The 46,459-nt window shown below is 57.1% G+C and carries 42 protein-coding genes and 1 other annotated feature; of the genes, 35 read left to right on the top strand and 7 right to left on the bottom strand.

What is annotated here, in order from left to right:
- The 8 genes from ACO4XG_RS08125 to pheT form a co-directional block, all read left to right on the top strand.
- A partial coding sequence (locus tag ACO4XG_RS08125) for a BaiN/RdsA family NAD(P)/FAD-dependent oxidoreductase (RefSeq protein ID WP_308507881.1) occupies nucleotides 1-1,233 on the top strand: 1,233 nt, incomplete at its 5' end.
- 13 nt (nucleotides 1,234-1,246) lie between these two features.
- Entirely contained in the window at nucleotides 1,247-1,924 is a 678-nt protein-coding gene (gene cmk / locus ACO4XG_RS08130; RefSeq protein ID WP_308507882.1) for a (d)CMP kinase, read from the top strand.
- A complete protein-coding gene (ispH, locus tag ACO4XG_RS08135) occupies nucleotides 1,921-2,805 on the top strand; it encodes a 4-hydroxy-3-methylbut-2-enyl diphosphate reductase (protein WP_308507883.1) in 885 nt (294 codons plus the stop codon). Before cmk ends, ispH begins: the two co-directional genes overlap by 4 nt.
- Nucleotides 2,786-3,889 (top strand): 30S ribosomal protein S1, encoded by a 1,104-nt coding sequence (gene rpsA, locus ACO4XG_RS08140; protein ID WP_308507884.1) that lies wholly within the window; start codon nucleotides 2,786-2,788, stop codon nucleotides 3,887-3,889. The genes ispH and rpsA overlap by 20 nt, the downstream gene beginning before the upstream one ends.
- Before the next feature lie 77 nt (nucleotides 3,890-3,966).
- Nucleotides 3,967-5,391, top strand: a complete 1,425-nt coding sequence (locus ACO4XG_RS08145) for a cobalamin biosynthesis protein (RefSeq protein WP_308507885.1) — start codon at nucleotides 3,967-3,969, stop codon at nucleotides 5,389-5,391.
- Nucleotides 5,392-5,460: 69 nt separating this feature from the next.
- Nucleotides 5,461-7,116: a DUF5722 domain-containing protein gene (locus tag ACO4XG_RS08150; RefSeq protein WP_308507886.1), complete on the top strand. Its 1,656-nt coding sequence runs from the start codon at nucleotides 5,461-5,463 to the stop codon at nucleotides 7,114-7,116.
- 56 nt (nucleotides 7,117-7,172) lie between these two features.
- Nucleotides 7,173-7,402: a binding site (T-box leader), on the top strand.
- Between the two features lie 64 nt (nucleotides 7,403-7,466).
- Nucleotides 7,467-8,501, top strand: a complete 1,035-nt coding sequence (gene pheS / locus ACO4XG_RS08155) for a phenylalanine--tRNA ligase subunit alpha (RefSeq protein ID WP_330670073.1) — start codon at nucleotides 7,467-7,469, stop codon at nucleotides 8,499-8,501.
- Nucleotides 8,502-8,513: 12 nt separating this feature from the next.
- The gene (pheT, locus tag ACO4XG_RS08160) at nucleotides 8,514-10,934 is read left to right on the top strand and encodes a phenylalanine--tRNA ligase subunit beta (protein ID WP_308507887.1); all 2,421 of its coding nucleotides are present in this window, start codon (nucleotides 8,514-8,516) and stop codon (nucleotides 10,932-10,934) included.
- Nucleotides 10,935-11,503: 569 nt separating this feature from the next.
- On the opposite strand, the gene ACO4XG_RS08165 is transcribed toward pheT, so the two are convergent.
- Together ACO4XG_RS08165 and ACO4XG_RS08170 are read right to left on the bottom strand one after the other, a co-directional pair.
- Complete coding sequence (locus ACO4XG_RS08165) at nucleotides 11,504-11,791, bottom strand: DUF4491 family protein (RefSeq protein WP_308507888.1); 288 nt, start codon at nucleotides 11,789-11,791, stop codon at nucleotides 11,504-11,506.
- Between the two features lie 242 nt (nucleotides 11,792-12,033).
- Nucleotides 12,034-12,813 carry a GNAT family N-acetyltransferase gene (locus ACO4XG_RS08170; protein WP_308507889.1) on the bottom strand — a complete coding sequence of 260 codons (780 nt, stop codon included), beginning with the start codon at nucleotides 12,811-12,813 and terminating at the stop codon, nucleotides 12,034-12,036.
- A 191-nt stretch (nucleotides 12,814-13,004) separates the two neighbouring features.
- Here ACO4XG_RS08170 and pyrF point away from each other — a divergent pair, with 191 nt between their 5' ends.
- From pyrF to ACO4XG_RS08230, 12 genes are all read left to right on the top strand, one after another.
- Nucleotides 13,005-13,928, top strand: coding sequence for an orotidine-5'-phosphate decarboxylase (gene pyrF / locus ACO4XG_RS08175; protein ID WP_308507890.1), 924 nt, complete (start codon nucleotides 13,005-13,007; stop codon nucleotides 13,926-13,928).
- Nucleotides 13,929-13,952: 24 nt separating this feature from the next.
- On the top strand, nucleotides 13,953-14,732 hold the full coding sequence (locus tag ACO4XG_RS08180; RefSeq protein WP_308507891.1) for a dihydroorotate dehydrogenase electron transfer subunit: 780 nt from the start codon (nucleotides 13,953-13,955) through the stop codon (nucleotides 14,730-14,732).
- A gap of 2 nt (nucleotides 14,733-14,734) precedes the next feature.
- Nucleotides 14,735-15,637 (top strand): dihydroorotate dehydrogenase, encoded by a 903-nt coding sequence (locus ACO4XG_RS08185; RefSeq protein ID WP_308507920.1) that lies wholly within the window; start codon nucleotides 14,735-14,737, stop codon nucleotides 15,635-15,637.
- Between the two features lie 14 nt (nucleotides 15,638-15,651).
- Nucleotides 15,652-16,332 (top strand): orotate phosphoribosyltransferase, encoded by a 681-nt coding sequence (gene pyrE, locus ACO4XG_RS08190; protein WP_308507892.1) that lies wholly within the window; start codon nucleotides 15,652-15,654, stop codon nucleotides 16,330-16,332.
- An 8-nt stretch (nucleotides 16,333-16,340) separates the two neighbouring features.
- A complete protein-coding gene (locus ACO4XG_RS08195) occupies nucleotides 16,341-16,802 on the top strand; it encodes a VanZ family protein (protein WP_308507893.1) in 462 nt (153 codons plus the stop codon).
- Nucleotides 16,789-17,268 carry a DUF6142 family protein gene (locus ACO4XG_RS08200; RefSeq protein WP_308507894.1) on the top strand — a complete coding sequence of 160 codons (480 nt, stop codon included), beginning with the start codon at nucleotides 16,789-16,791 and terminating at the stop codon, nucleotides 17,266-17,268. Before ACO4XG_RS08195 ends, ACO4XG_RS08200 begins: the two co-directional genes overlap by 14 nt.
- Nucleotides 17,268-17,966, top strand: coding sequence for a hypothetical protein (locus tag ACO4XG_RS08205; protein WP_308507895.1), 699 nt, complete (start codon nucleotides 17,268-17,270; stop codon nucleotides 17,964-17,966). Before ACO4XG_RS08200 ends, ACO4XG_RS08205 begins: the two co-directional genes overlap by 1 nt.
- Before the next feature lie 69 nt (nucleotides 17,967-18,035).
- Entirely contained in the window at nucleotides 18,036-18,542 is a 507-nt protein-coding gene (gene purE / locus ACO4XG_RS08210; protein WP_009532363.1) for a 5-(carboxyamino)imidazole ribonucleotide mutase, read from the top strand.
- Between the two features lie 11 nt (nucleotides 18,543-18,553).
- Nucleotides 18,554-19,579: a phosphoribosylformylglycinamidine cyclo-ligase gene (purM, locus tag ACO4XG_RS08215; RefSeq protein WP_308507896.1), complete on the top strand. Its 1,026-nt coding sequence runs from the start codon at nucleotides 18,554-18,556 to the stop codon at nucleotides 19,577-19,579.
- A complete protein-coding gene (gene purN, locus ACO4XG_RS08220; protein WP_308507897.1) occupies nucleotides 19,573-20,184 on the top strand; it encodes a phosphoribosylglycinamide formyltransferase in 612 nt (203 codons plus the stop codon). The genes purM and purN overlap by 7 nt, the downstream gene beginning before the upstream one ends.
- Nucleotides 20,181-21,473, top strand: a complete 1,293-nt coding sequence (gene purD, locus ACO4XG_RS08225; protein WP_308507898.1) for a phosphoribosylamine--glycine ligase — start codon at nucleotides 20,181-20,183, stop codon at nucleotides 21,471-21,473. The genes purN and purD overlap by 4 nt, the downstream gene beginning before the upstream one ends.
- A 74-nt stretch (nucleotides 21,474-21,547) precedes the next feature.
- Nucleotides 21,548-23,434, top strand: coding sequence for a fructose-1,6-bisphosphatase (locus ACO4XG_RS08230; protein ID WP_308507899.1), 1,887 nt, complete (start codon nucleotides 21,548-21,550; stop codon nucleotides 23,432-23,434).
- Between the two features lie 4 nt (nucleotides 23,435-23,438).
- On the opposite strand, the gene nudC is transcribed toward ACO4XG_RS08230, so the two are convergent.
- The 3 genes from nudC to gpmA are packed head-to-tail and all read right to left on the bottom strand — an operon-like array spanning nucleotide 23,439 to nucleotide 26,528.
- Entirely contained in the window at nucleotides 23,439-24,302 is an 864-nt protein-coding gene (gene nudC, locus ACO4XG_RS08235) for an NAD(+) diphosphatase (RefSeq protein ID WP_308507900.1), read from the bottom strand.
- Between the two features lie 2 nt (nucleotides 24,303-24,304).
- On the bottom strand, nucleotides 24,305-25,762 hold the full coding sequence (locus tag ACO4XG_RS08240) for a nicotinate phosphoribosyltransferase (protein WP_308507901.1): 1,458 nt from the start codon (nucleotides 25,760-25,762) through the stop codon (nucleotides 24,305-24,307).
- A gap of 16 nt (nucleotides 25,763-25,778) precedes the next feature.
- Nucleotides 25,779-26,528, bottom strand: a complete 750-nt coding sequence (gene gpmA, locus ACO4XG_RS08245; protein ID WP_308507902.1) for a 2,3-diphosphoglycerate-dependent phosphoglycerate mutase — start codon at nucleotides 26,526-26,528, stop codon at nucleotides 25,779-25,781.
- A 181-nt stretch (nucleotides 26,529-26,709) separates the two neighbouring features.
- Here gpmA and ACO4XG_RS08250 point away from each other — a divergent pair, with 181 nt between their 5' ends.
- From ACO4XG_RS08250 to ACO4XG_RS08260, 3 genes are all read left to right on the top strand, one after another.
- Nucleotides 26,710-27,714, top strand: a complete 1,005-nt coding sequence (locus ACO4XG_RS08250) for an asparaginase (RefSeq protein WP_308507903.1) — start codon at nucleotides 26,710-26,712, stop codon at nucleotides 27,712-27,714.
- A gap of 321 nt (nucleotides 27,715-28,035) precedes the next feature.
- Nucleotides 28,036-31,227, top strand: a complete 3,192-nt coding sequence (ileS, locus tag ACO4XG_RS08255; protein WP_308507904.1) for an isoleucine--tRNA ligase — start codon at nucleotides 28,036-28,038, stop codon at nucleotides 31,225-31,227.
- 3 nt (nucleotides 31,228-31,230) lie between these two features.
- A complete protein-coding gene (locus ACO4XG_RS08260; RefSeq protein ID WP_308507905.1) occupies nucleotides 31,231-33,708 on the top strand; it encodes a glycogen/starch/alpha-glucan phosphorylase in 2,478 nt (825 codons plus the stop codon).
- 72 nt (nucleotides 33,709-33,780) lie between these two features.
- On the opposite strand, the gene ACO4XG_RS08265 is transcribed toward ACO4XG_RS08260, so the two are convergent.
- Both ACO4XG_RS08265 and ahpC read right to left on the bottom strand, forming a co-directional pair.
- Nucleotides 33,781-35,451: an FAD-dependent oxidoreductase gene (locus tag ACO4XG_RS08265; RefSeq protein WP_308507906.1), complete on the bottom strand. Its 1,671-nt coding sequence runs from the start codon at nucleotides 35,449-35,451 to the stop codon at nucleotides 33,781-33,783.
- Nucleotides 35,452-35,467: 16 nt separating this feature from the next.
- Nucleotides 35,468-36,031 (bottom strand): alkyl hydroperoxide reductase subunit C, encoded by a 564-nt coding sequence (gene ahpC / locus ACO4XG_RS08270; RefSeq protein WP_308507907.1) that lies wholly within the window; start codon nucleotides 36,029-36,031, stop codon nucleotides 35,468-35,470.
- A gap of 240 nt (nucleotides 36,032-36,271) precedes the next feature.
- Here ahpC and secG point away from each other — a divergent pair, with 240 nt between their 5' ends.
- From secG to ACO4XG_RS08330, 12 genes are all read left to right on the top strand, one after another.
- A complete protein-coding gene (gene secG / locus ACO4XG_RS08275; RefSeq protein ID WP_308507908.1) occupies nucleotides 36,272-36,508 on the top strand; it encodes a preprotein translocase subunit SecG in 237 nt (78 codons plus the stop codon).
- Nucleotides 36,509-36,598: 90 nt separating this feature from the next.
- Entirely contained in the window at nucleotides 36,599-38,761 is a 2,163-nt protein-coding gene (gene rnr, locus ACO4XG_RS08280) for a ribonuclease R (protein WP_308507909.1), read from the top strand.
- Nucleotides 38,762-38,781: 20 nt separating this feature from the next.
- Entirely contained in the window at nucleotides 38,782-39,249 is a 468-nt protein-coding gene (smpB, locus tag ACO4XG_RS08285; protein WP_009532348.1) for an SsrA-binding protein SmpB, read from the top strand.
- A 183-nt stretch (nucleotides 39,250-39,432) separates the two neighbouring features.
- On the top strand, nucleotides 39,433-39,906 hold the full coding sequence (locus ACO4XG_RS08290) for a hypothetical protein (protein ID WP_308507910.1): 474 nt from the start codon (nucleotides 39,433-39,435) through the stop codon (nucleotides 39,904-39,906).
- A gap of 147 nt (nucleotides 39,907-40,053) precedes the next feature.
- Nucleotides 40,054-40,725 (top strand): L-serine ammonia-lyase, iron-sulfur-dependent subunit beta, encoded by a 672-nt coding sequence (gene sdaAB, locus ACO4XG_RS08295; RefSeq protein ID WP_308507911.1) that lies wholly within the window; start codon nucleotides 40,054-40,056, stop codon nucleotides 40,723-40,725.
- A gap of 11 nt (nucleotides 40,726-40,736) precedes the next feature.
- Nucleotides 40,737-41,618, top strand: a complete 882-nt coding sequence (gene sdaAA / locus ACO4XG_RS08300) for an L-serine ammonia-lyase, iron-sulfur-dependent, subunit alpha (protein ID WP_308507912.1) — start codon at nucleotides 40,737-40,739, stop codon at nucleotides 41,616-41,618.
- Nucleotides 41,619-41,663: 45 nt separating this feature from the next.
- Nucleotides 41,664-42,554, top strand: a complete 891-nt coding sequence (locus ACO4XG_RS08305; RefSeq protein WP_308507913.1) for a hypothetical protein — start codon at nucleotides 41,664-41,666, stop codon at nucleotides 42,552-42,554.
- Nucleotides 42,555-42,723: 169 nt separating this feature from the next.
- Entirely contained in the window at nucleotides 42,724-43,620 is an 897-nt protein-coding gene (locus ACO4XG_RS08310) for a hypothetical protein (protein ID WP_308507914.1), read from the top strand.
- Between the two features lie 197 nt (nucleotides 43,621-43,817).
- Nucleotides 43,818-44,666 carry a hypothetical protein gene (locus ACO4XG_RS08315; protein WP_308507915.1) on the top strand — a complete coding sequence of 283 codons (849 nt, stop codon included), beginning with the start codon at nucleotides 43,818-43,820 and terminating at the stop codon, nucleotides 44,664-44,666.
- 31 nt (nucleotides 44,667-44,697) lie between these two features.
- A complete protein-coding gene (locus ACO4XG_RS08320) occupies nucleotides 44,698-45,579 on the top strand; it encodes a hypothetical protein (protein ID WP_308507916.1) in 882 nt (293 codons plus the stop codon).
- Nucleotides 45,576-46,061: a class I SAM-dependent methyltransferase gene (locus ACO4XG_RS08325; protein WP_308507917.1), complete on the top strand. Its 486-nt coding sequence runs from the start codon at nucleotides 45,576-45,578 to the stop codon at nucleotides 46,059-46,061. The genes ACO4XG_RS08320 and ACO4XG_RS08325 overlap by 4 nt, the downstream gene beginning before the upstream one ends.
- A 38-nt stretch (nucleotides 46,062-46,099) precedes the next feature.
- Complete coding sequence (locus tag ACO4XG_RS08330) at nucleotides 46,100-46,258, top strand: hypothetical protein (RefSeq protein WP_308507918.1); 159 nt, start codon at nucleotides 46,100-46,102, stop codon at nucleotides 46,256-46,258.
- The last annotated feature ends 201 nt before the right edge of the window (nucleotides 46,259-46,459 follow it).

The raw sequence follows: 46,459 nt of genomic DNA on the forward strand, positions 1-46,459 counted from the left end.
GGCGGCGCAGCGGGCATGATGGCCGCTGCGGCCGCCGGAGCTGCGGGCGCGCGCGTCACGCTGCTCGAAAAGAATGAAAAGTTAGGAAAAAAAATCTATATCACCGGCAAGGGGCGCTGCAATCTGACAAATGCGGCGCCGATGCGGGAAGTGCAGGCGCAGGTTGTAAGCAACCCGCGCTTTCTCTACAGTGCGTTTCAGGCGTTCACCAACGAGGACACGATGCGCTTCTTTGAGGCGGCGGGCTGCCCGCTCAAGGTGGAGCGCGGCGACCGTGTATTTCCGGTCAGCGATCACGCCTCGGATGTGATTCGCGCGCTCGAGCGGGAGATGCAGGCGGCGGGTGTGCATGTGCGCCTGCACGCGGAAGTGCGCGAACTCCTCTTCGCGGGGGAGGGCGAGACGCGCGCGGTCGCGGGCGTCGTGCTGACAAGCGGCGAAGAACTTTCGGCGGACGCCGTGATACTCGCGACCGGCGGTATTTCCTATCCGGCGACCGGTTCGACCGGCGACGGCTACCGCTTTGCGGAGGCGGCGGGCATGGCGGTCACGGAGCGCTACCCCTCTCTCGTGCCCTTGATTTTAAAAGAGCAGGAGAGCTGCGCTGCGTTGCGGGGACTCTCGCTAAAGAATGTCACGATTACACTGAGGGACGGAAAGAAGAAAGTTTATGAGGGCTTCGGCGAGGCGCTCTTTACCCACTTTGGGATGAGCGGTCCCCTCTTGCTCTCGGCGAGTGCGCTGGTCGGGCCGCTGCTCCGAACCAAAAAGGAACTGGAACTTCGCATTGATTTGAAACCGGCTCTTACGGAAGAACAGCTGGAGCAGAGACTGCTGCGCGAGTTCGATGCAAACAAAAATAAGAGCCTAAAAAACATATTGCCGTCGCTCTTTCCGCAGAGCCTCATTCCGGAAGTGCTGCGGCAGAGCGGCATCTCCGGGGAGAAGAAGGCGCGGGACATCACAAAGGCAGAGCGCGCCGCGCTTCGCCAAGCGACCAAGGGACTCTGCTTTACGGCGACCGGTCTCCGCGGGTATAACGAAGCGGTGGTGACGAAGGGCGGTGTCTCGGTGCGTTCTCTCTCCCCGACAACGCTGGAGAGTAAGACGGTAAAGGGACTGTACCTTGCGGGCGAGCTTCTGGATCTCGATGCGATGACCGGCGGCTTTAATTTACAGATTGCCTGGTCGACCGGCATGCTCGCGGGACAAAGCGCGGCAGAGCCGAAATGAGCGGGAGGAAAAGATGGATAAAATAAAAGCACTCGCAATCGACGGACCGGCCGGCGCCGGCAAATCCACGATTGCGCGGGCGGTAAGCCATAAACTCGGCTGGATTTATGTGGACACCGGGGCGCTGTTCCGGGCGGCGGCACTTTCGCTGCTCGAACAGGGAATCTCCCCCGAGGACAGCGCTGCGATAACGGCGGCTGCACCGGCGCTTAGGCTTGACCTGAGCATTGCGGACGGCGTGCAGCATGTGTTTGTCGACGGGCGCGATGTGAGCGCTGAGATACGCCGCGAGGAAATCGGCAAGGCGGCGAGCGCGTTTGCGCGCCACGATGCGGTCCGGGCGCGTGTTCTCGTGATCGAGCGGGAAATTGCCGCGCGGGAGCCTGTCGTCATGGACGGCAGGGACATAGGTACGGTGGTCTTGCCGAATGCGCTTGCCAAGGTCTTTTTGACCGCGAGCGTCGAAGTGCGTGCCAAGCGCCGCACGGTGGAACTCAGGGAGAAGGGAACAGAGGCGGATTTCGAGGAAGTGAAGCGGGACATTGTAGCGCGGGACGAGCAGGATAAGAACCGGGCGGTCGCACCGCTTCGGCAGGCAGAGGATGCCCTCCTTCTCGACAGCTCGGCGCTCACAATCGCGGAAGTCGAAGAACAAATCCTTGCCCTAGTCAGAGAGAAGGAAGCAGAGTGACAGAGCGAAGAAAGAGAGAAGTGATACTCGCCGAGAGCGCGGGCTTTTGTTTCGGCGTCCAAAAGGCGGTCGAGACCGTGTACCGAGAGGCTGAGGAGAGCAAAGATACGGTATACAGCTACGGCGCCATCATCCACAACGAGGAAGTGGTGCGGGATCTGACCGAAAAGGGCGTGGTCGTCTTTGAGGACGAGGATGCCGCGGCGAAGGTGGGCGCGCTGACAGAGCATGCGGGCACGATTATCCTCCGCTCGCACGGCGTGGGGCCGGAGGTCTACCGCCTCTGCGAGGAGAAGAAGCTTCGCATTGTCGACACAGCCTGTCCGTTCGTGAACAAAATTCACCGAATCGTGCAGACGGAGAACCAGAAAGGGCGCCGCGTCCTGATTGTCGGAGATCCGAAGCACCCGGAGGTGGAGGGAATTCGCGCCTGGGGCCGGGCGGATACGGCGGTGATTCGGGATGAGGAAGAGTTCCTCGCTCTGCAAATTCAAAAGGATGTGCCGCTCTCCGTGGTCGCGCAGACTACGTTCCGATTGCCAAAGTTTAAAATGCTGGTTGATAAAATCAGAGAGTTAGGTTATGATATAGCTTGTTTTAATACGATTTGCAATGCGACGCAGGAAAGACAGGCGGAGGCGAAGAAAATTGCTTCCGAGGTCGATGCTATGATCGTGATCGGAGGGAAAAACAGTTCCAATACGAGAAAACTTGTGGAAATCTGTTCTGCAGTTTGTCCGCATACGTTTTACGTCCGGACCGCGAGCGAATTAGATCCTGAGCTTTTGGCGCCCTTTCAGCGAATTGGTATTACAGCGGGGGCATCTACCCCCAAACATATCATTGAGGAGGTTCAAGCCATTGTCAGAGCAGAGTTTTGAACAGATGTTGAATGAGTCTTTTAAGACGATTCACACGGGAGAAGTTGTATCGGGAACAGTACTGGATGTGAAGGAGGATCAGATCATCCTGAACATCGGCTATAAGTCGGACGGCGTCATCACCAGAAACGAGTACACGAACAACAACAGCCTCGACCTCCGGACTGTCGTACATGTTGGTGACGAATTGGAAGCCAAAGTCATGAAGGTAAATGACGGCGACGGACAGGTTTCCCTCTCGTATCGCAGACTCGCGGCGGACAGAGGCAACAAGCGCCTGGAAGAGGCGTTCAACAACCACGAGGTTCTGAAGGCGAAGGTAGTCCAGGTGCTGAACGGCGGACTGAGCGTGCTGGTCGACGAGGCGCGCGTGTTCATTCCGGCAAGTCTGGTATCGGATTCCTACGAGAGAGATTTAAATAAGTATGCGGATCAGGAGATTGAGTTCGTGATTACCGAGTTCAATCCGCGCAGAAGAAGAATCATCGGCGACCGCAAGCAGCTCATGCAGGCTGCAAAGGCGGAGCTGCAGAAAGAGCTCTTTGCGCGCATCAAGGTCGGCGATGTGGTCGAGGGCACGGTCAAGAATGTGACGAACTTCGGCGCATTCGTGGATCTCGGCGGCGCAGACGGTCTCCTGCACATCTCCGAGATGAGCTGGGGCAGAATCGAGAACCCGAAGAAGGTTCTGAAGTCCGGCGATCGCGTCAGAGTCTTCATCAAGGAGATTTCCGGCACGAAGATTGCGCTCAGCTTAAAGTTCCCGGATCAGAATCCGTGGATCGATGCGGCTGAGAAGTACGCACAGGGCAAGATTGTCAGAGGCCGTGTGGCACGCATGACCGATTTCGGCGCTTTCATCGAGCTCGAGCCGGGAGTGGACGCACTGCTTCACGTCTCCCAGATCGCAAGAAAGCACATCGACAAGCCGTCGGATGTCCTTGAGATCGGCGATGAGATCGAGGCAGAGATTGTCGAGTTCAATGCGGAGGACAGAAAGATTTCCCTCAGCATGAAGGCACTCGAGAACATGCAGGGCGATGAGGTTGTCTACGAGGACACTGCGCCGCAGGATGAGCAGTAAGACAGAGAATTGAGAGAGGCAGGGGGCTGTCCCCCTGCCTCTCTTGTTATATATAAAGATAGAAAAAGGGATACAAAATGGAAGGCTTACAGAGAAAAAAGACAGGGGAATTTGCAAGCTTTTCGTACACGGAGCGTGGCAGAGAGCTCGCGGAGCGCGTCTCGGCGCTGCTCACGGAAGCCGGTTATCGCTGTGTCGGCGCGGAGGTCGACGAGGCGTTTCGTCGCTGCGATTTACTGGTTTTTGTCGGGGCGAGCGGCATTGCAGTCCGAAAAATCGCCCCCTATGTGCGGGATAAATTTCAGGATCCCGCGGTGCTCTGTCTCGATGAGTACGGCCGCTTTGTGATTCCGCTGCTCTCGGGCCATGTGGGCGGCGCCAATGCGTTTGCGCGCTTTTTGGGGCGGAAACTCGGCGCGGCGGTCGCCGTCAGCACGGCAACGGACCTGAACCGGCGCTTTGCGGTGGATGTTTTCGCCGTACAAAACGGGCTCCGGATCGGAAGTCGCGAGAAGGCGAAGCGCGTGAGCGCGGCGCTGCTCCGCGGGGAGGAAGTCGTATTTTCGACCGACTTTCCGCTGCGGGACGCGGAAAAACTGCCCGCCGGGCTGGTCGCGAAACCGATGTCGGAGGGGCAGCTCTGCATACGGATCAGCGCGGCACCGCACCCGGAGGCGGAAAACTGTCTCGTGCTGACGCCCCCGATTTATTGCCTTGGCGTGGGTTGCCGGAAGGGGATGCCGGTCGAAGCGTTTCGCAGCGCGGCAGAGTTGTTTCTAAAGGAACAAAACATTACAAAAGAGGCTCTCTTTTCGCTTGCGAGCATTGATTTAAAGCGGGAAGAGACAGCGGTTCTCGCGCTCGCAGAGGCCTTTGCCGTGCCCGCTGTATTTTTTACGGCAGAAGAACTCCGCGCAGTCTCAGGAAGTTTTGAGAGCTCAGCCTTTGTCGAAAAGACCACCGGTGTCGGCGCGGTTGCCGCGCGCGCGGCCGCAAGCTGTGCGCCGATTCGGGTTGCGGGGAAGACAGTGGTAGGCGGTGCGACCTTTGCGCTCTACCGGCGCGACTTTACCCCTGTCTTTGCGGAGAGCGAAGATACGGCAGGATTTCTCTTTCTCGCCGGTGCGCGCTATCAGGGCAAGCACGCCTTTGCCGCTTCACTGCAACGGGAGGGGCGCATTGCGGCGTATCGCGAGGTCCCGAAGCAGTGGATCGACTGCCTCACGGCGGCGGCGCTCCGGGAGGACAACGCGTTTTTTACGGCAGAACTGGAGCGCGCTGTGACTGCGCTCGCAGCGGAGGCGAGAAGTCGCCGGGAGGCACTGCTTCTCGATAGCATCGGCGGAGGTCTGGTGCCGACAGACCGTGGGGAGAGAGCCCTGCGCGACGCGGTGGGCCGCCTCCAGTGTGCGCTCGCGGCAGCGGCGGACGAAGTGTATCTCCTTGAACTCGGCCTTGCGAGACCGCTTAAGAAGTTCGGGGAAAGCGTAGAGAAATTGTAAGAAGTTTGCAAATCATTTGCATAGCGTCTCCGCTATAATAGCAGGAGGCAAAGGAGGTAATACAGCAAGATGAGAAACGAACAGAAATGGACGCGGCGTCTCAAGGCGCTCGCGCTTACGCTCGGCTTCAGCGCGCTCTTTGCGCTGCCGGCATTTGCGGAAACCGCAGAGATTCATGCGAATGCGACCAAGGATCAGGTGACCGTGAGCGGCACCGTGAGCGGAGACAGCACCTCCGAGGACGGCAAACTCTATTTTTTTGCGCTGGATCCTTATAACGACAGCATCAAGGAGGCAAAGCCCGTTGCAAGTGCGCCGTACGGGGCGAACTTCTCGTTCACGGCGCCGCTTCAGGACGGCACGCCGGACACCAGACTCTACGATCAGTTTGCGATTGCGGTCTGGAAGAACGGCCGCTATTACGACATCGGCCGCCGCGCCTATATCACGAACCCGGAGGTAGTCGCAAAGAGCGATAAGCCCTATGAGCAGCCGCTCACCAAGAAGGGCCTTCTGGTACAGCTTGACATGTTGAGCGATGCGTTCGAGCTCGGCGTGAAGCACGTGAACGTGAACTTTAACTTTGCGCAGATTACTGCGGGTACGGGCATTGACTACACCTACGAGGGCAAGACCTACCACTTTGACAAGAATCAGATTGCCGAGTACGACAAGAATATCAGCGCTTTTTCAGGCAAGAGCATGATGGTCACGGCGATTGTCTTAAACGGCTGGAACGACAAGATGCCGGAACTCATCTACCCCGGTGTCAAGAAGACGGACGGCGCCCTCTATTACGGCTTCAACACGGCGACCAAGGAGGGCTATGAGACGACCCGCGCGCTGATGAGCTTCCTCGCACAGCGCTACAACGGCGAGAACCCGGCTTACGGTCGCGTCTCGAACTGGATCATCGGCAACGAGATCAACAACGGCAGAAACTGGAACTACATGGGCAAGATGGACATCGACAAGTATGTGACCGAATATGTCCGTGCCTTCCGTGTTGCCTACACGGCCATCAAGGCCCAGCAGGCCAATGCCCATGTCTTTTTCTCGGTTGACATGAACTGGAACGACCCGAATGCGGACCAGAAGACAAAGTATTCCGCAAAGCATATCATTGATAAGATCAACGCCGAGATCAACCGGAACGGCAATATCGACTGGCAGCTCGCCTACCATCCGTACCCGTATCCGCTGACAGAGCCGGAGTTCTGGGACGACCACACGACCGGTCTCATCACACAGGATGAGAGCTCGAAGATTATCAATTTTGAGAACCTGCATGTCCTCACGGATTATCTGAAAGCGTCGAATTTCCGGAACCGTGCGGGCGAGGTGCGCCACATCATCCTCTCGGAGCAGGGCTTCAGCGCGAAGAGCGCCGCGCGCGGCGATGTCGAGACGCAGCAGGCAGCGGCCTTTGCCTATGCCTACTACATTGCGGACTCGAACCCCTATGTCGACGCGCTGATTCTGAGCCGTCAGGTGGATGCGCCGGTTGAAGTGCGAAGCGGCGCAGCCTTCGGTCTCTGGGCTTGCCGCATGGACGCGGGTGATGCGATTATCGCGACCAGAAGAAGAAAAATTTGGGCGGTCTTCAGAGACATTGACAAGAAGGCAAAGACCCTGGAGGCCTCCGAGTTTGCGAAGCCGGTGATCGGCATCCAGAAATGGTCGGATGTGGTTCCGGACTTCCGCTGGAGAAGCCTTGAGAAGTAAGGAAGAGAACTTGACTTTTTGCGGCCCTGCGCTTATGCTGGTTCGGAATTGAATCATCAAATGCAGTGAAGACGCACAGTAGCACCGGCAGAGCGCACAGAGAGCGGAAGAGAGCTGAGATTTCCGCCGTGACACCGGAGAGCGAACCTTCGCGTCGGAGCAGCGGAGCTGAACGGGCTTGCCTCAGTAGGTTTCGACGTCTTTCCGCGTCAAGGAAACAATGAGCGGTCCGCAGGATAAGCGGATAATGCGGGTGGTACCGCGGGTGAAAGAACTCGTCCCGGATACAGAGAGCTTACTCTCTGTATCCTTTTTTATTTCCCCGCGCAGTCAAAGAAAAGGAGAGAGGCATGGACAAGAAGCAATTTGAGGATTTAAAGCAGCGCTTCGCCGAGAGAGCCGAACAAATGCAGGAAAAGAATTCCGAGACCCTGTATGCGCTCCGGAAGGAATTCCTGGACCGGAAGGACGGCCTGGTCAGCGGACTCATGAAGCAGATGAAGAGCGTACCGTCGGCAGAAAAGGCGGACTTTGGCAAGGAAGTGAATGCGCTGAAGGACTGGGTGCTCGAAAAGCTGACCGCACTCGAAAAGCAGGCGAGAGAGGCAGAGTTAAATCACCGCTACGAGACGGAGAAGATTGATGTCACTCTGCCGGGCACGGAAATTCCGCGCGGCAACCTCCACCCGGACACGCTGGTCCGAAATCAGATGATCGAGGCATTTGCGGGCATGGGCTTTGAGGTCTATGAGGGCGCGGAGATTGAAACCGACTACTACAACTTCACCGCACTCAATACCCCGCAGGATCATCCGGCGCGTGACATGCAGGATACCTTTTACTTGAGCGACAAGTTCCTGCTTCGCACCCAGACCTCGGCGGGTCAGATTCATGTGATGGAGCGGCAGAAGCCGCCGATTAAGATTCTCTCTCCGGGCAAGGTGTTCCGCTCGGACGACGACGCGACGCACTCCCCGATGTTCACCCAGATGGAAGGCCTTGTGGTCGACAAGGGCATCACGCTCTGCGATCTCCAGGGTATGCTCGACAAGTTCGTTGAGAAGTTCTTCGGCGCGGGTGTGAAGACCCGCCTCCGTCCCTCCTACTTCCCGTTCACGGAGCCCTCGGTCGAGGTCGATGTGAGCTGCTTCTCCTGCGGCGGCAAGGGCTGCCGTCTCTGCAAGGGAACGGGCTGGATCGAGATTCTCGGCGCGGGCGTGGTGAACAAGAAGGTGCTCGAGAACTGCGGCATCGACTCGGATGTATACTCCGGTTTTGCTTTCGGAATCGGCATCGAGCGCGTCGCAATGCTGAAGTACGGCATCGGTAACATTAAGTATCTGTTCGAGTCGGATCTCCGTGTGCTCCGGCAGATCAATGAGTAAGGAGGCAGAGAGATGATAGCGCCGCTCAGTTGGCTGAAAGAATATGTAGACATTGATTGCACCCCGCAGGAACTCGAGGAGAAGCTCTTCTCCTGCGGCTTTGAAGTGGAGAGTTTGGAGGAAGTCGGCGCGCGGATTTCACGCGTGGTCGTGGGTCTCGTGACAAGCTGTGAGCCCATCGAGGGCACGCATTTGCACCTCTGTGAGGTGGACTGTGGCAGTGAGGGAAAGTTCCAAATTTGCTGCGGCGCGGACAATGTGGAGACAGGAAAGAAGTTTCCGATCGCTCTTATCGGCGCGACGGTCTGTGAGACCAACAAAGAGAGAACGGAGATTGTCGGCACCGCGACCATTCAGGCGGGCAAGCTCCGCGGTTACGACTCCTTCGGCATGCTCTGCTCCGGCATGGAGCTCGGACTGAACGAAGACTTGTACCCGGGCGCAGGCTATAACGGGCTCCTTGTGTTGCCGGAGGATGCGGTTCCGGGCGCGGATGTGAAGCCCATCGTGGGTCTCGACGACTGGCTCTTTGACATCGCAATCACGGCAAACCGCCCGGATTGTCAGGGCATCTACGGCATTGCGCGAGAAGTGGCGGCCGTCCTCGGCAAAGAGATAAAGCCCCTGCCGCTTAGCTACCGTGAGGAGAAGACCGAGCCGCATACGCTTCAAGTTGAAGTGGAAGCGCCGCAGTACTGCCCGCGCTATGAGGCGCACGCGGTGAAGGATGTGAAAATTGCACCCTCGCCCGCGTGGATGCGCCGTCGTTTAAGCTTGGTCGGCGTGAGCGCAATTTCCAACATGGTGGACATCACGAACTATGTGATGCTGGAGCTCGGACAGCCGATGCACGCGTTTGACCGCCGCGATCTTGCGGGCAACCGCATTGTGGTGCGCACGGCAAAGGCAGGCGAAAAGCTTGTGACTCTCGATGAGCAGGAGCTGACGCTTACCGAGAGCAACCTCCTGATTTGCGACGGTGAGAAGCCGGTCGGCCTCGCTGGCATCATGGGCGGTCTCAACTCGGAGATTAAGGATACGACGACCGCGGTTGTCTTTGAGGCGGCAAAGTTTGCACGCGACAACATCCGCCGCAGCGCCCGTGCGCTCGGAAAACGCACCGATGCGAGCGCGCACTTTGAGAAGGGAACGGACGAGTACACGGTGGAACTCGCGATGCAGCGCGCCCTGCATTTGACCGAAGAACTCGGCGCCGGCACAGTTACGGATGAGTGCGCAGGCAAGAATACGGGCAACAGCATTGAGAAGCGCCCGCTCACGGTGAGCCTGGCCCGCGTAAACGGCGTGCTCGGTATCGAAGTGCCGGGGGAGGCGGTTTGCCGCATTCTCGCAAACCTCGATATGGAGCCGGAGCTCGAGGGCGATGCACTGCGCCTCAAGATTCCCGCTTACCGCGAGGACATGGAGAGCTATCAGGATGTCGCCGAAGAGGTGATTCGCTTCTACGGCTACGAGCACATCGTGCCGAGCTTCTTAAAGAGCGCGGAGGTCACGAGCGGCGGTTTGAACGAGAGACAGCGCCGTGAGCTCAAGTTAAAGGAGACCCTCGCAGGCGGCGGCATGTACGAGGCAATTCACTATTCCTTCTTCTCCCCGGCGGACTTAAAGCTGTTCCGCTATCCGGCGGACAGCGAGGCACTCCGCGCGATTCGCATTCTAAACCCGATCAGCGAGGAGCTCTCGCTCATGCGCACCGTGCTCTCGCCCTCCATGGCGAATGCCGTCATGCGGAACCAGAAGGCCGGCAATCTGTCCGGACGCCTCTTTGAGCTCGCAAAGGTATTTATTCCGAAGTCCCTGCCGCTCACGGAGTACCCGGAGGAGAGAACCCATCTGGCGCTTGCCTTCTTCGGCAAGGAGGAGAGCTTCTTCACCCTGAAGGGTGCTTTGGATCTCGCGGCCGAGAGCCTGCATGTCAAGTTCCGCTATGAGGCTTCGACCGAGCCGTTCACGCACCCCTACCAGACCGCGGCGGTTTATGTGGGCGAGGTGAAGGTAGGGTATCTCGGCAAGCTGGCTTACGACATTGCCGGGGAACTGAATCTCCGCACGGATGCCTATCTCGCGGAATTGGACCTCGATACCATTGAGAGCCTGCCGCACGAGCCGGTCTACTTCACGCCGCTCCCGAAGTTCCCGGAGGTACAGCGTGACCTGGCACTCGTCATGGACAAGGCAATCAGCTGTGAGCAGGTCGTGAATCTGATTCAGAGCTGCAGCCCGCTGATTCGCGAGGTGAAGCTCTTCGATGTCTACGAGGGCGCACCGATCCCGCCGACGAAGAAGAGCCTTGCGTTCACCCTGACCTTCCGCCCGGAGGAAAAGGCGTTTACGCCGGAAGCGCTTGACAAGCTGACACAGGAGATTCTGGAGAAATTAAAGACAAGCTGCGACATTACGCTCCGCGTCTGAGTGAAAAGCGTTTAATAAGAAGAACAGTTATCGCCCGATGCGGAACAATAAGAACCTGTCCGGCCGCGGGCGAAGAAAAAAGCTGCGTGCATCTGCACGCAGCTTTTTTCATAAGCTTTCTTATTCTGCCCGTATTTTATACAAAGCCCACTACAAGAAGGTCAGATCGCATGCTTTCTTACCACTTCCTTCAACCATACTGTTTCAAGGAAGCGGTAAGCAGGGAAAAGCCTTGTACCGCAAGGGCTTGAATTATCAACTCTTTTTGTCCGCTTAGCCCCAAAATCTGTCATTATGAGGTGTATCATCTTATCCGAATGGGGATATAACAAAGCATTTTAGCTTAGATTACAAGAGTCAACTGAATTCGGATAAAAAACTGCGTAACCATCCGCATCACAGGGGTCAGGACATGCGCCCGTACGGAGAGAGCGAAAATATATGAATGCCGCCACAGGAGGCGCATCACCCAGTCTGAAAGGCGATCGAGCGAAGCGTTTCGGTTCAGGCTACGGAAGAAAGGTGCGGGAAACAGTATGTTTGCGGGAAGGCGCAAGAAGCAAACGGTTTCAGTCCTTCTTCTTCGGATTTTTCGGGAACCAGCCCTTCTTAACGCGCACCTCCTGCTCAAAGAGTTCGAGAATGCTCCAGAGGCAACTCACGCCGAATACGGCGGTGAGGGCGCTCGGAACCGTGCCGCGGAGAAAGAGGGAGATTGCGAGAGCTGCGATGCCGAGCAGGGCAAAGAGCGGCCAGATTTGTTTGCCAAAGTAGTACTCGCCCTTCACGACAAGGGGGTGAAAAGCGCCTATCATCAAAAAGGCACCGCAGCCGATCAAGAGACCGTTATAATTCATGGGATATCCTTTCTCTTCGCAAAAAGCGAGGCAATGAAAGTGATTTCATGTGTCTAATCCGGTTTGACAGAAAGAGAATAGCAGAGCACGGAGAGAAAAGACAGTGCTGTGGCAACAAAAAGAAAAAATACGAAAAGCAAGGGATAAGAAATTCAAGTGGCAAGAAAACAAAAAACTCCTCGTCTCCGAGTCGCTGTGATGCGGACTTTATGAGACGGGGAGTTCGGGAAATTGCATCAGGCTCAGAGCATCAGCTCATAGTAGCGGAGCGAGGTGGTCTCCCGGAAGCCGTTTGCCTTATAGAGGCGGACTGCCGGCGTATTGGAAGCCGTGACCTGCATGGTCGCCTTTGTGTAGCCGAGCTTCTTTAAGAGTCCCAAGAACTGCGGGAAGAGCTCACTGCCGACACCCTGTCCCACCAAATCCTTGCGCACAGATACGCGGTGCAGATACGCGTTGTGATCCTTCATCGGCGTCACAAAGCAGCGGAAAGCCGGGCGCTTCTCATTCGGACGGAAAATCTCGTAGGCGCGGAAGCCTTCCGCCGAGGGCTTGGACTCGCGGAAGCGGTAGCGCGGATCCGGGGTCTCTTTGTCCTCGAGGCTGCAGGCCATCTCGGTCTCCTCCTCGGCGAGGTGAGCACCGATCGAGAGCAGAACCGGCAGGGCGTCCTTGCAGGCGCTGTCCACGGCAAAGCGGACAATCGGCGCCGAGCCCTTTAAGCTCTTGCCCGGGAACGTAATCTTTGCCTTTTCCCAGAGGCGGTGGAAATAGCCCTGTCTGCGGTGGTCCGGGTCCGTAAAGGCATAGACCTCAAAAATCTGGTCGCCGAGGCCGCAGAGCGCCATTGCGGCGCAGAGCTCCTTGGAGTCCTCGTCCGCATAGGCGAGAAGATACTTGGTACCCGGCTCGCGGAGCGGGAAAGACATCGAAAAGGCTTCCTTTTCATGGCAACGCTTCAGGAGAGCCAGGATTCGATCCTGCTCCCCGTGGTTGAATCGATCTTGTTCTGTTAATTTCATAGAGCTCCCATCTGCATCTTCTGCATGACATATCAGGTCATAAATTTTTTCCATTATAGCATAGATTTGCGCCCTGTGCGACGCGGAGAAAAGCTGTAAGAAAACCGTAAAGAGGCATCCCGCATTGCACGGCGGGGCAAAAAAACATATAATGGGAAAAATATGTTTGTTGCCGCCGACAGGAGGAAGCGATGATTACAACTTTGCTGAATAAAATCAAAGAGACCAAGGCACCGGTTTGCGTGGGGCTGGACCCTATGCTAGCATATATTCCGGATGAGGTAAAGAAAGCTGCGTTTGCCGAGAAGGGCGAAAATCTGGAGGGCGCTGCCGAGGCCTGCTGGCGCTTTAACGAGGCCATCCTCAAGGCAACGGCGGATCTGATTCCGGCCGTGAAGCCGCAAATTGCGATGTACGAGCAGTTCGGTGTTCCCGGCCTCATCGCCTATGAAAAGACCGTCCGCTTTGCGAAGAAACTCGGGCTCATCGTGATTGCCGATGTGAAGCGCGGCGACATCGGTTCGACCTCGGCGGCGTATGCGGAGGGACACCTCGGCTGCATTACAATCGGCAATCAGCAGTTTTTCCCCTTTGACGCGGATATGGCGACTGTGAACCCCTACCTCGGAAGCGACGGCGTGAAGCCTTTCCTTGAGGTCTGCGGGCGCTGTGACAAGGGTATTTTTGTGCTTGTTAAGACCTCAAATCCCTCGAGCGGCGAGCTGCAGGATCAGCTGATTGACGGCGAGCCGCTCTATGCGCGGGTTGCGGATCTCACCTCCGCCTGGGGCGAGTCCCTCATGGAGGGCGCGTGGTCCAATGTCGGCGCGGTGGTCGGCGCAACCTACCCGAAGATGCTTGCGGAACTCAGAGCGCGCATGCCGCACACCTTCTTCCTGATTCCCGGCTACGGCGCCCAGGGCGGCAAGGCGGAGGACCTCGCGGTTGCCTTTAATGAACGGGGCGAGGGCGGCATTGTGAACTCTTCGCGCGGCATCATTGCGGCGTGGAAGCAGGAGAAATATCAGAACTTCGGCGCGGAAGCCTTCGCCGACGCAGCGCGTCAGGCGACGGTCGACATGATTCTGGATCTGCAGCGCTGCATCCGCTTCTGAGACAGAGAATGGGAGAAGCACAACATGACGAAAGTGAGAGAGCGCGCGTCCGTACTGGGACAGCGCGCGTTATGTCCGAACGTCTATGACCTTCGGCTCCTGGCGCCGCAGATTGCGGCCGCGGCACACCCGGGACAGTTTGTAAATGTATTTCTGAATAACGGTGCGCACATCCTGCCGCGCCCCATCAGTCTCTGCGGCATCGACAGCGAGAACGGCATTTTGCGCCTCGTGTACCGCGTGACGCGGGAGGGAAGCGGCACCGAAGAGCTCTCGCGCTATACCGCGGGCACCGAACTTTTGCTCCTCGGCCCGCTCGGGAACGGATTTCCGACGGAGCTCGACAACGTCGCCGTGGTCGGCGGCGGCATCGGGATACCGCCGCTCCTTGAGCTCCTCTGGGCGCTCCCGGGGAAAAAGACCGCCCTTCTCGGCTATCGCAGTAAGTCCCAGCTCTTCTTACTCGAGGACTTTGCGGTCGCGGCGGATGAGGTGAAGATTGCGACCGAGGACGGCAGTCTCGGCATCCGGGGCAATGTCGTTGATTTGCTCCGCGCGCTGCCGGAAAAGCCGAAGGCAATTTTAAGCTGCGGTCCGCTGCCCATGCTCCGCGCGCTGAAGGCCTACGCGGCGGAGGAAGGCATTCCGCTCTGGGTCTCCATGGAAGAGCGCATGGCCTGCGGCATCGGCGCCTGCCTCGGCTGTATCACGGAGAGCGCGGAGGTCGATCCGCACTCGAATGTCAAAAACAAGCGCGTCTGTGCCGACGGACCGGTGTTTCGCGCAGAGGAGGTGGCGCTTTGAACATCTCGACGGAAGTGAGCCTCGCGGGAATCACGCTCAAAAATCCCGTGATGACAGCGAGCGGTACCTTCGGCGCCGGCGAAGAGTACAGCGAATTTTTGGATTTAAATAAGCTCGGTGCGGTCGTGACCAAGGGGGTCGCGGCCGTTCCGTGGGCGGGAAACCCGACGCCTCGCATCGCGGAGACGCCGGGCGGTATGCTGAATGCGATCGGCCTGCAGAATCCCGGTGTGGATGTCTTCCTCAAGCGGGATTTGCCCTTCTTAAAGCGGTTTGACACCCGTATCGTGGTCAATGTCTGCGGTCACAGTGAGGAGGAGTATGTCGAGGTCGTGGAACGGCTCCGCGAGGCGCCGGTTGATTTTCTTGAGCTCAACATCTCCTGTCCGAACGTCAAAGAGGGCGGTATTGCCTTCGGCACGCAGGCAAAGGCGGTCGAACACATCACCCGCCGCGTGAAGGAGAGGGCGGCGCAACCGTTAATCGTCAAACTCTCGCCGAATGTCACGGATATCACCGAGACCGCGCGGGCGGCAGAGGCAGGCGGTGCGGATGTGCTCTCGCTGATCAACACGCTGACCGGCATGAAAATTGACATTATGCGGCGCAGCTTTGTGCTCGCAAATCGCACCGGCGGTCTCTCGGGACCTGCGGTGCACCCGATTGCGGTGCGCATGGTCTACGACTGCGCGCGCGCGGTCAAGCTGCCGTTAATCGGCATGGGCGGCATTTCGACCGCCGCCGATGCAATCGAGATGATACTCGCCGGCGCGACGGCGGTTTCGGTCGGCACCGCAAACTTTTATAATCCTTGCGCTTCGGAGGAAGTTGCGGCGGGGATTGCCGCCTACCTCGAGCAGACAGGAACCGAGGATATCAGAGAACTGATCGGCGCAGTGCGCTGAACAAGGGGGAGACGATGGAACAGTACAAGCAGGAATTTATTGAGTTTATGATTTCGTGCGAGGTCTTAAAGTTCGGAGACTTCGTGACCAAGAGCGGAAGAAAGACCCCGTTTTTCGTGAACACCGGCTTTTACCGCACCGGAACCCAGTTAAAGCAGCTCGGTGCCTACTATGCGCGCGCCATCCATGCGGCGTTCGGCGAGGAGGCGACCTTGCTTTTCGGACCGGCATACAAAGGCATTCCGCTCTGCGTCGCAGCGTCCATCGGCATGAGCGAGCTCTATGAGAAGGAAGTGGGCTATGTCGCAAACCGCAAGGAAGTGAAGGATCACGGCGACAAGGGGATTCTCCTCGGCGCGCCGATTCAGGATACGGATAAGATTGTGATTGTCGAGGACGTGACCACGGCAGGCACCTCGATTGAAGAAACCATGCCAATCATCAAGGCGCAGGGTGCCGCAGAAGTGCTGGGACTTGTGGTCAGCGTGGATCGCTGCGAGAGAGGCAAGGGCAAAAAGAGCGCACTCTCCGAGATCTCGGAGCGCTACGGCATCAAGACGACGGCGATTGTCACGATGAAGGAGGTCATTGAACACCTCTACCGGCGTGAAGTGAACGGCAAGGTGATGATCGACGATGCGCTGATGGAGAGAATCGATGCCTACTACCGTGAATACGGTGCGGAGGAGGACTGAGCCTGTCCATGGATAAAATCCGATGGAAACATCGCCTGCTCGGAACCCTGCTTTTTGTCATTTATCTCGCAGGGCTCAGTTATTTTCTCTTTTTTGCCGAAGCACTCGGCAGGCAGGGGAGGAGCAGTGCGAATCTGCGCTACAACATTGTGCTGTTCCGGGAAATCTGGCGCTTCTGGCATTACCGCCACATACTCGGCTACCGCGCTTTTATCCTGAATACCTTCGGCAATGTCTTTGCCTTTGTGCCCTTCGGCTTTTTTTTGCCGATTGTGAGCGGAAAGCGCCACAGCTTTTTCCGCAGCCTGATTGCCGGGGTGTTGTTTTCGGGGCTCATTGAGACAGTGCAGCTTCTGACCCGGCTCGGCAGTTTTGATGTCGACGATATTTTTTTGAATACGATCGGCGTTGTCGCGGGCTATTTTATTTTCCGGCTGTTTCTGAGGAGGTTAAATCGTGCGTCTGCCTAATCCCTTTCGAAAAAAAGAATATAAATTTCTGACGCCGGTTGCAAAGAGTGACGACTCGATTCTGGAGCGCCCGGAATTTTTGCCGAAAGAAGAGCAGGTGCGCCGCAGCAAGCAGCGGCGCCCGAAGAAGAAGGGCAAACAGAATCAGCAGCTCTCTTCGCTGATCAACTACCTGAAGAAGCCGCACTCCGAGACCGGGCTCACGGCACTTTGCGGCGGCGTTGTCGCCGTGCTCTTTACGGTGCTTGCCTTTTTCAGCATGCTACAGGCAGCGGGACAGCCCTCGCTCACGGTTGCGGCGGCGGTCATGAGTGCCATGCTGGTCTCGCTCTACGGTATTTACCTCGCAGTGACCGCACTCCGCGAGAAAGAAAAAAATCAGCTCTATACTTGGATCGGGCTCTCGCTCTGCGGCCTGGTGCTGGTGACTTGGTTAATCGCCCAGTTCCTCGGGCTCAGCAGCTGATGGAGCGGGAAACGCTGCTCGGGGAGCGGCTTCGGCTCGCAAGAGAGCGCCTTCTGGAGATACCAGCGGAGCGCTTTGCGACCGAACGCTTTCGGGGCTTTTTCGGTCGGGAGGCGCTTGCTCTTCTGGCGGTCGCAGAGGAGAGCAAAGAAGCGCATTGCGGGGCACTTTGCCTCGCATTACCCGGCAATACGGAAGAGGAGGCCCTGCTCTCGGTGCTGTCGTCCGTCTGTAGCCGCGCGTTTTCGCCGCAGTGCGACACGGCGCTCAGGGTGCGCTGCCTCGAATTGTTTCTGCAGTGCTACGGGCTGCTTGCCCGGGGCAGTGCGCCGGATGAGGTACGGACAGCGATCTATTACGATGCATTCGATTACGCGGAAGAAGATGTGCGGCAGCGCTTTTCGGGGCGGGCAGAGGGACCCTTCGGTCTGACAGTCACCTTACCCGGGGAGTTGCCCTGGTATGCGGACCGGTATCCGGAGATTGCCGCAGCGCACGCCGAAGATTTATCGCTTTTTCTCGACAAGGCGCTCCGGGACAGACTGCGCCCGCTCATCCGTGAAACAGCGGACGAAACGATGCGCGAAAAATGCCTTGCGGCAATTTTGCGGTATCAAAGCGAGCGCGGAAACAACACGCGATATTCCGCGCGGCAGCAGCGCTGGCTTATCGAGCTCTATGCGCCGGACAGCAAATAAAAATTGGGATTGAGCTCAAAGAAGAGCGCCGATATAATACAAGTGAAACGAATCAATAAGGAGGGTGCAATGGCAAAAGTCGGAATTGTAATGGGCAGTGATTCGGATATGCCCGTGATGGCACAGGCGGCGGCATTTTTGGAGAAAATGGGGATTGAATACGAGATGCGCATCATCTCGGCGCACCGCGAGCCGGATGTCTTTTTTGAGTGGGCAAACGGTGCCAGAGAGCGCGGTCTCTCGGTCATCATCGCGGGAGCGGGCAAGGCAGCGCATCTGCCGGGCATGTGCGCGGCGCTCTTTTCGCTGCCGGTCATCGGCATCCCGATGAAGACCTCGGATCTCGGCGGTGTAGATTCGCTCTACTCGATTGTGCAGATGCCGAGCGGCATTCCCTGCGCGACGGTCGCAATCAACGGCGGCAAGAACGCGGGCATTCTCGCGGCAAAGATTCTCGCGGTCGGCGACAAGGCGCTCGAGGAGAAGCTGCAGGCATTTCAGAAGGAAATGCGCGATGAGGTTGTCGGTAAGGACGAGAAACTGCAGCGCGAGGGTTACCAGAGTTTTCTCAAGTGAGAGGAGCCGCAATGGATTACAGAAATTCCGGAGTTGACATTGAGGCGGGTTATGAGTCCGTCGAACTGATGAAACAGTATGTAAAGCGCACGCTGCGCCCCGAGGTGCTGGGGGGCATCGGCGGCTTTTCGGGTGCCTTCTCCCTTGCGGGCATCAAGAACATGGAGGATCCGGTGCTTCTGTCCGGAACCGACGGCGTCGGCACCAAATTAAAAATTGCGTTTTTGCTGGATCGCCACGATACAATCGGCATTGACTGTGTCGCGATGTGCGTGAACGATGTCGCCTGCGCGGGCGGTGAGCCGCTCTTTTTCCTCGACTACATTGCCTGCGGCAAGAATGTCCCGGAGAAGATTGCGACGATTGTCTCCGGTGTCGCGGAGGGCTGTGTGCAGGCGGGTTGCGCGTTGGTCGGCGGCGAGACCGCAGAGCACCCCGGACTCATGCCGGAAGACGAGTACGACCTCGCGGGCTTCTCGGTCGGCGCCTGCGACAGAAAGGATCTCATCACGGGCGAGGATCTGAAGCCGGGCGATGTCCTGATCGGCATTGCGTCGAGCGGTGTCCACTCGAACGGCTTCTCTCTGGTCCGCAACATTTTTGAGATGAGCAAGGAGAATTTGACGCGCTTCTATCCGGAACTCGGTGCGACGCTCGGCGAAGTGCTGCTTGCGCCGACCCGCATTTATGTGAAGGCGTTAAAGAGCGCGAAGGAGGCGGGCATCCGCATTCACGCCTGCAGCCACATCACGGGCGGCGGTTTCTACGAGAACGTGCCGCGCATGCTGAAAGACGGCATTCGCGCGGAAATCCGGAAGGACGCCTATCAGGTTCCGGCTATTTTCCGCCTGATGGCAGAGAAGGGCGAAGTCAGCGAACACGTCATGTACAACACCTTCAACATGGGTGTCGGCATGGTGGTCGCGGTCGATCCGGCCGATGCCCTGAAGACCCTCGAAGCCTTCCGGGCAGCAGGCGAAAAGAGCTTTGTGATCGGCGAATGCAAGGCAGGCGAAAAGGGCGTCGACTTATGCTGAGAGTCGGCGTGCTGGTGAGCGGCGGCGGGACCAATCTGCAGGCGATTCTCGATGCCGAGAAGAGCGGTGTGATTCGCCATGCGAAGGTGGTCTATGTGCTCTCGAACAATGCCTCCGCTTACGCACTGCAGCGCGCAGCGGCAGCGGGGATTGCGAACGAGTGCATTTCCCCGGCGGATTTTCCGGACCGGGAGGCCTTTCACCGCGCCCTGCTTGCGGCGGTGGAGCGCGAAAAGCTGGATCTCATTGTGCTCGCGGGCTATCTCGTGAAGATTCCGGATGAGATGATACGCCGCTACCGCGGCAGAATTTTAAACATTCACCCCTCGCTGATTCCGAGTTTTTGCGGCAAGGGCGCCTACGGTTTAAAGGTGCACGAACAAGCGCTGCAGCGCGGCGTCAAGGTGACAGGCGCGACCGTGCACCTTGTGGACGAGGGACTCGATGAGGGGCCGATACTTCTTCAGAAAGCCGTCGAGGTGAAGCCGGGCGACACGCCGGAGACTTTACAGCGGCGCGTTATGGAAGAAGCAGAGTGGATTTTATTGCCGCGTGCCATTGAAGAGACGGCGCGCGAGGCAAGCGAGAGAGAGGACAGGGCATGAGAGTACTGGTAGTCGGCGGCGGCGGCAGAGAACATGCGATTTGCCGGAAACTGCGGGAGAGCGGACGGCTCTCAAAACTCTACTGCGCGCCGGGCAATGCCGGCATCGCGGAAGTTGCGGAACCGGTGCCGATCGGCGCGATGGAATTCGAAAAAATCCGGGACTTTGCCCTGCGAGAGAAGATCGATCTTGTTGTAATCGGCATGGACGATCCGCTGATCGGCGGACTCGCAGATTTTCTGGAAGAAGCGGGACTCAAGGTCTTCGGCCCAAAGAAAAACGCGGCTGTGCTCGAGGGCTCCAAGGCCTTCGCCAAGGAACTCATGAAAAAGTATGAGATTCCGACGGCTGCTTACGAGAGCTTCACGGACTACGAGGCGGCAAAGCGTTATCTCGAGACCTGCAAGATTCCGGTTGTCCTGAAGGCGGACGGACCGGCGCTCGGGAAGGGCGTTCTGATCTGTGAGACCCGCGAGGCAGCCGAAGAGGGACTTCGGGAAATGATGCTTGAGCGGAAGTTCGGTGCCTCCGGCGACAAGGTGGTCATTGAGGAGTTCATGACGGGCAGAGAAGTCTCCGTGCTCTCCTTTGTGGACGGCAAGACCATACGCATTATGGCGAGCGCCCAGGACCATAAGAGAGCCAAGGACGGCGATCAGGGTCTCAATACGGGCGGCATGGGAAATTATTCGCCGAGCCCCTATTATACGGATGAGATCGCGCGGTTTTGCGAAGAAAAGATTTATCAGCGCACGGTCGATGCGATGGCGGCGGAGGGGAGACCTTTCCAAGGCGTTATCTTCTTCGGACTCATGCTGACGCCGGACGGCCCCCGCGTGCTCGAGTACAATGTGCGCTTCGGCGATCCGGAGGCACAGGTCGTGCTCCCGCGCATGGAGAACGATCTCCTCGAAGTCATGCTCGCCTGCGTCGAGGGAAAACTCGATGCGGTACAGCTCAAGTTCTGTGACAGGGCTTGCGTCACAGTCGTGCTTGCGAGCGAGGGCTATCCGGTAAAGTACGAGAAGGGGCTGCCGATTTCGGGACTTGAGAGCCTGAAGAGCGAGCCGGATGTCTATTGCTATCACGCGGGCACGCGCTTTGACGACGAAGGGCGCGTTGTCACGAACGGCGGCCGGGTGCTCGATGTCACGGCGCTCGGCAAGACGATACGCGAGGCGCGCGAGAGAGCCTATGCGGCTGCGGAGAAAATTTCGTTTGCCAACAAGTACATGCGGACGGACATTGCCCTTGCGGGTGTCGCGGCCGAAGAAGCGCAGCAGACGTGAATGACTGATAAGAAAAAGCCAAATCGCAACAAAACTGCGGTTTGGCTTTTCTGCTTTTCAAAAAAGGAGGCGGCATGAATCAGGAACAGCGGAAATATTTGAGTTTGCTGGCAGAGAAATTCCCGACACGCCAGGCCGTATGCACGGAGATTATCAACCTCGCGGCGATTATGAATCTCCCGAAGGGCACCGAGCACTTCATGAGCGACATTCACGGTGAGTACGAGGCCTTTTTGCATATCATGAACAACTGCTCGGGTGTGATTCGCGAAAAAATCGAGATGATTTTTGCGGATGTGCTGAACGACACCGAGAAGCGGGCACTCCGCACGTTGATTTACTATCCGAAGGAGGCGCTGCAGCGTCTGCACAGCGAGGGCAGAATTTCGCCGAAGTGGTACCGCGAGACGCTCCGGCACATGATCGAAATTGCGCGCGTGCTCTCCTCAAAGTATACGCGCTCCAAGGTCAGAAAGGCGATGCCGAAGGAATTCGGCTATATCATCGACGAGCTTCTGCACGCTCTGCCGGATGAGGACGGCAATCAGCTTGCCTACCACGAGCGCATCCTGGATACAATTGTCGGCATTCAGAACGGCGACGAGTTCATCATTGCACTCGCCGCATTGATTAAGCGCCTCGCGGTAGACCACCTGCACATTGTCGGCGACCTCTTTGACCGCGGCGCCGACGCCGATAAAATCATTGAGTTGTTGCTCGACTACCCCTCGCTCGACATCCAGTGGGGCAATCACGATGTGCTCTGGATGGGCGCTGCCGCGGGCAATGAAGCCTGCATCGCGAATGTCGTCCGGAACAATGTGCGCTACAACAATATCCGCATTTTGGAGAGCGGCTACGGCATTTCTCTTCGCCGCCTGCAACTCTTTGCCGAAAAGACCTATGAGGGCACGCCGGCAAAAGCCATGGTCAAAGCCATCAATGTGATTATGTTCAAGGCCGAGGGCGAGCTGATTCTTCGCCACCCCGAGTTTGAGATGCAGGACAGACTCCTGCTCGACAAGGTGGACGCGGAGAAGGGAACCGTCACGATTGACGGCGTTGAATACGCGATGAACACGATGGAGTTTCCGACCGTCGACTGGAGCGATCCCTACCGGATGACGCCCGAAGAGCGTGAAGTGATGGACGACTTAAAGCGCTCGTTCTGCCAGAGCCCGCAGCTTAGGCGCCACATCGAATTCCTCTATGCGGTCGGCAGCGTCTACCTCAAAATGAACGATAACCTCCTGTTCCACGGCTGCGTGCCGCTGACCGAGGACGGGCAGATGGAGGAGGTCAATTTCTTCGGGCAGTTCCTGCGAGGCAAGAGTTATTTCGAATTCTGCGAAAAAGCGGCGCGCCTCGCCTATAATACCGGCGAAGCGCGTTATGTGGACTTTATGTTTTATCTCTGGGGCGGCCCGAAGTCGCCGATGTGCGGCCGCGTCGTGAAGACCTTCGAGCGGAGTTACCTGGACGACAAGGCGAGCTGGAAAGAGCCGCAGGACCCGTACTACCTGTTCCTCGACTCTGAGGCGACGAGCCGCATGATACTGCGGGAGTTCGGCTTAAAGTCCGACCTCTCGCACATCGTCAACGGTCACACGCCGGTGCACGCCTCGGCGGGTGAAAATCCGATCAAGGCGGGCGGCAAACTGATTGTGATCGACGGCGGCTTTTCGCGCGCCTACCATAAAACCACAGGCATCGCAGGCTATACGCTGATCTATAACTCCCACGGCATGCGCATCAAGAGCCACATGCCCTTTGAGTCGGTGGAGCGCGTGATCAGTGAGAACCTGGACATCGAATCCCGCGCAAACCAGTTTGAGATCGAGCCCTATCGCGTGATGGTCGGTGACACCGACATCGGCAAGCGGCTCGCCGCGCAGATTGAAGATCTGAACGAGCTTCTCACTGCCTACCGGGACGGTTCCATCTTAGAGCGCGTCGAGTGAGAAATCAGAGCTCCCCGCGCTTAAAGCGCTGAATCAGCTCGTTGCCGACACTGGCGGTCGTCGGATTGTCGGGGATTTCATCCCGCGGCACAAACGAGGCCTCGCAGAGTTCGTTCTCATCGAGGCGGATGCGGTCGGAACCGTCGAGCTCCGCGGTATAGGCGAGCATCAGCGAGTCGGAGAAGGACCAGGGCTGTACGGCATAGGGACGGATGTTCTTGACCTTGAGCCCGGTCTCTTCCATGACTTCACGTTCCACCGCCTGTTCCGGGGTCTCACCGACTTCCACAAAGCCTGCAACCAACGCCTTCCGGCGATAGTCGGAGGCGTTTTTTGCATAGCGGGTCAGGAGCAGGCGATCGCCGTCCCGCACCGCGACAATGATGGCAGGGCTTATTTTCGGGTATTCTATGAGACCGCAGTGCTTGCAGCACATCGCGCGCTCGTGTTCGGAATGTGTCATCGGCGCGCCGCAGCGCCCGCAGAATTTCCGCTGGTCGTAAAAGCGGTATAGCTGTGTCGCGGTAATCGCGGCAAAGGCGAGATAGCGGGGGCTCAGGTCCCGGAGCTCCGTCGGGCCGAGAAAGCGATAGCCCTCGCCGAGTTTTCCGGCGGGCAGGGCGCTCGCAGGCAGCAGAAAGAAAAAGTCCTCGTCGATCGCAAAGAGATAGCGCGCCTTCTGACAGAGGGACGGAAACGGGAGACTCTCTGTCTCGAAATCGGCGAAGCGCGGCAGCGTAAAGCCGTCGTCCGTTGCCCGGAAGAGCACACCCTCCCGGGCGACCAAAACAAGGAAAGAACGCCGCGCGGGCGTTCTCTCTGTGTGATAGCTTACATCATAGTGATGCGGTGCAATATCCTGAATCATGCTTATTCAGATACTCCTGTCTGATACTGTTCCAACAAACCGGTTTTGACATTCCAGAGCTTCCGCGAGAGATCCACATAGGTCTGGTGCGGGTACTCGAAGCGCTTTGACTCCTCCCAGAGGGTCGCAAGCTCTTCCTTGCAGTGCTGCCGGATGTCCATGACCTTCGGGGACTCGTAGACACAGCTGCCCTTTTCAAAGACAGGAACCAGGAGCTCTTTCATGCGGTAGGAACCGCCGGGGAGCAGCGTCTTTTTCCAGGTCTCGATCGGGTCGAAGAGTAGCAGCGGATCATCCGCAGAGAACTGTTCGTCCGCGAGCGCAATGAGGTCTGCGACTATCATGCCCTGCAGGTCGTAGATGCGATACACTTTTTTGTCGCCGGGATTGGTGATTTTCTCGGCGTTTTCCGAAATTTTGATTTTCGGCAGGAAGCGCTGCTCCGTCTCGCTCCAGATGGCCGCGAGTTTGTAGACGCCGCCGAAAGCCGGGCAGTCCTTCGAGGTAATCAGGTTGGTGCCGACACCCCAGGAGTTGATGGTCGCGCCCTGCGCCTTCAGAGAGCCGATCAGGTTCTCATCGAGATCGTTGGAGGCCGAGATAATCGCATCGGTGAAGCCCTCGGCGTCGAGCGCGGCCTTGACCTTTTTCGAGAGGTAAGCTAAGTCGCCCGAATCCATGCGGATGCCGTAGCGCTTCGGGTGTATGCCTTTTTCGCGCAGTTCCTTGAAAACCTGAATCGCATGCGGCAGGCCGCTGTCCAGCGTGTCGTAGGTGTCGATTAAGAGGATGCAGGCATCCGGATAGAGTTTCGCATAGGCGCGGAACGCAGAGAGCTCATCCGGGAAACTCATAATCCAGGAGTGCGCGTGCGTGCCGCTCACGGGGACATCGAAAATCTGTCCGCAGAGTACATTCGAGGTGCCGACACAGCCGGCAATCATCGCGGCGCGCGCGCCGTAGATACCGGCATCCGGGCCCTGCGCTCTGCGGCAGCCGAACTCCATCACACCGTCGCCCTGCGCCGCGCGCACAATGCGGGCTGCCTTGGTCGCAATGAGGCTCTGGTGGTTGATGATATTCAGAAGCGCGGTCTCAATGAGCTGTGCCTGCATAATCGGCGCGATGACCTTGACGAGCGGTTCGCGCGGGAAAATGACCGTGCCCTCCGGAATCGCATAGATATCGCCGGTGAAGCGGAAGTCCCGCAGGTAGTCGAGGAAGGCGGGCTTAAAGATGCCGAGGCTCTCCAGATAGGCGATATCCGCCTCCGTAAAGTGCAGGTTCTTTACATAGTCGATGAGCTGGTCGAGTCCCGCGCAGATTGCATAGCCGTTGCCCTCGGGGTTCGCGCGGTAAAACATGTCGAAGATAACGGTCTTGTTGACATCCTCGTTTTCAAAATAGCCCTGCATCATCGTGAGCTCGTACAGGTCTGTCAGTAGGGTCAGATTTCGCATTTGTTTTTGTGCCGCGTCAAGCCTGTTTCTTGCCCTGGTTCGCGACTGCCTCCATCTTTTTCTTCAGTACTTCCTGGTCGCCGAGATAGTAGTGGCGAATCGGCTTAAAGGAATCGTCGAACTCGTAGACGAGCGGGGTGCCGGTCGGAATGTTGACACCGATAATATCCTCCTCGGAGATGTTGTCAAAGTACTTGACAAGAGCGCGGAGAGAATTGCCGTGTGCCGCGATGATGACGCGCTTGCCGGCCTCCATCTCGGGGCGAATCACTTCGTTGAAGTAGGGAACCACGCGCTCAATCGTGGTCTCCAGGCTCTCGCAGTCGGGGAGCAGCGCCGGGTCCACATCGCGGTAAGCCGGGCTCTTCTTTGCACTTCTGTCGTCATTCGGATCCAGCACCGGCGGCTTGGTCGAGAACGAGCGGCGCCAGATCTTGACCTGTTCCTCGCCGTACTTCTCGGCAGTCTCCGCCTTGTTGAGACCCTGGAGGGCACCGTAGTGGCGCTCGTTTAACTTCCAGCTCTTCACGACCTCGAGCCAGTCGCGGTCCATCTCGTCCAGAATGTGGTTCAGCGTGTGGATTGCGCGCTTTAAGTAGGAAGTAAAGCAGATGTCGAAATCATAGCCCTCTGCCTTTAAGAGCTGACCGGCAGCCTTTGCCTCCTCGTGGCCCTTGTCCGAGAGGTCCACATCCATCCAGCCGGTGAACAGATTTTTCTTGTTCCACTCACTTTCGCCGTGTCGCACCAATACGAGTTTCATCATCGCAATCGCTCCTTTCGTAAGCCCTGACTCCGCGTCACAGTCGGCGTATTTGCCAGGCTTTAGAGCATGATAACACAAAGCGGCGGGCTTTTCCATGCGCTATAGTGAATGGGGCAAAGCGCATTGAGTTTTTGTGCCGCTTTTGTTAGAATTAGACATTATGACGAAAACGGAGGCTGCTATGGGCAAAAAATTGCTGTTGATTAACACGGGAGGCACCTTTTCTTCGGTGCCGAGCGAAAAAGGACTTGCACCGGGCATCAACCTCGAGGAAATTATGAAAACCATAGGTCCGATCGGAGAAGGGCACAGCTTTGAGTTAAAGGACTATGCTTCCCTCGACTCGGCGAACATCACGCCGGAGGACTGGGTCGCGATTGCGAATCTTGTCGCGGCGGCCAGAGAGGACTGTGACGGTGTGGTCATCATCCACGGCACGGACAGCATGTCCTACACATCCTCGATGCTCTCGTTCATGCTCCAGAATATCGAGATGCCGGTCATTCTGACGGGAAGCCAGCTGCCGCTCCGCGCGCCCCTGACCGATGCGATCGATAACCTCCGCTGCGCGATTACGGCGGGTTTAAGCGGCATGCTCCGCGGCGTCTATACGGTCTTTCACCAGAAGCTCATTCTCGGCTGCCGCACCTCGAAGGTGAGAACCGTCTCGTTTAATGCTTTTGAGTCGGTCAACTATCCGTTGATCGGCGAGTTCAATGCGTTCGGCATGCAGGTCTTAAAGGAGCCGCTCCGCCGCGCGGCGTTTCAGCTCTCACCGGAGTACTCGGAGAACATCGCGGTGTTAAAAATTTTCCCAGGTATGCACGCGGATATCTTCCGCTATCTCTACGACAAGGGCTGTGAAGGTGTGTTTGTCGAGGCCTTCGGTCTCGGCGGCGTGCCCTTCCTCCACAATAATATTCTGGAGGAAATCGACCGGGCGAGCAGCAAGGGCATGAGCATCCTGGTGGGCAGCCAGTGCCGCTACGAGGGCAGCAATCTCGATGTTTACGAGACCGGTCTTCGCGTGCAGGAGAGCGGCGGCATCCCGGTCTTTGATATGACCCAGGAGGCGACAGTCACGAAGCTCATGTGGGCGCTCGGGAGAAGCAAGGAGAGAGAAGATGTGCGGAAGAGTTTCTTCACGAACTATGTGGATGAAGTCACTTTGCCGCGCCTTCGCTGAGGGGAAAGCGTGTTTCTTCCTTGACATAGAAAATAAGGCTGATTATACTGAAAAAAACCTATAGCCAAAGGCGTTGACAAAGAGAGTAGGCACGGAAAACAGCGACAGAGAGCCGGGGACGGTGGAAGCCCGGCGCCAAGTATCCGTGTTGAAAATCACTTTTGAGCCGCTCTCCGGAGCCGCGGCATAAGCTGCGGGGTAGGGAGAGACGTAGGCCCCACGTCACGGGGAAAAGCAAAATACAGGTGGTACAGCGAAAGCAGAGAGCGTTCGTCCTGAGAGGGGCGGGCGCTTTTTCTTTTGAGACAGGAGGATGGAGCAGTGTACAGAAAAGTCCCAACAGACATGAACTTTGTGGCACGCGAGGGCGAAGTCGAGAAGTTCTGGGCAGAGAATCGGATTTTTGAGAAGTCCGTCGAGCAGCGCGAGGGCTGCGAGACCTATATGTTTTACGACGGGCCGCCGACCGCAAACGGCAAGCCGCACATCGGCCACGTCGAGACCCGTGTCATCAAGGACATGATTCCGCGCTACCACGCGATGAAGGGACAGTATGTCCCGCGAAAAGCGGGCTGGGACACCCACGGTCTGCCGGTCGAGCTCGAGGTCGAGAAGGAAATCGGCATCGAGGGCAAGGATGAAATCGAGGCGTACGGCGTCGAGCCCTTCATCAAAAAGTGCCGCGAGTCCGTGTGGCGCTACAAGGAGATTTGGGAGCGTTTTTCCGGCAAGGTCGGCTTCTGGGCGGACATGGAGCACCCCTATATCACCTGTGACGACAACTATATCGAGTCGGAGTGGTGGGCCTTAAAGGAAATTTGGAAGAAAGACCTGCTCTACAAGGGCTTTAAGGTGGTTCCTTACTGCCCGCACTGCGGAACGCCGCTCTCCTCGCACGAGGTCGCACAGGGCTATAAGGCAATCAAGGACAGAACCGCGATTGTCCGCTTCCGGGTGAAAGGCGAAGACGCGTACTTCCTCGCCTGGACCACGACGCCCTGGACCTTGCCCTCGAACATCGCGCTCTGCGTCAATCCGCACGAGAGCTATGTGAAGGTCAAGGCAGCGGACGGCAATACCTACTATCTCGCGGAGGCACTGCTTGAGAAGGTGCTCGGCGAGGGCTATGAAATCCTTTCGCGCTATACCGGCAAGGAGCTCGAGCATAAGCCCTATGAGCCGCTCTACAGCTGTGCGGCGGAAGCGGTAGCGCGCCAGCATAAAGAGGCGTTCTTTGTCTACGCGGACGAGTACGTCACGATGACCGACGGTACCGGCATTGTCCACATTGCCCCGGCCTTCGGTGAGGACGATGCGCGCGTGGGCCGCGCTTATGACGCGCCCTTCGTTCAGATGGTCGATGATAAGGGAAAGATGAAGCCTGAGACCGGCAAATTTGCGGGCATGCGCTGCAAGCCGACCGAGAAGGAAATCGAAGAAGGCGCTGTCTCGGCAGATCCGGAAGTGCTGAAGGATCTCGAGGAGAGAGGACTGCTCTTTGCATCCCCGAAGGTCGAGCACGACTATCCGCACTGCTGGCGCTGCGGCACGCCGCTCATCTACTATGCGCGCGAGTCCTGGTTCATCAAGATGACCGCGGTGCGCGACGACCTCGTGCGGAACAATCAGAAAATCAACTGGGTGCCGCAGTCGATCGGCGAGGGGCGCTTCGGCAACTGGATTGAGAACATTCAGGACTGGGCGGTCTCGAGAAACCGCTACTGGGGCACGCCGCTCAATATCTGGGAGTGCCCGGACTGCGGCGAGAAGCTTGCGGTCGGCTCCCGCGAAGAGCTGGCAGCGCTCTCCGGCGACGAGAGCGCAAAGACTGTCGAGCTGCACCGCCCCTATGTGGATCGCTTTACGATTCCCTGCCCGAAGTGCAGCGGCAAGATGAAGCGCGTCCCGGAGGTGGTCGATGTCTGGTTCGACTCGGGCGCCTGCCCCTACGCGGAGCTCCACTATCCCTTTGAGAACAAGGAACTCTTGGAGCAGCAGCTTCCGGCGTCCTTTATCTCCGAGGCGGTCGATCAGACCCGCGGCTGGTTCTACTCCCTCCACGCGGAGTCGACGCTGCTCTTTAATAAGCCGGCGTTCACGAATGTCATCGTAATGGGGCTCGTGCTCGATGAGAACGGCAATAAGATGTCCAAGTCGAAGGGCAACGCCGTGGATCCGATGGAGGCGCTCGATACCTTCGGCGCCGATGCGATTCGCTGGTATTTCTACACCGCTGCGGCGCCGTGGCTCCCGAAGAAGTTCTCGGAGGATGCGGTTCGCGAGGGTCAGAGAAAGTTCCTCGGCACGCTCTGGAACACCTACGCGTTCTATGTGCTCTATGCCGACATTGACCGCTTCGACCCGACCAAGTATACGCTCGACTACGAGAAGCTCTCGGTCATGGACAAGTGGCTGCTCTCGAAGATGAACAGCATGGTGCGGGATGCGGACAAGAATCTTGCGGCGTATAAGATTCCGGAGACCGCCGCGGTGCTTCAGGAGTTTGTCGATGACATGTCGAACTGGTATGTGCGCCGCTGCCGCAACCGTTTCTGGGCAAAGGGCATGGAGCAGGACAAGATTAATGCGTTCATGACGCTCTACACGGCGCTGGTCACGGTCGCGAAGGCGGCTGCGCCGATGATTCCGTTTATGAGCGAGCAGATTTACCAGAACCTGGTTCGCACGGTCGATACAGCCGCGACGGAGTCCGTGCATCTCTGCGATTACCCGGTTGCGGACGAGGCGCACATCGACGCGGAACTTGAGAAGAGCATGGACGAGGTGCTGAAAGTGGTCGTGCTGGGTCGCTCGGCGCGCGAGGCTTCCGGCAGAAAGAACCGCCAGCCGCTCTCGATGCTCTACGTGAAGGCGCCGGAGACGCTCGGCAGCTTTTATCAGGACATCATCCGCGATGAGCTCAATGTAAAGGCACTCGAGTTCACGGACGACGCGGAGCGCTTTGTGAATTACCTCTTCAAGCCGCAGTTAAAGACCGTGGGACCGAAGTACGGCAAGCATCTGAATGCGATTAAGGAGCACTTAAAGGCGCTCGACGGTCAGAAGGCCATGGCGGAACTCAACGCAAACGGCAGTCTCGGCTTTACCCTGCCGGACGGCACGGAAGTATCGCTCGGCAGAGAAGATCTCTTAATCGAGAGCGCGCAGTCGGAGCGCTATGTCTCCGCGCAGGACAACGGCATCACCGCGGTGCTCGACATTGAACTCAATGAGGCGCTCATCGAAGAGGGCTTTGTGCGCGAGCTGATCTCGAAAGTGCAGACCATGCGAAAAGATGCCGGATTTGAGGTCACGGATCACATTGTGCTGAACATCCGCGGCAACGCAAAGATTGCCGCACTCGCCGCGAAGTACGAAGAATTGTTGAAGAATACGATTCTTTCCGATGAGATTCATAGTGAATCGGACGAAAATCGTGAAGATTTCACGAAAGAGTGGAATTTGAACGGCGAACTCGTTACACTCTCGGTGAGATGTGTCAAAGCGCAGTGAGAAATGGAGGAGATTGAGTTGGCAGGAGTTATCAAGAAGTTGGATAAGGAGACGCTGAAGCAGGCGATTATCAACAACCTGAAGACGCTCTACCGGAAAGATGTCAGTGAGGCGACGCTGCAGATGGTCTATCAGGCAGTCGCCTATGCGGTTAAGGAAGATGTGATTGACAACTGGATTGCGACGCAGAAGGCCTATGACAAGGCGGACGCAAAGAAGGTCTATTATCTCTCGATGGAGTTCCTGGTCGGCAGAGCGCTCGGCAACACCATGCTCGCCCTCAAGGAAGAGGATGCGATTCGTGAGGCAGTCGAAGAACTCGGCTTCGATCTCACGGAAATCGAAGATGAGGAGAGAGATCCGGCGCTCGGCAACGGCGGCCTCGGTCGTCTCGCTGCCTGCTTCCTCGACTCGCTCTCGACGCTCAACTACCCGGCGTACGGCTGCGGCATTCGCTATCACTACGGCATGTTCCGCCAGAAGATTGAGAACGGCTACCAGAAGGAAATTCCGGATGATTGGTTAAAGAACGGCTATCCGTTTGAGATTAAGCGCGACGAGTATGCCTGCGAGGTCAAGTTCGGCGGCTATGTCGCGACCCGCATGGAGAACGGCAACCCGCACTTCTATCAGGAAAACTACCAGTCGGTTCGCGCGGTGCCCTACGATCTTCCGATTGTCGGCTACGGCAACCACATCGTGAACACGCTCCGCATCTGGGACGCGGAAGCGATTACGAGCTTCCGCCTCGACTCCTTTGACCGCGGCGATTATCAGAGAGCGGTCGAGGAGCAGAACCTCGCGAGAACCATCTCCGAGGTTCTCTACCCGAATGACAACCACTACTCCGGCAAGGAGCTCCGCTTAAAGCAGCAGTACTTCTTCATTTCGGCGTCTCTTCAGACCGCAATCAAGAAGTTCCTGCAGGGCCACGACGACATCCGCGAGCTCCCGAACTATGTCGTGTTCCAGATGAACGACACCCACCCCACGGTCGCGGTGCCAGAACTCATGCGCATCCTGATGGACGAGCAGGGGCTCGGCTGGGAAGAGGCGTGGGCAATCACGAGCAAGGCTTGCGCGTACACGAACCACACAATCATGACCGAGGCGCTCGAGAAGTGGCCCATTGAGCTCTTCTCCCGCCTGTTACCGCGTATCTACCAGATTGTCGAGGAGATCAACCGCCGCTTCCTGCTCGAAATCGAGCACAAGTTCCCGGGCGACCAGGCGAGAAAAGACCGCATGGCAATTATCCACGACGGTCAGGTGCGCATGGCATTCATGGCCTGCGCGGCTTCGTTCTCGATTAACGGCGTCGCGAAGATTCACACCGAAATTCTTGAGAAGCAGACGCTCCGCGACTTCTACGAGCTCTCGCCCGAGAAGTTTAACAACAAGACCAACGGCATCACGCAGCGCCGCTTCCTGCTCCACGCGAACCCGCTGCTCGCCGACTGGATCACGGAGCGCATCGGCGACAAGTGGATTACGGACCTCTCCGAGGTGAAAAAGCTCGGTGTCTATGTGGATGATGAGAAGAGCCGCCAGGAGTACATGAACATTAAGTACAAGAATAAGGTGCGCCTCGCGAACTACATTCTCGAGCACAACGGTATCGTCGTGGACCCGCGTTCCATCTTCGATGTTCAGGTCAAGCGTCTGCACGAGTACAAGCGCCAGCTCATGAACATTCTCCACGTCATGTACCTCTACAACAAGATCAAGGACAACCCGGATATGCCGTTCTATCCGCACACCTTCATCTTCGGCGCAAAGGCGGCAGCAGGGTATCACCGCGCGAAGCTCACGATTAAGTTAATCAATGCCGTGGCGGATGTGATTAACAACGACGCATCGATCAACGGCAAGATCAAGGTTGTCTTCATCGAGGACTACTGTGTCTCGAGCGCAGAGATTATCTTTGCGGCGGCAGATGTCTCCGAGCAGATTTCGACCGCAAGTAAGGAGGCGTCCGGCACTTCGAACATGAAGTTCATGCTGAACGGCGCACCGACTCTCGGCACGATGGACGGCGCAAACATCGAGATTGTGCATGAAGTCGGCGAGGACAATGCGTTCATCTTCGGTATGTCAGCGGACGAGGTCATTCACTACGAGCAGAACGGCGGTTACAACCCGATGGTTATCTTTAACGCGGACCAGGAGATTCGCCGCGTGCTCATGCAGTTAATCAACGGTTTCTACTCGCCGGATGATCCGGAGCGTTTCCGCGACATCTACAACTCCCTGCTCACCGGCTCGAACGGAGACCGTCCGGATGTCTATTTTATCCTCAAGGACTTCCGCTCCTATGCCGAGGCGCACGAGCGTGTGGACAAGGCTTACGCGGACGAGGAGAATTGGGCAAAGATGTGCATGCGGAACACCGCAGCGGCAGGTCCGTTCAGCTCCGACCGCACAATTGAGGAGTATGTGAGAGATATCTGGCACCTGAAAAAGGTCGAGGTAAAGCTCTGAGCCTTTCTTCCGAGAGACAAACAAAAAACAGCGTTCCGGTTCATTCCGGAACGCTGTTTTTTTGCGGCGTGCTTATACGCCGAGCAAATCGAGGAGTTGTGTGAGATCCTTTTTGCCGAACTGCGGCGGCTCGTCGTTTACGAGGAAGCAAGGGACGCTCATAATATCGTACCGCTCGCGGAGCGCCGGGAAGCGGTTCAGGTCGAAGACTTCCGTCGTGACATGCGGGTTCAGCGTCGCAAGGCGCTGCGCGCTCGTCACAAGCTCCGGGCACATGGTGCAGGAGAGGCTCACGAGAATCCGAATCCGGATGTCCCTGTCGATTGCGGCAATGCGGGACAAGCTGTCCTCGGAGACCGGCTGCCCCTTGCTCCCGGCATTGTAGAGTCCGAGCACGAACGAAGTGAATTCGTGGCCGCCCGGCACGCCGTGGAAGCAGAGTCCCGCGTAGTTGCCGTTCTCGCGAAAAATGCGGACATAGGGCAGAGCAGTGTCCGTATCGCGCGCGGCGAGCGGATCGGGCGCACTCGCTTCCGTGAGCGTCAGTTTGTCGCTCAGCGCGGTGAGTGCGGTCAGATACCGGCGAAGCTCTTCGGAGAGTGCGCTCCGATCGGTGTAGAGCTTCAGCGTCAGGTTCTCTGTGAGGCGTGAGAAGACCGTCTCGAGTTGGGCGAGCATCGCGCTGTCAAACGGTTCGTCCCCGACAGCTGCGTTTGCGGGTGCCGACTGACTGTCAGTCACCGTATGGACAGCCGCGCGGCGGGTCTGAATATCCGCTTTGACACCCGTCTCTTTCTGGCGCTTTGCGATGTATTTTTCGAGCTCGGTCGCCGCAACCGCGCCGTCGCCGGTCGCAGTCACGACCTGGCGCAGGTTCTTTTCGCAGACGTCGCCCGCGGCGTAGAGGCCGTCCAGACTGGTTTTCTGATTCCGGTCGGTCGGTACATATCCCTGCGCGTCAATCTCCGCGAGGCCCTTGAGGAGCGAAGAGGAGGGCGCGTAGCCCGCAAAGACAAAGACACCGAAGCTTCCGCCGTCCGCGGGGCTGAATTCGCTCACCTCGCCGGTCTTTGTGTTCCGGTAGCGAATGCGGCGCAGCAGGCTGTCGCCGGTCACCTCCTCGACCTCGGTGTCGTACTTTATCGTAATTTTTTCATGCTGCTTCGCGGGCTCGGCGACCTTTGCGGCGCAGGTAAAATCCTCCTCGCGAATCAGGATGGTCACATGGGACGCGTACTTCGTGAGGAACACAGCCTCCTCCGCAGCGGCAAAACCGCCGCCGACCACAAAGACCTCGCGGCCGGTGAAAAACTCACCGTCGCAGGTCGCACAATAGGCAATGCCGTGCCCCTTATATTCCGCCTCGCCCGGAAAACCGATCATGCGCGGATGCGCGCCGGTCGCGAGAATCACACCGTGGGCGCGGAACCCCCCCTTCGGCGTTCTGACGACAAAGAAACCGTCTTCTTGTTTCAGTTCCGTCGCTTCGGCGAGCAGAAATTCCGCGCCGAAGTTTTCCGCCTGGCGGCGCATCTCGGCAGTCAGTGCCTCGCCGCTCATCGGCGCGGCACCCGGGTAGTTCACAACCTCGGCGGTAATCGTAATCTGGCCGCCGAACTTTTCCTGTTCCAGAATGAGGACGCGGTAGCAGGCTCTCGCAAGATAGAGACCGGCGGTCAGCCCCGCAGGGCCGCCGCCGATGACTACCGCGTCATAGAAAGAAGTTCTCTCTTCTGACGTCATGGATATTCCTTTCTCTTTACAACGCACCGACGAGATCCAGGCTCGGCTTCAGGGTCTCCGCGCCGGGCGTCCACTTGGCCGGACAAACCTCATCGCCGTGCTCGCGGACAAACTGGCAAGCCTGCACTTTGCGGAGCAGCTCCTCCGCATTGCGGCCCACATTGCCCGCGTTGACCTCGTAAGCGACAATCTTAAGATCCGGATCCACAATGAAGGTGCCGCGCTCTGCGAGACCGGCCTCCGGAATCAGGACTTCAAAGTCGCGCGCGAGCGCCTGGGTCGGATCCGCGAGCATGGGATAGGTGATCTTCGAGATCCTCTCGGAGTGATCGTGCCACGCCTTGTGGACAAAGTGCGTGTCGCAGGAGACCGAGTAGATCTCACAGCCTGCCTTTTGGAAGGCGGCGTAGTTGTTCTCGAGGTCCTCGAGCTCGGTCGGGCACACAAAGGTGAAGTCCGCCGGGTAGAAGAAGAAGACGCTCCACTTGCCGCGGAGATCCTCGCGGTTCACGGTCTTAAAGCTGTTGTTCTGAAACGCCTGTGCGCTGAAATCGCTGATTTCCTTGCCGATAAGGGACATGTGGTTTTCCTCCTTGTATTAACAGTAAATGTAAACTTAGAAAGAACTCATAAAGATTAGATGAGTTAAAATCATCTTGGGTACAGTTTACCATGTCTTACTCAAATGTCAATAATAATTCCTGTTTTTATTTGAATGTATACTTTCCGAGAAATCCTTGTCCGGCCGCATCATTTGTGGTATTATATCGGAAAATGTGTCCGCATTCAGGCGAATTGCGGCACAGGCTGGAGGAACGGGATGATTATTTTAAATAGAATTTTATCCATTGTTTTTGTCATTGTCTGCGTGTTTCTCTCCGGTGTCGTTCTGATGCAGGAGGGCAAAGATCAGGGACTCGGTGCAATCGGCGGCATTGCGGATTCTTACTGGGGTAAGATTCGCGGACGCTCGGTGGAGGGAACACTTGAAAAGCTCACGGCAGTTGCGGCGGTGCTGTTCCTCGCTATTGCATTTGCGCTGAACTTGATAAAGTAAAAGAAAGGAAGCTCCCGCAGAACGCGCGGGGGCTTTTTTTCACGGTCTTTTTGACGACAGATTCCAAGAAAGAGGAGAAAGCGGGAGCGTATGACGCACGAAGAGTTATTGAAGAAGAGAGAACAGGTGCTGCTCAAGTTGATGGAAGACCCGATGTACCAGCCCATGCGCCTCCGGGAAATCGCAATGTTTCTGGATGTGCCGAAATCCAAGCGGCGGGAACTCGAGGAGACGCTGAACGCGCTCGTTGGGGAGGGCAGAATCCGCATCTCGAAGAGCGGCAAGTACGGAAAGCCGGAAAAGGAGGAGAAGGAGGGTATATTCGCGGCAAATGCGAAGGGCTTCGGCTTTGTCCGCATTCCCGGGGAGGAGCACGATGTCTTCATACCCCGCGACAAGACGAGAGGCGCGCTGCAGGGCGACACCGTCCGCATTCTGATTCCGCGCGGGCAGCAGCTCGAGCGCCGCGAGGGACGCGTCGTGGAGGTGGTGGCGCGCGGTGTGAGCCGTTTGGTCGGCTATTACCGGCGCGAAAACAACGGCGGCGTCGTGATTCCGGACAACGCGCGCTTTGCGGCGGATGTCGTTGTCCCGAAGAAGGAGTCACTCGGTGCGGAGACGGGCCAGAAGGTCGTGGTCGAAATCACGCGTTATCCGAAGGAGAAGGGCGAGGCACTCGAGGGGCGCGTCACCGAATTGCTGGGCCGGGCGACAGCGCCGGGTGTCGATCTGACCTCGATTGTGCGCAGCTTTGACATTCCGGACAGCTTTTCCGAGGAATGTCTGATTGAGGCGGCGCATGTCGCAAAGCGCGGCAGGACAGAGGAGACGGAGCTCAGCGGGCGCCGGGATCTTCGCGCGCTCTGTACGGTCACAATTGACGGCGAAGACTCGAAGGATCTGGACGATGCGATTTCGCTCGACCGCCTCGAAAACGGCAACTTCCTGCTCGGCGTCCACATTGCGGATGTCAGCGAATATGTGAAAGAGGGCGGGGCGCTTGACCGCACGGCCTTAAACCGCGGTACCAGCGTGTATCTCCCCGACCGCGTGATTCCGATGCTGCCGGTCGCGCTCTCGAACGGCATCTGTTCGCTGAACGAGGGCGAGGATCGCCTCGCGCTTTCCTGTCTCATGGAGTTTACGCCGACCGGCGAGCAGGTCAGACATGAAATCTGCGAGTCGGTGATACGCTCCGACCGCCGTCTCACCTATACGACAGTCAATCAGATTGTCACGAACCACGAGCCGGAACTCTGCGAACACTATGCGGAGCTCGTGCCGATGCTCGAGGAGATGGATGACCTCGCACGCGTGCTCCGGGAGCGCCGCAGTGAGCGCGGCTACATCGACTTTGATTTCCCGGAGAGCAAGGTGATTTTGAGCCCCGCCGGCAAGCCGCTCGAAATCCGCGCCTATGAGCGGAACGAGGCGACTCGCCTCATCGAGGACTTCATGCTTGCGGCCAATGAGACGGTCGCAAAGACCTACTGTCTGAAGCATGTTCCGTTCGTGTACCGCATTCACGAAGCGCCCACAACAGAGAAGCTGCAGGTATTAAAGACCTTTGTCGCAAACTTCGGTCTGAATCTGCCGCTCAAAAACGGAGAAGTCACACCGCGCGAAATTCAAAAGCTCCTGCTCCGCGTCGAGGGCACCGAGACTGAAGATCTGGTGAGCCGCATGGCGCTTCGCACCATGACGCAGGCAAGCTATTCGGTGGACTGCGTCGGGCACTTCGGTCTGGCTTCCCGCTATTACACGCATTTCACCTCGCCGATCCGCCGTTATCCGGATCTCCAGATACACCGCATCATCAAGGAGAATCTGCGAAACGGCGTAAATGCGAAGCGGACGGAGCACTACCGCGCCATTTTGCCGGGCGTCGCCGAGCAGGCGAGCAAGACCGAGCGGAGAGCGCAGGAGTGCGAGCGGGATGCTGTGAAGTTCAAAAAGTGCGAGTATATGGAGCAGCACATCAATGAAGTATTTGACGGCATTATCAGCGGTGTGACGCGCTACGGCATCTATGTGGAGCTCAAAAACACCGTGGACGGCATGATACGGGTCTCGGAGCTGCGGGACGACCGCTATCAGTTTAACGAGGAGAAGGCCGAGCTGGTCGGTGAGTTCACGAAGAAGCGCTATCGCCTCGGCGAGCCGCTCCGCGTCCGCGTGACCGGCGCCGACAGGCTGCTCCGCACCGTCGATTTTATCCCCGAACCGGCACTTCCGGCGGACGAGGAGGATTAAAGGAGGAAAAGAGGAGAGGCATGGGAAAAGAGAGCAAAAAACTCATCGCAAACAATAAAAAAGCCCGCTTCGACTATTTTATTCTTGAGACTTTTGAGACCGGAATCGAGCTTTTCGGCACGGAGGTCAAGGCGCTCCGGATGGGGCACTGCTCCGTCAAGGAGAGCTGGGTCGATATTCGGAACGGAGAAATTTTCATTTACGGGATGCACATCAATCCCTATGAGAAGGGAAATATTTTCAACAAAGACCCGCTCCGCGTGCGCAAGCTCCTCATGCATAAGAGTGAAATCCGCCGCCTGATCGGCACAATCAAGGAGAAGGGGCTCACGCTTGTACCGCTCGAAGTGTACCTGAAGGGCAGACTCGTCAAAGTGGAGATTGGCCTCGCACAGGGCAAAAAGAAGTATGATAAGCGCGCGACCATCGCAAAAAATGACGCAAGACGGGATTTGGAGCGAAATTTCAAGGGAAGTGTGCGATATTAAAACGATAGTCGGTGAGAATTCGAGTTTTCAGACAATGTTTTTCGCCACCAGGGCGAAAAACGCTAAAAAAAAGATAAACTTCTTTAAGAATCGCAAAAAGCGCTTGTTTTTCAAAAATAAAACGCTATACTTGTCTCCATGGCAGGCGGGATTTTCCGCAGGCATATAAAGGAGGATAAAATCATGAAGAAGAATGTAGTTCGCGCACTGGTGTTAGGAACTGTTGCAGCAGCAGCTCTTGCATTCACCGCTTGTGGTGGCAGCAAGAAGGAAGAGACTACTGCAGCGAAGCAGGAGTCTTCCGTCGAGACCAAGGCCGGCGAGACCAAGGCTGCGGAGACCAAGAAGGACGAGACCACCAAGGCCGGCGAGACCACCAAGGCAGGCGAGACCAAGGCTGATGCTTCCAAGAAGGATGACAAGGCAGCTGATGCTAAGGAGTCCACGATGGTCGGCACCCTTGACGAGGTGAAGGACTTTGCATTCACGCTTGTCGATGAGAAGGGCACGGCTTATCAGTTCACCTTCGAGCAGGGCAAGGCACCGGAAGGCCTTTCCGATGTCAAGGCTGGCGACAAGGTCACCGTTACCTACACGGGCACGATTTCCGAGACGAACCCGTTCGAGGGCACGGTTGTCTCCGTCAAGAAGGCTTGAGAATCATAGAAATCGCGAACAGCTCCGGGCAACCGGGGCTGTTTTTTTGTCCGGAAACTTCTTTTGGCAGAAAAGTTTGACGCGCTGTGGTACACTGTAACTGGCAGCAGAATCACCAAAGTTCAACTGTCACAAGGAGTAAAACGCATGAATATTTTCAATATCATCGGGCCCGTGATGATAGGGCCTTCGAGCTCGCATACGGCCGGCGCGTGCCGTATCGGGCGTGTTGTCAATAAACTCGCCGGTGATGCCCGCATTGTCCGCGTGCGCATTCAGCTCTCCGGTTCTTTCGCGCGCACCTATCAGGGACACGGCACGGACCGCGCGATTCTCGCCGGCATTCTCGGCTACTACAGCTGGTCGGAGGAGCTCCGCGACTCGATGCGCATTGCGGCGGAGCGCGGACTCTCCTATGAGTTTATCCCGGAAGATATTCCGGGTACGCATCCGAACACGGCGCGCGTCTACTACGAGTGTGACAACGGCAAGCAGGGCATGGTCGAGGGCGCGAGCATAGGCGGCGGCAACATTCAGATTACCAACATCGACGGCATGGAGGTGAACTTCACCGGCGATAACAACACCCTCTTAATTCTGCACCTCGATCGCCCGGGCGTAATTGCGGCGGTCACCCATTTAATGTACGAGAAGTACGGCGACCTGAATATCGGCAACTTCCGTCTGAGCCGGAAGGAAAAGGGCGGTGAGGCACTCATGATGCTGGAACTTGACCAGATGCCGCCGGAGAGCGTGATTGAGGATCTCAATCACATTAAAAATGTGGAGCGCGCCATTCTGATTCGCGCGCTTGGCTGACGGAGGGCAGAATGATTCAGTACAATTCCATTCAGGAAATCGTGGAGGCGGCCGAGAAGGCAGACCTTAAAATTAGCGAGCTCTGTCTGAAAGACCAAGCGCAGCAGCTCGGCATCACGGAAGAAGAGCTGTATCGGGAGATGGAGAAGGACTTTGACGTGATGATTGAGGCGGCGGACTGGGGACAGCAGCCCGGCAGAATATCGCGTTCGGGCTTAACCGGCGAAGAGGGCTACCGCATGAAGCAGTACGCCGAGCAGAAGGGCGGCCTCACGGGGACACTGATGACCAAGGCCATGGCGCGCGCGCTGGCGGTGAGTAACTGTAACGCAGCCATGGGGCGTATCGTCGCGACGCCGACCGCCGGCAGCTGTGGCATCTTGCCGGGCTGTCTCGTGCCGATGTACGAGGACAGAAATTTTTCAAAGCGCGATGTGGTCATGTCCATCTTCACGGCGGGAGCCTTTGGTATGGTCATTGCGACCAATGCCTGCATTGCGGGCGCACAGGGCGGATGTCAGGCGGAGTGCGGCTCTGCGGCCGGCATGGCGGCGGCTGCGCTGGTCGAGCTCATGGGCGGTACGCCCGCGCAGTGTGCGGATGCGCTCGGCATGGTCATTGTAAATGAGCTCGGCCTGGTCTGCGACCCGGTCGCGGGCCTGGTTGAGATTCCCTGCATCAAGCGAAATGCGGCAGGCGTGATTCTGGCCTACGCCTGCGCCGATATGGCACTTGCCGACATCGGCTTAAAGATTCCGGCGGATGAGTGCATACTCGCGATGAAGGAAGTGGGTGACCGCATGTCGTCCGATCTGAAGGAGACCGCGGGCGGCGGCCTTGCGACAACGCCGACCGGAAAGAGACTGAGGGAGCAGGTCTTCGGAAAAGAGTAAGCCGGAGAACGCGAACATAGAACACACGGATAACAGGAGGAAGATATGAAAAAACTTGTGACATGGACCCTTGCGCTGAGCCTTGCGCTTCCGCTCGTTGCCTGCGGTGGCGGCAAAAAGGCGGAGACAAAGAGCGAGACCGTAGCGGCAAGCGAGGCGAGCGGCGAGGCAGAGAAGCCCTTTACTATCCAGCCCTTTCAGGCCGTCGACAAGCAAGATTACGGCATCCGCGTCGACGGGTATATGACGGATGAGATTGGCAATGGATTTATTTCCTTCAGGTTGCAGAACAAAAGCGAGACGATATCGAATCGCTTCCTCTTGGATTCCTTCACCGGAGACGGCATCCGCCTCTACGGCCCTATCAATCAGGTCGTGGAGCCGGGGAAGGAGGTTCCGGTGCAGCTCCCGATCCGGACGAACCCGAACTATAAGCTCCAGGATTTCGGTGACCTCGAGTTCCGCTTCCTAGTTCAGGATTCGAAACTCTCGGTCTATACGCCGGAAAAGGATGAGGTGTTCCACATCTACCCGAACGGAGAAAACAGCAAGGTTCACTATACTTGGAAGGAAAAGGAGGGCGATAAGCTCCTCGATGAGAACGCGTATTTCAAGGCGACGAACACCGGTGTCACGAAGGACAAGTACGGCAATTATGTCCTGAACCTCTATCTCGAGAACCGTTCCGATAAGCTGATTACCCTGTATATCCAGGGCGGCGCAGTCAACGGCATCCCGATTGAAATGAATAACTTCTATGTTGTGGGAGCGGGACAGGCCGCGTTTATCCCGATTTTCTGGGATCATTCCTATGTTGAGGACACGAAGGTCGAGGCGATTCAGAATCTGAGCTTCAACCTCTTTGTGGATGAGGGGAATACCTTCGTGATGTCGGAGCACCCGGCGCTCGAAAAAACCTATACCGTGGAACCGTAAACCGTAAGGCAGTCCCGAGGGGCTGCCTTTTTGTATCGGGCGACAGGCAAAGGCTTTGTCACAGGCGGACGGAAGATTAGATGAAGGGGGGCTGTATTGTAAAGTCAGCCCCTGCGTGCTATGCTTTTCGGTAAAGAGACAGGTATCGCAAAACGGAGGAGACAGAGGAATGAAGAAAAGCACAGCACTTGCACTGGCATGCATCGCAGCACTTTCCTTGGCGGCTTGCGGCGGTAAGAAAGCGGATTCAAAGAGCGCAGAGACCACTGCGCTTACAGAGAGCGGGGCTGAGAGCGAGAAGCAGGAAAAAGGGGAGAAACCTGCGTTTCAGATTGCCCCGTTTCAGGCAGTGGACAAGGAAGACTACGGCGTAAAAATCGACAACTACGGAAAGCTCGGAGAGGATCAGGAATATCTGCAGCTCACGCTGCAGAATAAGAGTGCGGACAAGAGCTATGTCTTTGTGCTAAAGAATCTGGAGGGCGACGGCATTGTGCTCAGTACGAGCGGAATCAGCGAGACCGTAGAGCCCGGACAGGAAAAGCAGGTCAATCTGATGTTCCAAAAGAACAGCAGCTATAGCTTGCAGAGTTTCGGTGATTTGACCTTCCGCTTTGCGATTCGGGACAGCAATGCGCAGAATCAGAAGGGGGAGACGGATGTGTTTCACATTTACCCCTACGGCGAAAACACGGAAGTGAAGTATGTCTTTGCGCCGAATGACAGCTACAAGCAGCTCGATGACAATGAGATTTTTGAAGTTGTGGTAACAGAGTGCAAGCAGGACCAATTCGGAGATGAGAATGTGTTTTTCTATCTCCGGAATAAGACAAACAAGCGGCTCTATATCAACAGCGATAAGGGGAGTGTGAACGGAGAGACGCGCAGCACAACGCGCTACTTTGATGTAGGTCCGGGGCAGTCCCTGCTCGGGTTTATCACCTATCAGGACCTAACAATCCCGGAGGCGGAGATTAAGGAGCTTCAGTTCAATCTGCGGGCGCAGGATGTCGACAATCTTGCGGGCGGACCGCTTCTGGATAAGACCTATACCGTCACGCCGTAAACAGGAAAGCGGCAAAAGAGCAGCCGGAGGATGGCTGCTTTTTTTGTTGGAAGAAATATCAAATTATAAAACTTAAGTATATAAATACTTGTCTGAAATGTAGAGGACATGGTATGCTTTTTTGGAAAAGTTGCGTGCACAGCCGGAACCTGTGCCGCGGCAGCGGCACACGGAAAGGGACAACAGGAGGAAGGCAGATGAAAAGACACCGGAGCGCGGCAATCCTGCTCGCACTGGCACTCTCCGTGAGCGCCTGCGGACAAAAGGCAGAGAAGCGGGCGGAGACAGCGGAAACCACGGCCTTAGCGCCTTTCACCGCGGCGGATCGGGAGATGTATTCGATTGCTGTGGATGGCATACAGGCCGAAGAGGACGGGGCGTATGCGGTTCTCGTGACCTTAAAGAATAAGACAGCGGATAAGACCCTCAAGTTTTCGCTTGAGCACGCAAGCGGTGACAAGCTCGTGCTGGACAGCTATCTCGGCGCAGAGCTTGCGCCCGGCAAGACCGTCAAAGAGAACATTGCGTTTCGCAAATCGCCGTATTACGCATTCTCGGATTTCAGCGACATCCGGCTCGATTTTGAGGTGGAGGACGAGGCAGATCCGCTTGCCCGCCGCAATCAGCCGGACGAAGTGCACATCTACCCCCACGGCGGGAACAGCGGTGCCCGCTTTGAACGGCAGGTGAAAAAGCACGATAAGGTGATTGCGGAAGATGATACGTTCAAGGTGGTCTTCCTTGGCGGCGAATTCAACGACAGAAAAAACTATCTGATGCACTTTTATCTCGAGAATAACGGCGAGAAAGAGATGCGCTTTGCAATCGACTATCCGTCGCTGAACGGCAAAATGATTGCGAATGTCATGACCGCGTATCTGGAGCCCGGCGAGCGGCGCTTCGACACGTTGCGCTTCAGCAAATCGAAGATCGAGGAGAATCAGATTACGGCGGTGCACGACGCAGAGTTTTCGCTCAAGGTGACGGACGGAAAAAACATTTCGAGTGCGCTGCTCTTTGATGACACCATTCGTTTGAAGCCCTGAACAAGGCAACGAACCCGGCAGGAGGTACAGCATGAGAAAAAAGTGGCTGACAGCGGCACTCGTTCTGGCGCTCGCGGTAACGCTCGGCGCCTGCGCGCGTAAGCAGAGCACAGCGCAAAAGAGCGGTGCGGACAGCGAAAAGCACGCGACAGCGCCGCAGACAGAGTCCTTTCTCGCAGTCGATCAGGAATGGTATGCGATCACCGTGGAGGGCATCGAGAAGGGAAAGCGCGGTCGGTATATTGTGAACCTAAGCCTTGAAAATAAGACAGACGATAAGGAGCTCTTATTCCGGATGCTAGCGGTGAGCGGCGACGACCTGCGCCTCGAGGCCTACTGCACGCCGAAAGTGAAGGCCGGAAAGACAGTCAAAGAGCAGGTGGTGTTCCGCGAGAACCCGAACTATGACATGTGGGACTTTCAGGACTTAAAGTTCACCTTTGATGTCGAGGACACGGCGGATATCGGCGCGCGCCGCGATACGCCGGATGTGTTTCACATCTACCCCTACGGCAAGGGGAGCGGCACGAGCTTCGTGCGTCGTGCCGGAGAAAATGAGCAGGTGCTCGAAGAAAATGAAAATTTCCGGGTGACCTTGTTGCATACAGGGTTTGAGGATGGCGCTTACTGCGCAAACCTGTACCTCGAAAACATCGGTGACAAGCCCTATTTCTTCGAGTTTGACCAGGTCTCCGCCGATGACTGCATGATGCATGAGAGTTTTGACGAAAATCTGGATGTCGGAGAAAAGGCCTTCCTGACCGTGAGCTGTGAGGAAGAAGAGCTCAAGAAGTATCAGCTTACGGAAGTGAAGAAGCTCGAATTCAGGCTACGAGCCGGGGAGGGGCGGTACTTCTTTGACGAACCGACATTTGAAAAGACCTTTACCGTGACGGCGGGGGAGGAAACATGAAGTATACCGGTCAAAATGAGGCCAGCATCAACGCCTGGAAGGAAAAGTACGATTTACCCTGGATGAAGCCTTTCACTGAGGCAGAGTTTCGCGCGGCGGCGCGCGGAGAGGCCATGCTGATGCTCACACCGAACCGGAAGGTGCCGTTTTCCTGGTATGAGGACTGCAAGGGAAAACAGGTACTCGGCCTTGCGGCGGGCGGCGGCCAGCAGATGGCTGCCTTGTCGGCCCTCGGCGCAGCCTGCACGCTGTTGGATTTTTCGGAAGAGCAACTGCGCGCAGACCGGCTTGTGAGCGAGCGGGAAGGATATTCCATCAAGCTCTGCAAGGGCGATATGACGGAGCGACTTCCGTTTGCGGATGAGAGCTTTGACATGGTAGTGAACCCGGTTTCCAACCACTATGTCGAAGAGGTGCTGCCGATATTCGCCGAGATATACCGCGTGCTGAAACCGGGCGGCGCCTTCCCTTTAATCCGCTGAAAGATGAGGCCCTCAGACAGGAACTGCTCGCAGAGGATATGGCGCTGGTCTTTTCGCATACGCTGGAAGAACAGATCGGCGGACAGTTAAAAGCGGGTTTTCTTCTCAAAGACATATTGGAAGATACAAACGAAGCCGGGCCGTTTTTCGAGTACAACGTCCCGACCTTCATCTTGACCAGGGCGGTCAAGGCGTAAGACAGACAGAGCATCACCTCCCGTCACGGCATAGGGCAGCGCGGGAGGTGATTTTGTTTGAGCAGACTTTTACGGCCACTGCGGAGTGACACGATTTCGGGCGCTGCGCCGACCGGAATGTCGGAAACGAACAAAGCTCCCGCCTTATGATATGTACCCTCTTTACTGGACACGAAAGTGTCACGGTAAGGAGGGTTTTAT

It is taken from the genome of Stomatobaculum sp. (assembly GCF_057248925.1).

Coding starts and splice junctions, on each gene's coding strand:
- ACO4XG_RS08195 (WP_308507893.1), top strand. CDS start 16,341: ATGGATAAAATCCGATGGAAACATCGCCTGCTCGGAACCCTGCTTTTT.
- gpmA (WP_308507902.1), bottom strand. CDS start 26,528: ATGATGAAACTCGTATTGGTGCGACACGGCGAAAGTGAGTGGAACAAG.
- nudC (WP_308507900.1), bottom strand. CDS start 24,302: ATGATTCAGGATATTGCACCGCATCACTATGATGTAAGCTATCACACA.
- ACO4XG_RS08290 (WP_308507910.1), top strand. CDS start 39,433: ATGAAGAAGAATGTAGTTCGCGCACTGGTGTTAGGAACTGTTGCAGCA.
- ACO4XG_RS08165 (WP_308507888.1), bottom strand. CDS start 11,791: ATGAATTATAACGGTCTCTTGATCGGCTGCGGTGCCTTTTTGATGATA.
- ACO4XG_RS08170 (WP_308507889.1), bottom strand. CDS start 12,813: ATGAAATTAACAGAACAAGATCGATTCAACCACGGGGAGCAGGATCGA.
- ACO4XG_RS08205 (WP_308507895.1), top strand. CDS start 17,268: ATGGAGCGGGAAACGCTGCTCGGGGAGCGGCTTCGGCTCGCAAGAGAG.
- ACO4XG_RS08320 (WP_308507916.1), top strand. CDS start 44,698: ATGAGAAAAAAGTGGCTGACAGCGGCACTCGTTCTGGCGCTCGCGGTA.
- ACO4XG_RS08325 (WP_308507917.1), top strand. CDS start 45,576: ATGAAGTATACCGGTCAAAATGAGGCCAGCATCAACGCCTGGAAGGAA.
- ahpC (WP_308507907.1), bottom strand. CDS start 36,031: ATGTCCCTTATCGGCAAGGAAATCAGCGATTTCAGCGCACAGGCGTTT.
- ACO4XG_RS08180 (WP_308507891.1), top strand. CDS start 13,953: ATGACGAAAGTGAGAGAGCGCGCGTCCGTACTGGGACAGCGCGCGTTA.
- ACO4XG_RS08150 (WP_308507886.1), top strand. CDS start 5,461: ATGAGAAACGAACAGAAATGGACGCGGCGTCTCAAGGCGCTCGCGCTT.
- ACO4XG_RS08250 (WP_308507903.1), top strand. CDS start 26,710: ATGGGCAAAAAATTGCTGTTGATTAACACGGGAGGCACCTTTTCTTCG.
- ACO4XG_RS08330 (WP_308507918.1), top strand. CDS start 46,100: ATGGCGCTGGTCTTTTCGCATACGCTGGAAGAACAGATCGGCGGACAG.
- pheS (WP_330670073.1), top strand. CDS start 7,467: ATGGACAAGAAGCAATTTGAGGATTTAAAGCAGCGCTTCGCCGAGAGA.
- ACO4XG_RS08315 (WP_308507915.1), top strand. CDS start 43,818: ATGAAAAGACACCGGAGCGCGGCAATCCTGCTCGCACTGGCACTCTCC.
- ACO4XG_RS08240 (WP_308507901.1), bottom strand. CDS start 25,762: ATGCGAAATCTGACCCTACTGACAGACCTGTACGAGCTCACGATGATG.
- smpB (WP_009532348.1), top strand. CDS start 38,782: ATGGGAAAAGAGAGCAAAAAACTCATCGCAAACAATAAAAAAGCCCGC.
- sdaAA (WP_308507912.1), top strand. CDS start 40,737: ATGATTCAGTACAATTCCATTCAGGAAATCGTGGAGGCGGCCGAGAAG.
- rnr (WP_308507909.1), top strand. CDS start 36,599: ATGACGCACGAAGAGTTATTGAAGAAGAGAGAACAGGTGCTGCTCAAG.
- purD (WP_308507898.1), top strand. CDS start 20,181: ATGAGAGTACTGGTAGTCGGCGGCGGCGGCAGAGAACATGCGATTTGC.
- sdaAB (WP_308507911.1), top strand. CDS start 40,054: ATGAATATTTTCAATATCATCGGGCCCGTGATGATAGGGCCTTCGAGC.
- pheT (WP_308507887.1), top strand. CDS start 8,514: ATGATAGCGCCGCTCAGTTGGCTGAAAGAATATGTAGACATTGATTGC.
- ACO4XG_RS08305 (WP_308507913.1), top strand. CDS start 41,664: ATGAAAAAACTTGTGACATGGACCCTTGCGCTGAGCCTTGCGCTTCCG.
- secG (WP_308507908.1), top strand. CDS start 36,272: ATGATTATTTTAAATAGAATTTTATCCATTGTTTTTGTCATTGTCTGC.
- ACO4XG_RS08265 (WP_308507906.1), bottom strand. CDS start 35,451: ATGACGTCAGAAGAGAGAACTTCTTTCTATGACGCGGTAGTCATCGGC.
- ACO4XG_RS08145 (WP_308507885.1), top strand. CDS start 3,967: ATGGAAGGCTTACAGAGAAAAAAGACAGGGGAATTTGCAAGCTTTTCG.
- pyrE (WP_308507892.1), top strand. CDS start 15,652: ATGGAACAGTACAAGCAGGAATTTATTGAGTTTATGATTTCGTGCGAG.
- pyrF (WP_308507890.1), top strand. CDS start 13,005: ATGATTACAACTTTGCTGAATAAAATCAAAGAGACCAAGGCACCGGTT.
- purE (WP_009532363.1), top strand. CDS start 18,036: ATGGCAAAAGTCGGAATTGTAATGGGCAGTGATTCGGATATGCCCGTG.
- purN (WP_308507897.1), top strand. CDS start 19,573: ATGCTGAGAGTCGGCGTGCTGGTGAGCGGCGGCGGGACCAATCTGCAG.
- ACO4XG_RS08230 (WP_308507899.1), top strand. CDS start 21,548: ATGAATCAGGAACAGCGGAAATATTTGAGTTTGCTGGCAGAGAAATTC.
- purM (WP_308507896.1), top strand. CDS start 18,554: ATGGATTACAGAAATTCCGGAGTTGACATTGAGGCGGGTTATGAGTCC.
- cmk (WP_308507882.1), top strand. CDS start 1,247: ATGGATAAAATAAAAGCACTCGCAATCGACGGACCGGCCGGCGCCGGC.
- ACO4XG_RS08260 (WP_308507905.1), top strand. CDS start 31,231: ATGGAGGAGATTGAGTTGGCAGGAGTTATCAAGAAGTTGGATAAGGAG.
- ACO4XG_RS08310 (WP_308507914.1), top strand. CDS start 42,724: ATGAAGAAAAGCACAGCACTTGCACTGGCATGCATCGCAGCACTTTCC.